Source organism: Thiothrix sp., from assembly GCF_028714775.1.
Taxonomy (GTDB): domain Bacteria; phylum Pseudomonadota; class Gammaproteobacteria; order Thiotrichales; family Thiotrichaceae; genus Thiothrix.
Genome location: NZ_JAQTLS010000021.1, coordinates 1 through 57,671, shown reverse-complemented (window position 1 = coordinate 57,671; position 57,671 = coordinate 1). Strand labels below are relative to the sequence as shown.

Genomic DNA, 57,671 nt, shown 5'->3' with positions numbered 1-57,671 from the left:
AACACAACGCCACCCAAGTCGAAGACCTGATCGCCGAAGCAACCGCCGACGACATCGCCCGCCTACTGACCGCTGGGCAACAGGGTATCGCCACTGTTGGTGATGAGGCACTGCAAAGCAAACACATCGCGGTATTGGTGCGCACTGGCAAGCAGGGTGAAAGGGTACGCCAAGCACTGTTAGTACGCGGCATTTCCAGCGTACAAAAGTCCCGTGACAGCATTTTCCGCACCCGCGAAGCTGCCGAACTTCGCGCGGTCTTGCGTGCCATCGCTGAACCGGGCAGCGAATCGGCGCTCAAGCAAGCCTTGGTTACGGAGCTGTTTGCCTACAACGCCAGCCAGTTGTACGCGCTCGACCAGCAGCCGGAGTTGCTCGAAACCGAGTTGGAAGCCTTCCACGCTTGGCATAAAGTTTGGCATACGCAAGGTTTCATGCCGATGTTCCGCCAGATGCTGCGCCAGCGCGGGTTGTATGCGCACTTGTTGTCCTTCGCGGATGGCGAACGCCGCCTCACCAATTTGCTGCACCTTGCCGAACTCATCCACACCGAAAGCCGTTTGCATGGGCATGGGATGCACGCGCTGATCCGTTGGTTGCAACAACGTGCCAGCAGTGCGGAAGAGCAGGATGCGCACCAGTTACGTCTCGAAAGCGATGCCAATTTGGTGCAGATTGTCACCATCCACAAAAGCAAGGGGCTGGAATACGGCGTGGTTTATTGCCCGTATTTGTGGCAGGAACGCGATGCCAAAGCCCGCACGTGGTTTAGCTGGTACGACGACAGCGGCGAAGAAGGCAAGTCCCGCCTGCAAGCCGATTCGCTCGCTGATAATGCGCAACGGGCAAGTTTTTGGGAGGCGGAACGTGCCGAAAACTTGCGCCTGTTGTATGTCGCACTGACCCGCGCCAAATACCACTGCACGGTGGCGTTGGTCAGCGGGCTAATCCCCAAGTTCGACTACTATTCCGCGCTCGGCTGGCTGCTGTTTGGTGGGATGCCGCAACACAAGGACATCCTCGGCAAAGCCCTCAAAGGCGGGATGCCGCCGGAAGAGCGCCAACGCTTGATGCAGCAACGTTTACAGGAAGTGGCAGATACCTCTGATGGCTGTATTGGCCTTGAACCGTTACCCGTTACTGCTGAGTCGATCCGTTACCAGCCGGAAATTTGCACAGATACGCAGGAAGTCCACCACTATAACTTTACCTTGCCGCCCGTACCCAAGGTCGGCAGTTTCAGCGGTTTGGCGGCGGGTAAAGATGACGAAAAGCCGGATTACGACGTGCTGGCCTTCGCTTCTTCGCAGTTTGCTGAGCGTAGCCGCAGTGAGGCGGGGAAAAACGAGCCGTTTCCGCGTGGCGCACAAGCGGGTAGCTGCTTGCACAAGATGCTGGAAGAGCTGGATTTCATACAGCCACTGGCGGGGCAGCGTGAAAAAGTGCTGGTTCCGGCACTGCAACGTCACGGCATGGCAGAACGTTGGTTGGGGGCGGCGGAACGCTTGCTGGACAAAGCCTTGAATACCCCACTGCAAACGCGGCTGGCGCTTTCCGCAATCCCTAAATCCCGGCGTTTGGATGAGTTGGAATTCTATTTCCCGGTTGAGCGCCTGCGCCTGAAACCCTTGCAGCGCATCTTGCACCAACATTTGCCTGCCGCGTGGACAGACATCCATGCCGCGATCGACAAGCTGAAATTCAATACCCTGACGGGTTACATGAAAGGCTTTGTGGACTTGGTGTTTGAGGCGGGGGGACGCTATTTCATCGTCGATTACAAGTCCAACGAATTGGGCAGCACGGCGGATGATTACACCCCGGATGCGATGCAGCAGGCGATGGCGGAACACCATTACTACCTGCAATACTTGATTTACTGTTTGGCGTTGCACCGTTACTTGCGCCAACGGATTCAGGATTATGCGTGGGAAACCCATGCGGGCGGGGCGTTATACCTGTTTTTGCGCGGAATGCAGCCCAATATTCCCGGTTCTGGGGTATTCTTCCATAAGCCGGATGCGGCGCTGATCGACGCGCTGGATGACCTGATGCAAGCATGAGGGGGGATGGATATGACAAACCGCATGTATTTCCTGCTGTTGCTGGGGCTGTTTTTGCTGCTGGCAATCGCGTTGGGGATCGCGCCGTGGTATCGCGCTGACTGGATGTTGGAAAACGTGCTGTCGGTGTTGGGGGTGGGGTTTTTATGGTTCACCCGCAATTCGCAGCCTTTGTCGCGCACCTCCTACACGTTGCTGTTTGCCTTCCTGTGCCTGCATGAACTTGGCTCGCATTACACCTATGCAGAAGTGCCGTATGACCAATGGTGGCAGTCGGCGTTTGGCTATTCCTTGAACGAATCGCTGGGTTTTGAGCGCAATCATTTCGACCGGCTGGTGCATTTCCTTTACGGCTTGATGTTGGTGTATCCGTTGCGGGAAATGTTTATGCGCGTGGCGGGGGTGAAAGGTTTTTGGAGCTATTTTTTGCCGCTGGATGTTGTGATGTCCACGTCCATGCTGTACGAGTTGGTGGAATGGGCGGCGGCGGAAGTTTTCGGCGGCGGTTTGGGCGCAGCTTATCTAGGGATACAGGGTGATATATGGGATGCGCACAAGGATATGGGATTGGCAAGTTTGGGGGCGTTGTTGGGCGTGGTGCTAATAGCAGGGGTGCGGTCGTGGTTGCAGCATGAGTAATTGGCAACGTGCCTTAGCGATTTCCGGGCTATTGTATTCGGCGATCTTGTGGGGGCTATTTTGGTATCCGTTCCGCTTGCTGGATGCGATGGGGGTAAACGGGCTGGCGGCGATTTGCATTGCCTACACCTTGCCGCTGCTGGTGGTCGGCTGGTGGTATGGCAAAGAGGTGTTGCTTGCCCGCCGCTATTGGGCGTGGTTGCTGGTGTTGGGGCTGACATCCGGTTGGAGCAATGTCGGCTACGTGCTGGGGGTGCTGGAAGGCGAAGTCATGCGGGTGTTGCTGCTGTTTTACCTGTCGCCGTTGTGGACGGTGTTGCTGGCGCGGGTGCTGCTGGGCGAACGCTTGAGCCTGCTGGGTTGGTTGGTGGTGGTGCTCTCGCTGGCGGGGGCAATGGTGATGTTGTGGCAACCTGCCATTGGGCTGCCGTGGCCTGCCAACCGTGCGGAATGGTTGGGCTTGTCGGCGGGTGTTACCTTTTCCTTGAGCGTGGTCGCGGGGCGGCATTTGGGGGATACGGTCAGTGATGGCGCGAAAACGGTGGCGGTGTGGTTCGGGGTGGCGTTGTTGACCGCAGGCGGTTTGCTATTTTATCCGCAAGCCGCATTTCAGGGCTATTCCGCGTCAGCGGTTTGGTTGCTGCTGGGGTTGGCGGTGGCGATTGGCACGGTGACTTATGCGGTGCAATACGGCGTTGCGCGGATTCCGGCTAGCCAGTCGAGCGTCATTTTCCTGTTTGAATTGGTGGTCGCAGCAGTAGCGGCGTATTGGTTGACCCACGAGCGTATGGCATTGCAGGAATGGTTGGGGGCGGGAATGATCCTGACCGCTAGTTTGTTTTCGGGACGGATGCAGGCGGCGTGATGGGGCTGTTTTTGCGTTGACAGCAATGCTGGCAATGACTACATTGAAGGTTGTTGTTGGACGGAGATAATATGTTATGGCTACCTTAAGTATCCGTAGTTTGCCTGATGATATTCATGCCGCTTTACGTGTCCGGGCTGCTTTACGGGGGCGCAGTATGGAGGCAGAAGCCCGCCAAATCCTGATCCAAGTTTGTAAGCCACCACCGAAACAAGCCGATTTTGCACAATTACAACAATGGGTTGATCAGATGTACGGCGATAAAAAGCCCACCCAAGTTGTCGATGCGCTGATAGCTGAGCGCCGTGCGGAGGCAGTGCACGAATGATTGTCCTCGATGCTTCGGCGCTATTGGCGTTTATGTTCAAGGAAACGGGGCATGAGGTTGTCACGGGTTATTTGGATGATTGCTGCATTTCCAGCGTTAATTTGTTGGAGGTCGCGTCCCGTTTCAGCCGTGATGGTTTGCCTGTCGCACCTGTGTTGCAACTAATCAGTGGCTTGGGCATAACGATTATCCCGTTTGAGGAAACTCATATTTTGTCAGTGGCAGCGTTGGCAAAAGTGGGTAAGGAATACGGCTTGTCGCAAGCTGATCGCATTTGCCTTGGGTTGGGCCTGTTCTTGGATTTGCCCGTGTTGACGGCGGATAAGGTTTGGCAGGATGTGGGGCTGGAGATGGAGATTGTTGTATTCCGTTGATAGTTAAGTGTGATCCTAACCGCTAGTTTGTTTTCGGGGCGGATGCAGGCGGCGTGATCCAGTCAGCGAACCACGTAGTCAATTCGCGGGTATCGCCCAAGCTGCCGAGACGATGTTCAATGGCGTCGTGGTTGCCCCACAGTACATCAGCCCAAGCACCATCGGCTACGCCCGCTTCCATCTCTTTGCAATAAAGCCCCAGACCGCGCTGGACATAGAATCCATAAGTACGGCAAGCCACCGGGCGATGGGCATAAACCGGGCAAGCTCCCGTTGCTTGATCCAGCATCGGGCAGACAATCGGGCGCGATGACTGCGTGGCGAGTGCTGTCATTTTCTGACCGACTTCTTGGAGCTGTTCCGGGGGAAGTGTGGTTAGCCCAGCGCATAGCAAATCCCATTCGGCTTGGGTGAGCCGGGGAATCTCGGCGAGCCGGTGGCAACAACTATCGCAACCCATGCGGCATAACCAATCAGGATGTCCATCCCGGATGGCTTGTACACGTTCTTCAATATCGGCGTGGAGTTGGGAGAGTATGTTCATCCGGGTATCAGTCTTTTGGGGTGAGCGTTAGTAGTTTGTCAGGACGGTGCTCAGTGATTGCCCGCAGCCCTGACGTAGGCATCGCGTTTGGCTTGTAACCCATCCCGGATGCTTTGCGGCACGCTGTCGCGGATACTGGCGTAGGCCGCTTCCGCTGGTTTTTCAAGCGCAGGCAGCACGAACGAAGGGGTTTTAACCTTGTGCCCATTTGCCGTCACTTCCAGCCAATCATAGCTGCCACCCACGGGTGGCATGGGGAGGGCTACCCACTTCCGCGTAAATATGCCCTGCGCAGACAGGGTTTGGTACAGCTCCCCGACTTGGGTGGCTGTAAGGGTAAATTTCTCATGCCATTCGGGTGTGCCAGTGCCGGGATAATCAGGCCACAGCACCATTTCACCCTGACCCGCTGCCGTTAGCTGGATCATGTATTCGTAATGGTAAGGCGGCGGCATACTGCCCGCTACCCACTGGTAGGTCAGTTCAAAATCAGCCGGAACGGTAACATCAGTAGTAGGTTGCATAGCCATACCCCGCGTGCTGGTAAACAACAGGAACAACGCCGCCACTAAAAGGCTGTATGGGTAACTTTTCATAACGCACCTCCGGTGTCGTGTGTGGAATCAAGGGTGTTATTATGCTACCACAGCGCGTTTGTTTTCGCCGGAGGATGAAAAATGAAGGTTAATCGGATTTTCCAAGGCTTATTACTGGTGTGCGGGCTATTCCTGCTCGCCGCCTGTTGCCGCAGCCCGGAACAGCAATTGGGCAAACTGGCTTTGCCTGCCGTGACCACGCAAGTGTTGTTGGTGACAAGTGCCGACTGGAATGCCTCTGAAGCGGTGTTGCAACGCATGGAAAAGCAAGCGGATGGCTGGCACGCAGTCGGCAAGGACATTCCGGTCAGGGTAGGGCGCAACGGCTTGGGTTGGGGGCTTGGCCTGCATACCGATGGCACTAGCGGGGTGCAGAAAAAGGAAGGTGACGGGAAAGCGCCCGCCGGTGTTTTCGCCTTGGGTAATGTGTTTGGTTATGCCGCGCAAGCCCCCGCTGGTTTGCAGATGCCCTACCGGATTGCCAGCGACCGTGATTACTTTGTGGATGCTACCGATTCGCCCGATTACAACCACTGGCGCACGATCCCGCCCGAGCAGGCGAATGAGCCAAAACAGCGTTGGAATTCTTTCGAGCGGATGCGCCGCGATGACCATCAGTACGAATACGGCCTGATCATCGGGCATAACATGCTGCCGACCACCGTGGGGCGTGGCAGTGCGATTTTCCTGCATGTGTGGTTAAACCCGGAAACCGCGACTTCCGGTTGCACCGCCATGAGCCGCGAAAACCTGTTGGAAGTGCTGACCTGGCTCAAGCCCAACGCCCAGCCGTTGCTGGTGCAAGTGCCAGCGGGTGAACTGGCGGACTTGCGCCTTTAATTTTTCCAGAATGCCAGTAAGCCGTTGGTTTGTTCCAGCAAGTAATTCTTGCGCCAGTGGTCGCCTTGGGTGGTTTTGAGCAATTGTTCCAGTTGGCGCAGGCAAGCGGCTTGGCGTGTTTTGTCGTTTTTCGCCCAATCTTTCAGGAGTGACAGCAACGAACTGTCGAGATCAAGGTCTAGGTAAATGGGTTTGGCGTATTCCTGCAAAATACGGTTAAACAATTCCTGCTTACGTGGGGCGGGCAAGGTGCTGTAGCACTCCCACAGGGTCGTGCAGGTGGTGCGCATCAGGGTGTAAATGTGGTTTTCCGGGTCATCCATTTTGTCAGCCAATTGTGGCAGGCAACTGATCACGGCGAAGCACAGGTCGGTGGTTTCGCGGGTCGGGGTGGTGGCTTTGCGGGCAGTATCCAGCATTTTGCGGATGGTTTCGGCAAGTTTTTCGGCACTGCTGCTGTAAATATACCCGCTGGAATTGGCGTGGCGTTGGATCATGTCCGCCAGCATTTGCTGGTATTTGGGTTCAGCAGGTTCATCACCACCCAGCAGGTCGGAAAAGCAGATCAGTAAGGTGTCGCGGAAATCACCGTCTTGCAGTGCCTTTTCCTGCACAAATTCTTTGAGCTGCTGGTGTGAAAGTTGCTGGAGGATGTGCTCAATTTGCCCTTGGCGAGTGGTTGGTTTTTGCATGGATTGCCTTGCCTGTTTTTCATTGTGGGCGCAGTGTATCGGCTTCAAGCTTGAGGGTAAATTAAAGCCATGCGTTATTTGAAACTGTTTTTGCTTGGGTGGGTTCTATTGGCGCTCGGCGGCTGTAACGGCTTGCCGAATGCCAGCGATGCGGGTCTGGTTTCGATCGCCCCCAATGTCTATGTGGAACCCGTCATGGATGGCATGAGCCGTCGCCAACTTGCCCAAGCAACCGCAGATGCGGAACAGGCCATCGGCGCGGCGTATGGTTCCGTGCGCACCCATCCCCCCATTTACGCTTGTGCCACCGATGGTTGTTACACCCACATGGGCGGCAGCATGGGTTCCACGGCGGAAGCCCTCGACGACCGCATCGTGCTGTCACCGGGTGGTTTGAATTGGCATTTCATTGCCCACGAATGGTCACATGCCGAACTCTTTAGCCGCCTAACTCCCGCGACTTGGCAGCGGATGCCGCAATGGTTCAACGAAGGTTTAGCGGTTGCTATCAGCCAAGAGCCAGAATATTCCGAAAATGCGTGGCAATACGTGCTTGCCAACAACTTGCCATGCCCCCGTTATGAAGAATTGCGGGGACTCAGGACGTTGCCGCAATGGTCGGATGCGGTCAGTTACTATAACCAGCAGAATGAATCGCACCGGGCGCGGGGTGAGATGGAAGTTGCCCCGGTGTATGCGGCGGCAGGTCATGTGGTGCGTCCGTGGCTAGCGCGGGTGGGTTCTGCCGGTTTGTCGAGGCTCATTCAGCGCATGAATGCCGGTGCACCTTTCGATGCGGTATTTTAGTAGCCGTTAATACACTTGGAATAACTGCCGGTGATGGTTGGTATGGGCGCAAATCCGGCAGTGGGTTTGCACGGCATTATCCGTTGCAGGGTAGTGGAAGGGGCTACCGCAGGCTTGGCAATGCGCGGGTATTAGCGGAACCTGTGCTTGCTGTTGCACCTGCATGGGTTTGACGCGAATGGCGTGTTGGTCGCAGCTATCTTCGCAAATGCTGCATCCGGTGCAATGGCTGGGCTGGAAGGTGTAAGCAGATATTTGCCCGTTGGTGGCTTTTTCCCGCGTGATGGCTTGGTGTGGGCAAAGCAACGCACAGGCGTCGCAGCCATTGCAGGTGCTTGTGTCCAACGTGGGAACAAAGGGATACAAGGCGGTGCGCGGGTTTTGTGCTGCGGGTAACAGGGTAGGCCACGGGGCAGCAGCCGTTGCGGTGGGGAATTCCTGTGTGTATTCGATGCCTGTTTCTACCGCAAGGGTCATGGCTTGGCGGAAAAACTGGCGACGGTTAGTGGGGGGCACTTCAACCAGCGGGGCAAGGCGTTGGTGGGCTTGTTCCCATTGTGCGGATGAAAGTGTTGCGTGTGTGATTAAGGAGGCTGTCCGGCTGGCAAGGAGGGTCTCGATGTTTGCCAGCCGCGACAGCAAAAGGTCTTGCCCCGGATAAGTAGGGCAAGTTTCACAATACCCGCGTGAAGACAATACCTGCTGGTAGCCAGCGTGGTAATGCGCTAGTAGCCATGAGGGACTGAGGGCATGGAGGCAAGGGATTACCCCGTCACCTGTGCGCCCATCCTTGGAGCGTCCACAGGCGAGGAGTAAAGTCTTGCACCCATCCAGCATACCTTTTGCCGGATGCAGGTCTTGCCCTAACGCGGATTCGGGGCAAGCGGCAACACACAAACCGCAACCGTCGCAACGGCTGGTATTGATGCGTAAGCCGCTATCGTCCAGCAGCCATGCGTCTTGGGGACAACTGTCCACACAACGGGTACAGCTTGCCACTTCGCAACGGCTATGGACGCAACGTTCAGCGGTAATTTCCGGGATTACCCATTCCTGTTTTAATTGCTTAAACCATCCCAGCGATAAGCCCATCTGTTACCAACTCGGGGCAGTGCCGGGGTAATACTGCATCGGCTGGGGTTGGATGGCTGCCCGTTGGCGGGCTTTCATGCGGGTTTCGACTTCCTCATGGCTGGGGCGCGGGGAACCGAGTATTTCTGCCAGCATATCGCGCAATTTGTCGGCATAGGTGCTGGTCAGCAAACCAAGGTAAGCATAAAACGCGGTTTCGCAATGCTCAGCGACCCGTTTGGTAAAAGGTAACAGCCAGCGCAGTAAGTGTTCATCCATGAACGTGGCGATTTCTTCCAAGAGCAGTGGGGTGTTATCCGCCGCCGCTTTATCCAACAGAAAAGCAATGAAGAGCAACTGGTTAACCAAATGGTCATCTGCCATCTTGCGCCAGTTGGGGGCTTCCAAACCGTGGCGGGCATACCATTCGCGCACGTCAAACATCGGTTGCTGGCAAACCAACTCCTCATCATCCAACCACACCGACTCGTTTGGGGAAGTATGGTAACTGCCATTGAGGTAAATGTCGGCGAAATCGGTGGCAAGTGCATCCAGCTCGCTATCCGTGATCGGTTGGGAAAGCCCTTCGGTGGCGGGAAAATTGATGGCCTGCAATTCCGCCAACCGTTCCCGCGTCAGTTCAGTCGCGTGTAAATCTGCCAGCAGGCGTAAGTAGTCGGTGATTTCCTGCATTACTTCGCCCCCTTGTCTTCAACGATACCTTTGCTGTGCGGCACGAACACAATCGAGGGGTTGGTGAGTTCGGGATTTGCCATGCTTTTCACTTGGCGTACCACTTTCTCATGCGGGGCAACCGCTTTGGTGGGGTAAGTCCCGGCACGCAATTGGTCGATAGGGCCGATGTCTAGCACGCGCATCATGCAGGCTTGCACGCAATACGGTTTGCGCCCCGCGTCGATTTCATCCACACACATATTGCACTTGGAAACAATATTTTGGTCGGGGATGAATTGCGGCGCACCGAATGGGCACGCAGCTTCGCAACGGCGGCAGCCAATGCACAGGCTGGAATCAATGTCGACGATGCCATCCTTAACGCGCTTGAAAATCGCTCCGGTAGGGCAGGTCGGTAAGCAAGCTGGTTCTGCGCAATGGTTGCACGACATATTCACTTTGTAAGCGTAAACGTCCGGGTATGTCCCGCCCTCAACATACATTACCCGCCGAAAACGTGGCCCCGGTGCGAGGCCGTTTTTGTCCTTGCAGGCGATTTCACAGGCGCGGCAACCGATGCAATCCACATTGTTGTGGACGAAACCAAACTGCTGGACGGGGATGACCGGCGTGTACGTTTCCTTTTTACGGCGTTGGACAGCTTCTTTTACCTTGGCCTTGTCGAGAGTTTCATTTGCCATGAGTGCTTCTCCTTAGCTTAAAGGTCACGCCGGAAAACGTGGCTGCGGGCGGTGGATAACTGATCCCACCCCGGTTTGTGGGCAAGGTCGGTTTTCTGCACATTCGCCAGCACCGTGTTATAAGCGAATGAACCCGCCGGGCTAGGTTCATCCAATGTGAGCATGTCTGGGTTGCCGGAACGGTCTATGCCATTCTCGTCCAAGTCCAACCATGCACCTTCGTGCAATACCAGCACGCCCGGCATACAACGCTCAGTAACATAAGCGGGAACCACCACTTTACCCCGGTCGTTGAACACTTCCACCGTATCGCCGGTCTTGATGCCGAGCTTTTTCGCGTCAGAGGCGTTGATGGTGACTTCCTGTGAATAGGTTTCACGCAACCAGCCGACGTTATTGAAGATGGAATGCGTGCGGTGACGCGGGTGTGGTGAAATTAAATGGAACGGGTGTTTGACGGTCTTTTCCTTGTCACCCAAGTATTCCCACGGCACGATCCATTTAGGGATGGCGGGGATTTCATGCCCGTAAGCGGTTTTTGTCCAGTCGTCGTATTGGGCCAACTGCCCGGAAAAGATTTCGATCTTGCCGGAAGCAGTAGGCCACGGGACGCCTTTTTCCACATTGTCTTGGAAGGCAACGTGCGGGCGATCCAGCTTGAATTTGTACACGCCACGTTTCTGGAATTCCTCCCATGACATTTCAACGTGTTGGTGTGCCATGACCTTATGTTCCCACCATTCTTGCAGGTAAGCATTATCTACCGCGTCATCATGCTGGAAATAATCGCGGTTGGCCTTGGGGTTATAGCGCTTGCCAAATTGCTCACCACCTAGCCGGTAAGCCAGTTCGGTGTAGATTTGGAAGTCAGTTTTACTTTCACCTAGCGGTTCGATCACTTTGGGGCGGTGGATATAGTAGTGTCCCTTGTACCACGGTAATGCCACATCGTGACGCTCAAAATGCGTTGCTACCGGCAGCAGTACGTCTGCGTACAAGCCGGAAGGGGTAATGGTCGAATCATTACACACCACCAAGTCGAGCTTGTTGATGGCTTTGATTTCCTTGTTGATATTGGTGAGCTGGTTAAACCAGTCCGAGCCTTGCCAGAAAATGCCGCGAATGTCGGGAATCACCCCATCGCCCGCCTTGCCACCCGGCCATAGGCCGATGTCCTCGCGTTTCACATTCGGGTAGTTGAGTACGCAATGCGCCCAACGGTCGGATTTGATCGACTCGTAAAACACATTGGCGAATTCGTCGTAAGGGTAGGCGACCCCCTCGGCGTGCCACGCCTTGCCGATACCTTCCGCACAACCACCGAGGATGCCGATATTGCCGGTCATGGCTTGCAACGCCGCTGCCATGCGGTTGTATTGTTCGCCGTAAGCATTACGCCCCGGAGCCCAAGACGCTTTCAGCGCGGCGGGTTTGGTGGTGGCGTACAGTTGCGCCAGTTTCTTGATGTCATCAGCCGATACGCCGCAGATTTCCGCTGCCCATTCCGGGGTTTTCGGGGTGTTGTCGTATTTGCCGAAGATGTAATCCCGGAAGTTTTCTTTGTCCTTGGCCCAATCTGGCATCGTGCCAGCATCCATGCCTTGGGTGAATTTATTGATGAAGTTCTGGTCTTGCCAGTTATTGGCGAAAATGTGGTGCACCATCCCTGCCATCATTGCCGCATCGGTATTGGGGCGGATCGGAATCCACCACGCATCATAAGCAGAAGCGGAATCGGTGTATTGCGGGTCAACCAGCACGAATTTGCAGCCTTGCTGTTTCGCCATGCGCATGTAATAGAAGGTGTTGCCGCCGTGGAAGGTGTAAGCCGGGTTCCAGCCCCACATAATGATCAGCTTGGCGTGGGCGAAAGTATCGTCTTCATTGCCGTCTTCAATCGTGCCGAAAGTAATGCGCGAACTGAATTTTGTGCCTTCATACGACGGCACTGACCATGAACTGGTGCGGCAACCGTACATCCCTAAGAAACGCCCCAGCAAACCTTCGATCTGGTCGGATTTGTGCAATACGCCATACGACGCGCCCGCGTAGGATTGGTCGAGCAGGGCAGTGGGGCCGTATTTGCTTTTTAGCTCCTCCATCTTGCCTGCGACATGATCCAGTGCCGCATCCCACGACGCGCGTTTGAACTTGCCTTCGCCGCGTGCACCAGTACGTACCATCGGGTACAGCAAACGTTCTTGCGAATACAAACGCGAACGGTAGGAACGCCCGCGCAAACAAGCACGCAGTTGCGGTTCCTCGAAAGTGTCTTTGCCGAATTCACCGCCCTTTTGGTAACGCCCGTCATCGGTGGAAAGGCGCACGATCACGTCACCTTTTTTGTGTGCCACCAGCATGTGGCGCGAACCGCAGTTGTGGGCGCAACTGGTGACGACTGTGGTCAGGTCGTTATCGCGGGGGTAAGGCTCATACGCAAACGCTTGGGCTTCCTTGGGCTTGAGCGTCAGCCCACCGGCTGCGATGGCAGCAGAACCCACTGCTGTGGTTTTCAGGAAGCTGCGCCGATCCATCTTCAGGGCGGATTTCAGCTTGTCTTGCCAGTCTTGTCCACTCATGGCTTGCTCCCTTCAATCAAGAAACGTAGGTCAGATTCGGTGGGGCGGTCTTTCGCCCAGTCAGGTACGGTTGCACCCGCTCCCGGCCAAGCGTGGCGAGGGTAGGGGAAACTGGTGCGATACCATGCGCGTCCGCCGTGGCAGCCGTAGCAAGAATCGCCACCGTTAGCGGTTGCTTCCTGTTCAATCGCGGCGGCATTGAGGTAGTTAACCTTGTGGCGGTTGGTGCGGATCGACACATGGCACAGTAAGCAATTGTTCTGGAAGGCCGCACCGCTTTCATGCCAAGGCCCCGGCAACCCCATGTTCTGGTAAGGAAATTGCCCATGGCAGCGTAAGCACAGATTGGGGTCAACCATTTTACGCATGGTCAAATCGGTGGGGCTGTCCGCTGATGTACCGGAAACTTCGTCGCGCGGGTTATTGCCTTGATGGCAGGTGGTGCAACTCATCGTGGCGACTTTCTTGATGAAAGGCGCGGTCAGGTGACGCTGGTGGAAAGTCATTTGTTCGCCCGCGTAAGTATCGAGGGTTTGATACCACGCCAACGTATCGGTTTTCTTTAAGCCTGCCGGGGAAGCATCACGGGTTTTGCTATCCAGTACTTCCTGATGGCATTTGAGGCAGTCTGCATCGGTGGCTTTGTCGATAGCAGGTTTGAAATGGATGGGGTCGTAGCGGGCGCGTCCGTAGTCATTGGTAACTAGTGTCGCGGCGGCTACTTGTGTCGCTGGTGCTGTGGGGGGTGTGGATGGGGCTGCTGCTTCCTGCGCTTTTGGGCTGGTATTGCTTGCCGCAGGGGCAGGTGCGCCATTGGAATCTGACATGAAATGTACGCTGAAGCCCCCCACCAATGCCAAGATAATGGCTACGACACCAACCCACCACTTGTCTGTGTTTGCATTCATGTAACGTGACTCCTTTAATTAAACCCCCCTCAATCCCCCCTTATCAGGGGGGACGTTGGGAGGAATCTTTTATTACTTAGCTGGTGGTGTCCAAGTTTGACCGGACATTCCGTTCATCCCTGACATGCCATTCATGCCGCCCATGCCAGACATCCCGTTCATTCCTGACATGCCATCCATGCCGGACATCCCGTTCATTCCCGACATACCATTCATGCCGCCCATGCCGGACATGCCATTCATGCCGCCCATGCCAGACATCCCGTTCATCCCTGACATGCCATTCATGCCACCCATGCCGGACATCCCGTTCATTCCTGACATGCCATTCATGCCGGACATCCCGTTCATCCCCGACATACCATTCATGCCGGACATCCCGTTCATCCCGCCCATGCCTGTCTGAACAGGAACCCATTTGGTACAGACTTTGTTACCAGACATTCCCGACATGCCATTCATGCCGCCCATGCCGGACATCCCGTTCATCCCTGACATGCCATTCATGCCGGACATCCCGTTCATCCCCGACATGCCATTCATGCCTGACATCCCGTTCATGCCGCCCATGCCATTCATGCCTGACATCCCGTTCATTCCCGACATGCCATTCATACCAGACATCCCGTTCATGCCGGACATGCCATTCATGCCTGACATTCCGTTCATGCCGCCCATGCCATTCATCCCAGACATTCCGTTCATGCCAGCCATACCACTTTGGGCGTCAGCCCATTCAGCACAGATCATAGCAGTGTTACCGCTCATGCCAGACATCCCGTTCATTCCCGACATGCCATTCATGCCACCCATGCCAGACATCCCGTTCATTCCCGACATGCCATTCATGCCGCCCATGCCCGACATCCCGTTCATACCTGACATGCCATTCATGCCCGACATTCCGTTCATTCCCGACATGCCATTCATGCCGCCCATGCCCGACATCCCGTTCATACCTGACATGCCATTCATGCCGCCCATGCCCGACATCCCGTTCATTCCCGACATGCCATTCATACCAGACATCCCGTTCATACCAGACATCCCGTTCATACCAGACATCCCGTTCATACCAGACATCCCGTTCATGCCGCCCATGCCAGCCATGCCTTGTTGGTCTTCAGCAAACGCGACGGGGGAGAGCAACATCGCACCAACCAACATAGCCAAGGTTTTCTTAACAAACTGTTTCATTTGAATCCTCCAGTGAATGAGTTAACTAACTGTTACGTTTCGGAACTTACTTGTTGGTATGCCACCCACGGAGATCGTAAGGGGGAAACATGCCAGCGCGAGTGAAGGGGGTAAACCAATTGCCTTGGTTCTCCAGAAAGTGCAATGAGTAGGGGTAAGGTTGTTCCACGCCCTGCAATGCGGTGGAATACCACGTTGCGTCTTTGGTGACTTCAGTGACGGTGGGTGCGGTTGCGGGACGTTCCGCCGGATGTGTGCCTGCTACATAGGCTACATCTCCTGCCTGCACGGTAGTGGCAAACAGCAGGAATACGGCAATCTGCATTGGGGGGCAGATGAAATTCCGCATGTGCATGTTGTGTTCCTCCTCAGGTTTACGCTTCTCTCATCCGTCTTGACAGCAGGATTTGTGCCAGATGTGCTTTTATGGGCATATCTAACTGATATTCATGGTTTATGTGGTTTGCTGGTCAGAGATGTGGCGGGTTGTTGGTATTTGAGTTTCATGACACTTTGTCATTAGTTTAAATGACATAATGTCACCAGCTAGATTGGCGGGACATTTTGTCATGATCTGGAGTACACTTTTGGGATCGTCATGGCAAGCAGTGAAAGGGATGCGTATGTCTGATCCAATGCGGATGTTTTATAAACAACACCTGAGCCGCCGTTTTATTGTGTTCCTGTTCGGGGTATTGGGCCTGGTGTCGGCCTGTTTCCTGCTGATGTTTTATTACTTTTACAGCGAACAGATTGCGGGTGAACGTACCCAAGCTTCCCATTCCGTCAGCCTCTTGCTGAAATCATCGTTGGAACGCGCCATGTTGCGCCGCGACTTACCCGGTTTGCGCGACATCATTAGCGATCTGGGCAAACAAGACGGGGTGAAAGAGGTGATGATCCTCAATCCCGCAGGCGAAGTACGTTTTGCTTCCAAACCCGAACGCTTGGGGCAAACAGAAGCTCCGATCATCCAGCAATTCTGCCCAGACTGCACCTCAGCAAGCCTGCCTTTGGAACCTGTTACCCGTTTCTTTACGCCTAAAGATGGTGGCGGTGAATTGCTGCGTACTTTCCATCCCGTGCGGAACAAACCGGAGTGTATGCAATGCCACGGTAGCCGCGACACCCATCCGGTCAATGGCATTTTGGTGGTCGATTACGATGCTGCTCCAATCCGCGAAAAAGGTTGGATGAACATATTGATGCTGACGGGAGCGGGGGCGGTGGCGGTGTTGTTCAGCGCCCTTGCCGCGTGGTGGTTTATGCAGCGCTATGTATTGCAACCTGTCAGCCGTTTGGATGAGGCCAGCCGCGCCCTTTCACAAGGGGATTTGACCACCCGCGTGCCGGTGCGGGGCAAGGATGAAATGGCAAACCTTGCCAGCGCTTTCAACCACATGGCGGAACGTTTGCAACACAGCCATCGGGTCTTGGAAAGCCGTGAACAGTTCCTGCAAGGCTTGATTGATGCCGTGCCAGACGGGGTGCGGGTGATTGACCCGTATTTCCAGATTGTGCTGGCAAACCGTGCGTATGCGGAGCAAAGTGGCTTTGCTTCCCCCCAAGAGCTGTGCCAGCAATACTGCTACAAGGTGACTTACCAGCGCGATACGCCTTGCCCACCCTCGTTGCGCACTTGCCCGCTGAATACCCTGAATGCGCAACAGCCCACCCTGAAATTCATGGAAACCCTGCAACGTGCTGACGGTTCGCTGCTATCCACCGAAGTCTATGCCGCCCGCTTGCCTGTTGCCGCCGATGAATCAGAATGTTTGGTGGTGGAATCAGTGCGGGATTTGGAAAAAGCCGTGCATTACTCGCACGAGCAAAAACTCGCGGCACTGGGCGAATTGGCTGCTGGCGTGGCACATGAAATCCACAACCCCTTGGCGTCGGTGCGTATTGCTTTGCAGGCTAGCGACCAAATTTTGAGTGCCTCACAAGAGGACATGACGGAACTGAAAGACTACCTGCATCTGGTCGATGAACAGGTGGAACAGTGTTTGGATGTCACCCACCGTTTGATGAAACTGGGCACGCTTGCCAGCAACCATCCCGAATTGGTGGAAGTGAACACCGTGATCCGCGAAACCTTGTCGCTGTTGCGTTTCGAGCGGGAGCAGCAAGGCATCTGTGAAACCTTGGAACTGGCGGCTGGCAACCCACGCATCCTCGCGGCAGACAATGATTTGCGCATGATCATCCTGAACTTGGTGCAAAATGCCTTTCATGCCATGCCGGATGGCGGTGAATTGAAGGTGGTGACTTGCCATCAAGCCGATGAGATTGAAATTCGGGTGGAAGACACGGGTACGGGCATACCGGATGAAATTTTACCGCACATTTTCGACCCGTTTTTCAGTCGCCGGATTGACCAGCGTGGTTCTGGGTTGGGCTTGACCATTACCCGTTCCTTGGTTAAGCAGCACGGTGGGCAGATTCAAGTGGCGGCGCACTTACCCGGCAGGACGGTATTCATCCTGCATTTCCCCGATGTCGATGTCGCCACCAAGGAGGCCACATGATTCCCCTGATATTGGTCATCGACGATGACGTTACCCTGAATCGCTTAATGGTCGGGCAGTTGAATAAGATGGGCTATGCCGCAACCGGGGTGCATTCGTGGGCAGCCGCGCAAGTTTACCTGCAACAACACGACCCGCATTTGGTGCTGTTGGATTGCCAATTGCCGGATGCACGCGGTAGCCAAATCTTGCCGCACCTGACCCCCGATTACCCGGTGGTCATCATCACCGCTTACGGCAGTGTGAAAGAAGCGGTGGGGGCGATGCGCACGGGTGCTGCCGAATACTTGCTCAAACCCATCAATATGGATGAACTGGAATTGGTTATCCGCCGGACGCTCGACACCCACAGCATGAGGAAAGAATTCCTCTACCTCAAGGAACAGGTGCAAAAGCGTAAATCTTTCATGGTCGGTAAAAGCCCAGCCTTGAAAGAAGTCGAAAAGATGATCGGCGCAGTTGCCCCCAGCATGATGACAGTGCTGATCCAAGGCGAAAGCGGTGTTGGAAAGGAACTGGTCGCCCGCGAAATCCACGAGCGCAGCCAAGTTGCCAAGCACGGTTACGTCGCGCTCGATTGCTGCACCATGCAAGAAAATCTGTTCGAGTCGGAACTGTTTGGGCATGAAAAAGGCGCTTTCACAGGCGCTGACCGTCAGAAAAAAGGGCTGATCGAAAGTGCCGAAGGTGGCACGCTGTTTCTGGATGAAATCGGTGAAATTACCCCGGCGATTCAAGCCAAGCTTTTGCGTGTGCTGGAAACTGGGCGCTTCCGGCGTTTGGGTGGAATCCGTGACATGACTGCGAATGTGCGGGTGGTCGCCGCGACTAACCGCGATTTATTGGGCATGTCGCAAGAAGGGACGTTCCGCGCTGACCTGTTTTACCGTTTGAATGCTTTCACGATTTACGTGCCGCCGTTACGCGAACGCAAAGATGACATCCCCGCGTTGGTCGACCATTTCATCAGCAACCACGATTTTTCCCGCCGCGTTAACAAACATTTGAGTGACGAGGCTATCAGCAAGTTGTTGGCGTACCCGTGGCCGGGCAATATCCGTGAGCTGAAAAACATGGTGGAACGCGCCATCATTTTGTCGGGCGAGGCTGCCCGCATTTTGCCTGAACACATTACCCTCAGCGACGAGCTTGTGCCTGCGGTTACATCGGCGGCTGTTACCCGCAAGGAAATCAACCTGAGCTTTGAACAGACCCCGACCTTGGAGGATTTGGAAAAGCATTATTTGCACCTGTTGCTGGACAAGTTCAGCGGACACCGGGGCAAAGTGGCGCGGGCTTTGGGCATCAGCGAGCGTAATGTTTACCGTTTGCTGAAAAAGCATGAGTTTATGGAAGCCTAATTACAATATTAATATTCACTAATATACTGTTGCTGCGTTAGAATGGGGGCATGGCAAGAGTATTCATTTCCGCGACCCACAAATCCTCCGGCAAGACCACGGTTTCGATTGGCCTGTGTGCGGCTTTGCACGCCCAAGGTTTGCGTGTCCAGCCGTTCAAAAAAGGCCCGGATTACATCGACCCGCTGTGGCTCGGTGCTGCTAGCGCCCGCGCTTGCCATAACCTCGATTTCAACACCATGACGGCGGATGAAATCATCCACACCGTGCAACGTTATTCGCTCGATGCTGACATCGCTCTGATAGAAGCCAACAAAGGCTTGTACGACGGCATGGCCTTGGATGGTTCCGACAGTAACGCCGCCATCGCCAAACTGACCCGTTCGCCGGTGATTTTGGTAGTCGATTCACGCGGCATGACCCGTGGCATTGCCCCCTTACTGCTGGGTTACCAAGCCTTTGACCGGGAAATCAATATCGCTGGGATCATCTTCAACCGCGTCGGCGGCGCACGTCATGCCAGCAAATTGCGCGAATCGGTGGAATATTACACCGACATCAAGGTGCTGGGCGCAGTGCAGGACAACCCGGAAATGGCTATCGAAGAACGCCATCTGGGGCTGATGCCGAGCAATGAAAGCGGTGAAGCTGAGGCGCAGATTGCGCGGATTCGGGATTTGGTGGCGGAACAGGTGGATTTGGGGGGAGTGCGGGAGATAGCGGCTAATGCCGTACCCCTCACCCCCCCCGCCCCCTCTCCCTCAAGGGGCGAGGGGGAGCAAGAAAAGAATCTCTTAGCCCCTCTCCCCTTGAGGGAGAGGGGTTGGGGTGAGGGGTTTCTTAAAATAGGCATCTGCCAAGACCCGTCCTTCGGCTTCTATTACCCCGGCGACCTCGAAGCCCTGCAACAGGCAGGCGCAGAACTCGTTCCCGTCAACACGCTGAAAGACGCAGCTTTGCCGGAAATTGATGGCTTGTTCATCGGCGGTGGTTTCCCCGAAACTCACATGCAGCAATTGGCGGCGAATGTGTCCATGCGCGAATCCATCCGCGCCGCTATCGACAATGGTTTGCCGACGTATGCTGAATGCGGCGGGCTGATGTACCTTTCCCGCAGCCTTGTTTGGAATGGGCAGCAAGCGGAAATGGTAGGGGTAATTCCCGGAGATGCGGTGATGCACAAAAAGCCGCAGGGCAGGGGTTATGTGAAATTGCAGGAAACTGCTGACATGCCGTGGCCCGGTGGCGATGGCAACGCGATTATCAATGCCCATGAGTTCCATTACTCGCGGCTGGAGAATTTGACCGCACAAGGTAAATTCGCCTACCGTATGCAGCGCGGGACAGGCATCGACGGGCAATACGATGGCTGGATTTACCGCAATTTGCTGGCATCTTACACACACATGCGCGACACTGCCCAATTTCGGTGGGCGCAGCGGTTCGTCGAATTCATCCGATTAAATAGCACAAGGAAACTGACTTCATGATTACAGTCACAGCACAGGCAGCCTCCCAAATCCGCACTGCGTCCGTACAGGGTGACGCTATTGGTATGCCTTTGCGCATTGCTGTCCGGCAGAAAGCGGATGGCACATTCCATTACCTGATGGGCTTTGATGACCAGCAACAGGACGGCGACCAAACCGTGGAAGCCGAGGGCGTAACACTGGTGGTGGCGGCAGATTCCCAACCCTTGGTGAATGGTATGACACTGGATTTTGTTGACCTCGACGGCAAGCTGGAATTTATTTTCCTTAATCCCAACGACCCTAGCTACAGCCCACCACAGGCATAATGCAGTGGAAGAGCACGTCATCAACTTTCAGCCAAAAGCACCCGAGCCGCGCAAGGTAACTGCGCCCCCCAAGACCGACGAGGGGGACGGGGCTGAATTCACGCCCCGGCAAATGTACTGGGCAAATCAGGAAGGCCGCCCGGTCATTGATTTGCCGTGGCAGGCGCAACTGAGTGTGGTGGTGCTGTTTTTCCTGTTTACCCTGATTGGTGCGGTGTATTTCTGGGCGGTCAGTTCCGGGGTTAAATACGGCTGGTTGGCTCCGGTGATGACGGGGTTGTGGCTGGTGTCGGGTGGTGGGGTGCTGACCTTGCTTTACTGGGTATGGCGGGAATTTTCCCACTTTGGCAGTGAGCTTTCCCGTTGGGCAATCCGTTTGCGTAAGGGCGACTTGACGGCGCGGATGCCGGTTTTCGGGAAGTCCTGCCCGTCACGCAAAATCCGCGAACAAATTAATGCCATCACCGAAGACTATCAGGCGCTGTCGCGGATGCAGCAACAGCGTTTGAGCCGCCAAGAAAAATACATCGAACAGAAACAGCGTTATCTGGGGGTCTTGTATGAAGTCGCAAGCTGCCTCAACCGCGCCGATAGCCTCGAAGACTTGCTCAACCGCTTCCTGTTTACCCTCAAAGACGTGGTGAATGCCGAAGCCGCCACCGTGCGCCTGCTGGATAAAGACGGCAATATGCGCTTGGTTGCCAGCATTGGCCTGACCGAAGAAGCAGAGGCACTGGAAGATTCCCTGCCAATCCCTAACTGTTTGTGCGGGCGGGCGGCGACGGAATGCGAAATCAAGGTGCGTTCTGATATTTCGCAATGCAGCCGCATCATTGGTAAGGAATTATGTGAAGGTCGGAACGATGTCGAGATGCTGGCGATCCCTTTGCAGTACCGCGAGCGTATTTTGGGGGTTTACAACCTATTCATCCCCATAGGTCGCTATGACCGGCAGGAAGATGATGAATTGCTGATCAGTATTGGGCGGCACTTAGGCATGGCGATTGAAAAAGCCAGCAGTGACGAAGATACCCGCACCTTGTCGATCATGGAAGAACGTACCCGCATGGCGCACGAGCTGCATGATTCCCTTGCCCAAACCCTAGCCAGTTTGCGTTTCAAGGTACGTTTGTTTGACGACTCCCTCAACCGGGGCGATGAGTCCGTCATCTGGCAAGAATTGGAAGGCTTGGAAAATACCATCGACGAAGCCTACGGTGAATTACGTAGCCTGATTACCCATTTCCGCGCCCCGATTGATGGCAAAGGGGTATTGCGGGCGGTGGAACGCCTGACTGAACGTTTCCGCCAAGAAACTGGTTTGGAAGTCTTCTTTTACCACAACTGGCATTTGAAAGATTTGCCGCGCGAAACCGAATTGGAAGCGATCCGCATCGTGCAAGAGTCGCTCACCAATGCGCGTAAGCACAGCCAAGCCGCCACCGTGCGTATCCTCATGTACAGTTCTGAGGAGGGGCGGTGCAGCATTCTCATTGAAGATGACGGTATTGGCTTGCCAGACCCCTTGCCAGAACCCGACCCAACGACCGGCGAACACATTGGTCTACGCATCATGCAGGAACGCGCTGAACGCATGGGTGGCGAGATTCAGTTTGAAAGTGAGCCGGGTGAGGGTACACTCATACAGTTAAATTTCGATGCACCCCCTGCCAAAAAGCTCTCTGATCTGGTAGGGAGGCATCCCGTAGCATGACCGAATACATCACAAGCGACGACACATGAACGAAAAAGTACTGCTGATTGACGACCACACCCTGTTCCGTGCAGGTCTGGAAGACTTGCTGACCCGGCGTGGCATCCGCGTTGTTGCCGCCGTGGGGAGTGGGGAGGAAGGTCTGGCAGCCGCGACCACGTTCATGCCGGACATCGTGCTGCTGGATATGCGGATGCCGCAAATGGACGGCCTCAACGTTTTGCGCCAATTACGCAAAAATCACCCCAACCTGCGTGTGGTTATGTTGACCACTAGCAGCAATGAAAATGATTTGGTGGAAGCCTTACGCAGCGGCGCACGCGGTTACTTGCTGAAAGACATTGAGCCGGATGAATTGGTGGTGGCACTGCGTGAAATACTGGCGGGAAAAACCGTGGTTGCCCCCGAACTCGCCCCGGTTCTCGCTCGGGTAGTGCAGGGCGGCGATAGCCGTGCGCAGGAAGACAAAATCGCCAATCCGTTTTCCGAGCTTACCCCGCGTGAATACGAAATCCTCACCCTGCTGGCGGAAGGCCAAAGCAACAAGGTTATTGCCCGCAACCTTGGCATTTCTGACGGTACGGTCAAATTGCATGTGAAGGCCATCCTGCGCAAGCTCAATGTCAGCTCGCGTATTACCGCTGCCGTTATGGCGGTGGAACATGGCATCCGCGTTGAGGCAGCTAACGCCCAATAATTAGCTTTCAGGTAGATTAAAGTTCCCATGACCCAGAAAACCTTTGCGGCGCTGGTCGCCGATGCTTTGCCCCAAATCCGTGAATTGATGCCGTGGGACGTGGATGACATGCGTCAGACCGACCCGGCGCTGATGATTGTGGACATCCGTGAAGTGGACGAATATGCCGCCGGTTTCATCCAAGGTTCCCTGCATGTGCCGCGCGGTGTCCTTGAAACAGCGTGCGATTGGGGCTATTCCGAAACCATTCCGGCATTGGTGCAGGCACGCGACAAGCCCGTGGTATTGGTGTGCCGTTCGGGCAACCGCACGGCGTTGGCGGCGATGACCCTGCAATGGATGGGCTACCAGCAGGTGTATTCGATGAAAACCGGCATCCGTGGTTGGAACGATTACGAGCTGCCGTTATTCAATGCCGACGGCATCCAAGTGGATGTGGATACCGCCGAACAGGAACTCGACCCGCCAGTTAGCCCTGAGCAGATGAAGCCCAAAGATTAAAGTTCTGACATGCTCCCCACTTTTGCGTGTTTTTCCCTACAAAAGTGTGACTTTTTTGCTACACTCCAATGAGTCGTGCACAAATTTTGTGCTTAGTGGCAGTGTCCTTACATACAAAAGTTAGATCGGGAGAACCCCTCATGAAGCAACAATACAAATCCCTGCGGTGGTCTGCCGCAGTTATGTTCGCAACGGCCTTGTTGTCGGGCTGTTCAACGGTGTCAAACGTGGCATCCAGTTCCGTTTCCGCTTTGTCGAGCCTGAACCCATTTAGTGGTGATAAGGAAGTTTCCACCGCGAGTGATGCAGCGCCAACCCCAGCGCCAGCAGCACCGAAAGCGGCGATCCGCGTGGAAGCCCCGCAGCAAGAACCCGTCATGTTGGCAGCAATGCCAGCCCCCGTAGCAGTTGCCGTTCCTGAGCCTGCACCAGCGCCAGTGAAGAAACATCGTGTAAAACGTAAGAAAGCCCCCGTTTCTGCGCCTGTTGTTGCCGCTGCACCTGCAACGCCTGCTGTGCAAGCGACCGTCGCGGGTAACACGCAGTGCACGACTTTCTGCGCGTTACCGATGCATAAGCCGCAAACCCAGTAAGGGGTGGCGAAATCGTATTCTGAAGAAACCCCAGCGGATATGGTTTATTATGCCCCTACCGGAGCCAACCCTCAGTAAGCCGTATGCACGACATTTTCCTCAGTTATTCGACCCAAGACCGTGAGCGTTTGCAACGCTTGTTCCACGCTTTGGAGCAGCAAGGCTGGTCAGTGTTTTGGGATCACCGCACGATTGAAATTGGCGATCATTGGAGCCAAAAGATTGACCGCGCCATCCGCTCCTGCAAGTGCGTCGTGGTGGTGTGGTCGAAAGCTTCAGTCAATTCCGAATGGGTGCTGGAAGAGGCTAACATCGGCAAGCAGCGCAAAATATTGCTGCCGATCCAGATTGATGCGGTGGACATCCCGGTTGGCTTCACCATGCGCCAGACGGGAAATTTCGCCCGTTGGGACGGCAAAACTGATCACCCCGAATTTGTCCGGCTCGCCGAAAAGATCAGCGAGCTGGTCGGCAAGCCGTTTGACCCGCCACCTCAGCCCCAGCCACAACGGCAACCTCAGTATGTTGCAGCTAAACTGCCAACCAAATCCCGCAAAGGCTTAGTGCTTACCAGTATTGCCGCTATCTCGCTTGCGGTAGGCGCAACTATTTATGTGAAACAACACCCAGTCCAGCCACTTGAACCAGAAATGGTCAACATTCCCGCTGGCACGTTCACGATGGGCTGCGATCCCAAACGCGATGATGTGGAAGGTGGTTGTTATGGCGATGAAAAGCCCGCCCACGAAGTCAGCATCCGTGCATTCCAATTAGCGGCAACGGATGTGACCTTCGAGCAATGGGATGCCTGCGAAAAAGCCAAAGCCTGTCCCCATGCGGAGGATAGCGGCTGGGGACGTGGCAACCGTCCGGTGATTAATGTCAGTTGGAACGATGCGCAAACCTATCTCCAATGGTTGGGGAAGGAATCAGGTAAAAATTACCGTCTGCCAACCGAAGCCGAATGGGAGTATGCCGCCCGTGCAGGCACATCTACTGCCTATGCGTGGGGCAACAGCATCGGTAAGAATAATGCCAATTGTGATGGTTGTGGAAGCCAATGGGATAACAAGCAAACATCCCCTGTCCGTAGTTTTGCCGCCAATCCGTTTGGTTTGTATGACATGAACGGCAACGTGTTGCAGTGGGTGGAAGACTGTTATGTGGACAGTTACAAGGATGCTCCCGCCGCTGGCACTCCAGTCAAGGGCTGCGACGCGAATGCGTCGCGTGTGTTGCGCGGGGGGTCTTGGGGCAACTTACCTCTGGGGTTGCGTTCTGCTGACCGCTACTACGGCCCGCCCGGCAACCGAAGCTACTACTTTGGTTTTCGCGCTGCCAGGACTCTTTAGCCCTTTCACCTTTGTGGGGCAGTGCCACCGCTTACATGGGTGTGGATGCGCTTGACCGGGAGGGCTGGCAGTTGGGGCGCATCTTTGGGGTGCAGGGGCGAAAGCCCCTGCCGACGCCATTTTACGGATTTTCTGGAGGAACGGGCGAACCGGAAATTCGTTTCCTGCACGATCACATAGATAGGTTTCCTGCCTTATGGTAACTTACCCGGTTTTTACGACCGACACGCAGGAGCGCAGGTTAAGTGAAATTCAGCGAATTCAACTGGAACGCCATGCCAGACAAAGCAGGGCACTTTGGCGCATACGGCGGGCGTTTCGTCGCGGAAACGCTGATGGAGCCAATCTACGAACTCGAACAAGCCTACGAGCAGCTCAAAAATGACCCTGCTTTTCAGGCTGAGTTTGACCGTGACCTGAAATATTACGTCGGTCGCCCCAGCCCCCTGTATCTGGCGGAACGCTGGACACGCGAACTCGGTGGGGCAAAAGTCTACCTCAAACGCGAAGACCTGAACCACACGGGCGCTCACAAGATCAACAACACCATCGGTCAAGCGCTGCTCGCCAAATTCATGGGCAAGAAGCGCATTATCGCTGAAACGGGTGCAGGCCAGCACGGTGTTGCCTCCGCCACCATCGCTGCCCGCCTTGGTTTGGAATGCGTGGTCTACATGGGCGCGGAAGACGTGCAACGCCAAGCGCCGAACGTGTTCCGCATGAAATTGCTGGGTGCAACCGTCGTGCCCGTCACGTCCGGCTCCAAAACCCTGAAAGACGCTTTGAACGAAGCGATGCGCGATTGGGTAACAAATGTCGATGACACTTTCTATATCATCGGCACGGTCGCAGGCCCCCACCCCTATCCCGCAATGGTACGCGACTTCCAATCCGTGATCGGTCGTGAAGCACGCCAACAGATTCTGGAACAGGAAGGGCGTTTGCCGGATGCGCTGGTTGCTTGTGTTGGTGGTGGTTCCAACGCTATCGGCTTGTTTCACCCCTTCCTCGCGGATGAATCCGTCGCCATTTACGGCGTGGAAGCAGGCGGTGACGGCATCGAAACTGGCAAACATGCTGCCCCGCTATGCGCAGGCAAACCGGGCGTCTTGCACGGCAACCGTACCTATCTGATGGAAGACCCCAACGGGCAAATCATCGAAACCCATTCGATTTCCGCCGGATTGGACTACCCCGGTGTCGGCCCCGAACACGCTTGGTTGAAAGACATCGGTCGTGCCAACTACGTGTCGGTGACGGATGCGGAAGCGATGCAAGGCTTCCACGCCTTAACCCGCATCGAAGGCATTATCCCCGCGCTGGAAAGCAGCCACGCGCTGGCTTACGCGATGAAACTTGCGCCGACCATGAGTAAAGACCAAAGCATTATCGTCAACCTGTCCGGTCGTGGTGACAAGGACATCAACACCATCGCCCGTCTGGAGGGGATTACCCTATGAGCCGCATTGCCGCTTGTTTTGCTGCCCTGAAAGCACAGGGTAAAACCGCGCTGATCCCTTACGTCACGGCTGGCGACCCGCACCCGTCGATTACCGTGCCCTTGATGCACCGCATGGTGGCAGCGGGCGCTGACATCATTGAGTTGGGCGTGCCGTTTTCCGACCCGATGGCGGATGGCCCGACGATCCAGCAAGCGCACGAACGCGCCTTACTGCATAACACCAGCCTGCACGACATCCTCGGCATGGTGGCTGAATTCCGCCAAACCAACCAGACCACCCCCGTGGTGCTGATGGGTTATTTGAACCCGATTGAAATCATGGGTTACGCCGAATTTGCCCAAGCCGCCGAAACTGCTGGCGTCGATGGTGCATTGACGGTCGATTTGCCGCCGGAAGAGGGCGTGGGCGTACTGCCGTTATTCCGTGCGCATGGCATTGACCCGATCTTCCTGTTGTCGCCGACGACCCCGAACGTGCGTATCAAAACCGTGGCGGAAGCGGGCGGCGGTTTCATTTACTACGTGTCGCTGAAAGGCGTGACCGGGGCGAACACGCTGGACGTTGGGCAAGTTGCCGAACGCATTGCGCAAATCCGTGAACATACCGATTTGCCGCTGGGCGTGGGTTTCGGGATTAAGGATGCGCAAACCGCTGCCGCTGTCGCTAAAGTTGCCGACGCAGTGGTGGTAGGCAGTGCGATCATCAAGCAGATCGAAGCGACACCCGCCGATCATGCTGTTATCATGAACAACATCAGTGACTTGCTGGCCTCCATGCGCACCGCGATGGATGCTTGATATTTAGGGGTAAACAGAAAACATGAGCTGGTTTGAAAAACTGCTGCCATCGCGCATCCGCACCGATGCGACCAATACCGAAAAGAAATCCATCCCGGAAGGCTTGTGGCATCAATGCCCCGCCTGCCAAGCCGTGCTGTACCGGGCGGAGTTGGAGCGCAATCTGGACGTTTGCCCCAAGTGCAACCACCACATGCGCTTATCTGGGCGGCGGCGTTTGGAAGTGTTTCTTGACCCGGCAGGGCGTGAGGAAATCGGCGCAAACGTTGCCCCGACTGACATGCTCAAGTTCCGCGACACCAAAAAATACAAAGACCGTTTGGTAGCAGCACAAAAAGATACCGGCGAAAAAGACGCGCTGATCGTGATGAAAGGCACGGTGTTGGGTGTGCCATTGGTGGCGGCGGCATTTGATTTCCGTTTCATGGGCGGCTCGATGGGTTCCGTGGTCGGCGAACGTTTTGTGCGCGGGGCGGAGGCGGCAATGGCGCAGAAAATCCCTTACATCTGCTTTGCTGCCAGTGGCGGGGCGCGGATGCAAGAAGCGCTGTTCTCGCTGATGCAGATGTCCAAAACCAGTGCGGTGCTGACCCGTTTGAGCGAAAAAGGTATCCCGTTCATTTCGGTGCTGACTGATCCGACCATGGGCGGTGTTTCTGCCAGTTTCGCGATGTTGGGGGATTTACACATTGCTGAACCCAAAGCATTGATTGGTTTCGCTGGGCCGCGCGTCATTGAACAGACCGTGCGTGAAAAACTCCCCGAAGGTTTCCAACGCAGCGAATTCCTACAAGAAAAGGGCGCGATTGACATGATCGTGCACCGCCGTGACATGCGCGAAACCATCGCTGATTTGGTTTCCATCATGCAACACAAATCCAGCCCCATCCATCAGGATGCTTTGGTCGCGGCGTGAAGACGCTGGATGATTGGTTGCGGTGGCAGGAAAACCAGTTCCTGACGACCATCAAGCTGGGCTTGGAACGCATCCGTACCGTAGCGGGGCGTATGGATTTACTCCAGTTGCCCGTTCCCGTCATTATGGTGGGGGGAACTAACGGCAAAGGCTCCACCTGTGCCATGCTGACGCGGATTTTGCAGCAGCAAGGCTACAAGGTCGGCACGTACACCTCCCCGCACTTGCGGCGTTATAACGAACGTGTTGCCATCAATGCCGAACCTGTCGACGATGAAACCTTGTGCGCGGCGTTTAAGGCGATTGATAAGGCGCGGGGCAAAGTTTCGCTGACGTATTTTGAGTTTGGCACGCTGGCAGCAGTCTGGTGTTTCCTGCAAGCCAATGTCGATGTCATGGTGCTGGAAGTTGGCTTGGGCGGACGTTTGGATGCCTGCAACCTGTGGGATGCCGATGTCATGGTTATCACCAGCATTGGTCTTGATCATGTGGATTGGTTGGGCAATACCCGCGATGCCGTTGGGCGCGAAAAAGCTGGGATTATGCGTGCAGGCAAACCGGTGGTGTGTGGCGACCCCAAACCCCCGGCGATGATTGCCACAGAAGCTGCCCGCATCGGGGCAAAATTATTGCAATACGGACGTGATTTTACCGCCGAGGGGATTCCACAACCCGCCTTGAAAGGCGACGTGCAGCGCCAAAATGCCGCGTGTGTGGTTACAGCCTTACGGCAACTGGAAGGCGTATTGCCGGTAAGCCAAGCCGCGATTGATGAAGGCTTGCGCACCGTGAGTTTGCAAGGGCGGATGCAAAAGGTCTGGGATGCGCCAGAAGTGATCTTAGATGTTGCCCATAATCCCCATGCCGCGACAGAATTGGCTTTATGGCTGAAAAAAAATCCGATAGATGGAAAAACATCCGCGATTTTTTCTATACTCGCAGATAAGGATATTGCCGGGGTTGTGGAAATAATGGCAAGGCACATGGATGAGTGGCATCTGGTTCCCCTCCAAGGATACAGGGCTGCCAGCGCTGAGGTTCTCAAGGATAAAATGCAGCAAGCAGGTGTGCAAACGCCCGTGCATTTTTACCCTGATTTTCAGTCAGCGTGGGATTCTGTCCGCTTAAGCGCGGAAAAACAGGATAGGGTGGTTGCCTTCGGTTCTTTTCTGGTAGTATCTGGTATGCTGGAAATCCTCGTTACCTAAAGGGCTTGATGACTGTCATTCCAGTCCCGCAAGGCACGATCACAAAAAGTTTTTGAGTGTCACATTTATGAAGGAGCAGTAAGACAGATGGACAACAAGGCTACAACCAAACGTATGATTGGCGCAGTGGTACTGGTGCTGGTCGCCGCCCTGTTATTGGCATTTTTGCTGAAAGGCAAAAACCGTGAAGGCCAAGAAATGGCTATGAACCAGGGCGCTGAAACTAAACCGATTTTAGGCTTCCCCGGTATGGGTAGTGCAGACCAAAAGCCAATGCTGGTTGGCGAAGACCCGAACGCAGCCCAAAACGCGGTGACGGCAGCCGGTCAAACGGTAGCAACTACGGCTGGTCAGGCGGTTGATGCGGCTGGGAACTTGATTCCTAACGTGGCGACTGTGCCGAATACCACCGGCTTTGATGTACGCCCTGCTGCGAATGGTGAGACACGTCAGGTGCTCGATACCGACGGCAAAATGAAGGATGGCTCTGGCAATTTGGGCACAGGTGATCCGAAAGCCGCTGCGACAGCAACAACGTCTAGTGCCGCTGCGGGTACTGGTTTGCTGGGTGGTGGTATGGATCAGGCAGATGCTGGCAACGGCAGTGCTTCTAAAGCGGATAGCGCATCCAATAAAGATCGCCCCGTAGATACCGTAGTTGAGAAAAAGCCAGCCACAAGACCTGTATTGGTCAATGAAAGGGCTGTCCCATCTGCTTCCGCTGAAAGTAAAGCCAAAGCTGAAGCGGCTAAGAAATTAGCGGCTGAGAAAGCGGCAAAAGCAAAATCTGAAGAACTGGCTAAAGCCACAGGCACTGGTGCTCATGTCACCAGCACAGCAAGCAGTGCAGCGGCAGGCGGCAGTTACGGAATCCAACTTTCTGCCAGTTCCGACAAAGCTAAGGCGGAAGCTGTTGCTGCTACGTTCAGGGCAGAAGGTTACAAGACTTCCGTAGTCGCAGCTAAAGTGGACGGGAAAACAGTTTATCGGGCAGTTATCGGCGGTTATGCGGATAAAGCTGCGGCAGCGGCTGCACAAGCTAAAATGAAAGCACGGTTCACACAGAACCCGAATGTTCAAAATAGCTTCGTAACCAAACAGTAAGTAAAGCAATGCCAGCAGAAATTTTAGATATTGGTATCCTCGTCCTGATCGTATTGTCAGCCGTTATTGGCCTAATACGTGGGTTTGTCAGGGAAGCCCTTTCCTTGGCGACGTGGATTGCAGCCGTCGGCCTTTCCTTCTTGTATGTAAAGCCGTTGGCTGCCGAGTTACCTTTCGCTGTACAAAGCGAAGTGGCGCGGATGGGGATTGCGTTCGCCATTATCTTTTTCGGTGTGTTGGTGGTGGGAGCCATCATCAACCACCTGTTAAGTACGGCGGTATCTTCCATCGGTCTTGGCAAGGTGGATCATGTGCTGGGTGGCGTGTTTGGCGTGCTGCGCGGTGGCTTGATCGTTACGTTGCTGGTGATGCTGCTAGGCTTGACGGTCAGTAAGCAGTCATGGTGGCAAAGTTCTTTGCTGGCTCCGTGGTTTGTCGGTATAGGGGAAACCATCAAAGCGGTAGTCCCAATCCCACAGAGTTTCTCCAATTACCTTGAGCATCCGACGGCGGTGATCCCTCCGTCTGAAGTGGTTCCGCAGTAGGTCGGAAAGGTAGTACCGTTTTCGCGAAAGTGGACAGCCATGCATGGAAGTGCATGGCTGTTTTGTTTTTGCGGGGTTAGAATATAACGTTTTCATGGCACGCGAAGGCAGGAATATGTGCGGAATTATCGGGATAATCGGGCATGAGCCTGTCAATCAGGCGATTTACGATGGCTTAACCGTTTTGCAGCACCGTGGGCAGGATGCTGCCGGTATCGTTACCAGTGATGGGCGCAAGCTTTATTTGCGACGTGAAAATGGGCTGGTCAAGGACGTGTTCCGCGAGCATCACATGCGTATGTTGCAAGGGAATATGGGGGTGGGGCATGTGCGTTACCCGACGGCTGGCTCTTCGTCATCCGCAGAGGCGCAGCCATTTTACGTCAATAGCCCCTACGGGATTTCTTTGGCGCACAATGGCAACCTGACCAATGCCCATGTGCTGAAAAAGGAACTGTACCGTCAGGATCGCCGCCAAATCAATACGGATTCGGATTCTGAAATCCTGTTGAATATTTTTGCACAAGAGTTGTCACGCCAGAATGCCTTGCACGTTACCCCGGAAGACATTTTTGCGGCGGTCAGCGGTGTGCATCGGCGTTGTAAGGGGGCGTATGCGGTAACGGCGATGCTGACCCGCGATGGTCTGGTGGGTTTCCGTGACCCCAATGGCATCCGTCCGCTGGTGTACGGTGTGCGCGAAAACCGCAGTGGCAAGGAATACATGCTGGCCTCGGAAAGCGTGGCGCTGGATGTGCAGGGCTATCGCTTGGTGCGCGACATTGAGCCGGGTGAAGCGATTTTCATTACCCCCGATGGCAATGTTTTTACCCGCCAGTGTGCTGACCACCCGAAGTATGCGACGTGCATTTTTGAATACGTCTATTTTGCCCGCCCGGATTCCATCATCGACAATGTGTTTGTGCACAAGGCGCGGATGCGGATGGGGCGCAAGATGGCGGAACGGGTCATGCGCGAATGGCCTGACCACGACATTGACGTGGTGATCCCAATCCCGGACACCAGCCGCACCTCGTCGCTGGAAATGGCCTATACCTTGGGTGTGCCCTACCGCGAAGGTTTCATCAAGAACCGTTACATCGGGCGTACTTTCATCATGCCGGGGCAAGCCAAGCGCAAGAAGTCAGTACGCCAGAAACTCAACCCGCTGGCCTTGGAGTTCAAGGACAAAAACGTGATGTTGGTGGATGATTCCATCGTGCGTGGTACGACTTCCGGTGAAATTGTGCAGATGGCACGGGATGCCGGGGCGCGGAAAGTGTATTTTGCCTCCGCATCACCCGCGATTAAATTTCCCAACATTTATGGCATCGACATGCCAGCGGCGAAGGAACTTATTGCCCACGGGCGAACCGAAGAAGAGGTTGCTGAGGCAATCGGGGTTGACCGGCTGTTCTATCTCTCGCTGGAGGATTTGATCGAAGCGGTCAGCAAGGGCAACTCGCGTTTGAAAAATTTTGATTGTTCCGTGTTCACCGGCAATTACGTGACGGGTGAAAACGCAGACTACTTTACTGAATTAGAGGCTTTACGCAATGATGCACAAAAAACCAAGCGTGAAAATGACATGGCTGCCATTGATATTTGTGACAGCACTTAATAGCGGGGTGGTCATGGCAGAACCACAGGATCAAGCACCGCAGGCACAAACGCCACAGCAAGCCCCCGTCGGTGCGGTGGTTGAAAACCGTTTCACCCCGATCCTCAATGAGTTGGCGAAAAACTTCCCGACTTATTCCACCAATAAGGTATTGGTGGTAGATGCAACGGCGCAAAAAATGATCCTTGTCGAACAGGGCAAGGCCGTGGGCGAATGGGTTATCTCCACCGCAACCAAAGGCTTGGGCAGCGAAAAAGGCAGTGATAAGACCCCGTTGGGCGTGCACCGCATCGCTGAAAAAATTGGTGCGGGTGCGCCGTTGGGGGCAATTTTCAAATCACGCCAGAATACCGGGCAGATTGTGGACATCCTCACCGCACCCGGCGCGGATAGTCCCGACGATTACGTGACCAGCCGTATTATGTGGCTGGATGGCTTGGAACCCGGCTTGAACAAGGGTGGGAACGTGGATTCCAAGGAGCGCTTCATTTACATCCACGGTACGGGTGAGGAAGGGCGTTTGGGCACTCCGGCTTCGCACGGCTGTATCCGTATGCGCAACAAGGATGTGATCGACCTGTTTGAGCGCGTGGATGAGAACACGCTGGTGGTGATTACCCAGCAACGTCAGGATAAATAATGCAAGATTTCCCGTGGGAGTTTGAAACACTGGCAGTCCGGGCGGGGCATGTGCGCACCCACGAAGGCGAGCATTCCGAGGCCATTTTCCCGACTTCCAGCTTTGTGTTTGGCAGTGCGGCAGAGGCTGCGGCACGCTTTGGTGGAACGGAACCGGGTAATATTTACGCCCGCTTCACCAATCCGACGGTGCGCTATTTTCAGGAGCGCTTAGCGGCATTGGAAGGTGCGGAAAGTTGCGTGGCAACCAGTTCCGGCATGTCCGCCATCCTGTCGGTGATGTTGGGTTTGCTGAAAGCCGGGGATCATGTGCTGTGTTCGCGCTCGGTGTTTGGCACGACCACGCTGTTATTGCAGAGCTACATCGCCAAATTTGGGGTGGAAATCAGTTTCGTCGAGCTGACCGATTTGGCAGCGTGGGAGGCAGGTTTGCAGCCTAACACGCGCTTGCTGTTTGCCGAAACGCCTGCGAATCCGCTGACCGAAATCGTCGACATCCGTGCTTTGGCGGATATTGCCCACCGCAATGGCAGTTTACTGGTGATCGACAATTGTTTCTGCACGCCTGCGCTGCAACGCCCCTTGGAACTGGGTGCGGACATCGTGGTGCATTCCGCGACCAAGTATTTGGATGGGCAAGGGCGTGCCTTGGGCGGCGCTGTCGTCGGCGATAAGGAACGGGTCGGCAAAGATGTGTACGGCGTGCTGCGTAACGGTGGCGTGACCATGAGTCCCTTCAATGCGTGGATTTTCCTCAAAGGGCTGGAAACGCTGAGTTTGCGCATGAAAGCCCATTGCGAGAATGCCATGCAGCTTGCCCAGTGGTTGGACGCGCATGAAGCCGTGGAACAGGTTTATTATCCGGGCTTGGTTTCGCACCCGCAGCATGAGTTGGCAAAACAGCAGCAAAGTGGCTTCGGCGGGATTGTGTCTTTCGTCGTCAAAGGCGGTAAAGATGCGGCGTGGCAAGTGGTTGATGCCACCCAAATGCTGTCGATTACCGCCAATCTGGGCGACACTAAGAGCACGATTACCCACCCGGCAACCACGACCCACGGGCGGTTGACACCGGAACAAAAAGTGCAGTCGGGGATTGCCGACGGGCTATTACGGGTTTCTGTGGGGCTGGAAAACATCCGCGATATTCAGCGCGATTTGGCACGGGGTTTGGGCGGGTGAAGCCGCGCCAGACTTTGCTGGAGCTTTACGCTACCGGGCTTGCGGCGGTCAATGGGGAGCAGGCGGTGTACCACGCTTTGCAAGCCAGCGGGAAACGTGACCCTCTCCACGTCATTGCCATCGGCAAGGCGGCAGAAGCGATGTTTTCTGGTGCGTGGCGTTACCTGCACGACAAGCTAGCCAGCGCTTTGCTTATTACCAAACACGGTCATGTAAGCACTGCGTTTGCTGCGTTGGATAATGTACAAGTCATTGAATCTGCCCACCCCGTACCTGACGAATCGTCCTTGCAAGCTGGCCTCGCCTTAATCACCTACCTGCAAAACTTGCCAGAAGATGAGGCTTACCTCTTCTTGATTTCCGGTGGTACATCCAGCTTGGTGGAAGTCTTGGAAGAGGGCTGGACGTTGGAGCGTTTGCAGGAAACCACGCAAGAATTACTCGCTAACGGCGCATCCATCCATGAAATCAACACGGTGCGCCGCAGCCTGTCACGGATCAAGGGCGGTAAGTTGTGGCAATACCTCGGTACGTGCCCGGTATCCTGCTTGCTGATTTCTGACGTGCCTGATGATGATCCGGCGGTGATTGGTTCCGGCCTATTGTTCCCCGCCCGCCCTGAAAATTTCGACTGGCAAATCGTCGCCAGCAACCAACAGATGTTGGCGGCAATGGGTGAGAACGCGGTCATCATGCCTGATTTCCTCGAAGGCAATGTCGAAAGTGCTGCCCAAACTTGCATTGAACACCTGCGCAACAGCGACCCCGGCATTTACCTGTGGGGCGCTGAAACCACCGTCCAACTTCCCGCCAATCCCGGACGTGGCGGACGCAACCAGCATTTCGCCCTTGCCGCCGCTTTGCAATTACGCCCTGACGACAACATCCTGCTATTGGCAGCGGGAACCGATGGCACGGACGGCGTGACTGAGGATGCCGGAGCTTTGGTCGATAACGGCACGACCCAACGTGGAAACTACCAAAACTTTGACCCTGTGGATTGTTTGCAACGTGCCGATGCGGGTACATTCCTTGACGCCAGCGGCGACCTGATCCATACAGGGCCGACGGGTACGAACGTCATGGATGTCATCATTGGTCTAAAACTGTAATGCAAAACCTCTACGAAGCAGCTTACGCCTGCCTGATGGAAACTGACCTCGAACGCAAATTGGCTTGCGCTACCCAGCTTTATGCCGATTGGCAGGCGGGCAAATTGTTACGTGAGGATACCTTGGCTTGCCCGGTGCAGCCTGTTGCCATTCCCGGACGCCCCGCCAAGCCGGAATTGGTTCACCCCAAACAGGTCAAACAGCGTAAGCTCTCCACCCCGGAAGGCCGTAGCGCCCTGTTACACGCCGTCACCCACATCGAGTTTAACGCCATCAATTTGGGGTTGGATGCAGTTTACCGTTTCCGCGACATGCCCTATGCCTACTACGGCGATTGGCTGCAAGTGGCAGCAGAAGAAGCCTACCATTTCAACTTGCTGCGTGGGCGGCTGGCGGATTTGGGCTGCACTTACGGCGACCTTCCCGCGCACAATGGTCTGTGGGAACAAGCCTGCAAGACCGATTACGATGTGATGGTGCGTATGGCCTTGGTTCCACGGGTGTTGGAAGCGCGGGGTTTGGATGTGACGCCGGGGATGATGGAACGCCTGCGGGAGGTGGGGGATGATCAAACCGTCAGCGTGCTGGAGATCATTCTGCGCGAGGAAATTGGGCATGTGCGCATCGGTTCGCGCTGGTTTCACTACTGTTGTGAGCAACGTGGGCTGGAAGCGGATGCTACCTTTCGTCAGTTGGTCTGCGAAGTGATGCACGCGCCGTTGCGTGGGCCGTTTTTTATGGAAGCCCGTTTACAAGCGGGATTCAGTGCCGAAGAGCTGGAAAAGTTGCTGGAAATCGGGCAAGACTGCGGTAACAGCCGCACTTGACGGGACAGGAATACTGAACTAAATAGTACTGGCTTATGCATGATAGAAAATAACGATTAGTAACTCATAGGTATCATGCGCTATATGAGCCAGTGGAAAGTTTTCAACTGAAACGAATTTGCCTATTAGACGAGGATTGTCTGTGTTAGTGAGTATGTCTGCTGCAAGGCGCTTTGCGGCTTCTCTCCTGTTGATTCTTATTAGTGTCGGTTCCTCCGCTTATGCGGCCTGTGACCAGTACGGCCCTGCTGTCCTGAACACTTTGGCGAACCAATACCAATATGAAATCATTTCTGCCTCCCGTTCCAACGGTGTTAATCCTAACCTCATCAAAGCGGTCATTACCGCCGAAAGTTGTTTTCGTCAGCAAGCGGTGTCGAATAAGGGAGCTGGTGGCTTGATGCAGCTTATGCCTGCCACGGCCCGCCGCTTCGGGGTTTCCAACCGTTTTGATAGTACTGAAAATATCCACGGTGGGGCGCGTTACCTGAAGTTCTTGCTCAACCGTTACGGTGGCAGCATCCCTCATGCGGTTGCCGCTTATAACGCGGGTGAAGGGCGTGTGGATGTGTATGGCACGGCAGTGCCTTTCGTCGAAACCCAGAATTACACCCGGCGCGTGTTGAACGCTTACGGCAAGTTGTCAGGTGGCGGGCGAGGGCGCGTACAGCAAGCCAGCTACCACAGGCAAGCAAGGCCGCAATGGGGTTTTGTGGGCGGTAAACGCATGTATTCTGCCAAAGGCCGTCCAGTGCTGGTCAGCTACCGCCACGCGCGACTTCCGCCACAGATTAGGTTCCATGAAGCTGCGGCACGTAAACCTGTGGTTGCTCGGAAAAAGAAAGCAGAAGAAATATGGGGAATGGGGTTCTAATTCCCCATTCCCTTGCCGTTTTAGGCTTTCAGCCGTTTGTACTTGATCCGCTGCGGGTGTAATTCATTCCCGTGGCGGCGCTTGTAATCTTCTTCGTAATCGCTGTAATTCCCTTCAAACCACGTTACCTGCGAATCCCCTTCAAATGCGAGGATGTGGGTGGCAATACGGTCTAAGAACCAACGGTCATGCGAGATCACCACCGCGCAGCCGGGGAAGTTGAGCAAGGCTTCTTCCAACGCTCGCAAGGTTTCCACGTCGAGGTCATTGGTTGGTTCGTCGAGCAGCAACAGGTTGCCACCGGATTTGAGCAGTTTCGCCAAATGCACACGGTTGCGTTCCCCACCCGATAAATCCCCAATGCGTTTTTGTTGGGAATCACCTTTGAAGTTGAAACGTCCGCAATACGCGCGTGATTGGATTTGGTAGCCACCCACAGTCATGATGTCGTGCCCGTCAGCAATTTCCTGCCACACGGTTTTATTCGGGTCGAGATCATCGCGGGATTGGTCAACGTAAGCAATCTTGACGGTTTCGCCAACTTTGAATGTGCCGCTATCGGGTTGTTCTTGCCCGGTAATCATGCGGAACAAGGTGGTTTTACCTGCACCGTTGGGGCCAATGATGCCGACAATGCCGCCTTTTGGCAGGCTGAAACTGACGTTTTCATACAGCAAACGGTCGCCAAAGGATTTACTGATACCATTCGCTTCGATCACTAAATCGCCAAGGCGTGGGCCGGGGGCAATGTAGATTTCGTTGGTTTCGGCACGTTTTTGGTAGTCGCTGGAAGAGAGTTCTTCAAAGCGTTGCATCCGCGCTTTGCTCTTGGCGTGGCGACCTTTGGGGCTGGAACGTACCCATTCCAATTCCTGTTTCATGGCTTTTTGGCGGCCTTGCTCGGACTTACTTTCTTGAGCGAGGCGGTTTTGCTTTTGTTCCAGCCATGAGGAATAGTTACCTTCCCACGGGATGCCTTGCCCACGGTCGAGTTCCAGAATCCAGCCCGCCACGTTGTCGAGGAAGTAGCGGTCATGGGTGACGGCGACGACGGTGCCGGGGAAATCTTGCAGGAAGCGTTCCAGCCAAGCTACCGATTCGGCGTCAAGGTGGTTGGTCGGTTCGTCGAGAATCAGCATGTCGGGGGAAGACAGCAGCAAGCGGCACAAGGCGACGCGGCGTTTTTCACCACCGGAGAGCGTGGAAACATCGGCATCCCACGGTGGCAGGCGCAGTGCATCGGCGGCAACTTCGAGTGTGTGTTCGAGGTTGTGCGCGTCGGCAGCTTGCAGGATATTTTCGAGGCGGGCTTGTTCGGCGGCGAGTGCGTCGAAATCAGCATCCGGCTCGCCGTAGGCAGTGTAGACTTCATCAAGGCGGGCTTGCGCGTCTTTGATGACTTTCAAGCCTTCTTCGACGTTGCCACGCACGTCTTTGGTCGGGTCAAGCTGCGGCTCTTGCGAGAGGTAGCCGATGTTGATGCCGGGTTGTGGGCGGGCTTCGCCGAGGATGTCGGTGTCAATGCCTGCCATGATGCGCAGCAAAGTGGACTTACCCGCGCCGTTGTAGCCGAGTACGCCGATCTTCGCGCCGGGGAAGAAGCTGAGGTAAATGTCTTTGAGAATGTAACGGTTCGGCGGTACGACCTTGCCGACACCGTTCATGGTGTAGATATATTGCGCCATCCAAAACTCCCTGTCGCTGATGCTAAAGGGAGGGATTATGCAATATTGGGCGGGGTGGGGGTAGGGGTATCGAGTGCGACTTGGAGCAGTAACTGTTTGGCAGCATCAGCCTGATGGTTTACCAACATCTGTTGTAATTCGGTAAGGATTTTTTCCAGTGCTGGTGAGCCGATAAATGGCTCATCGCCGCGCATGATTTTAGGGTGGCGGGTAGGTTGGGCATTGCTGCTGGAAATCAGCAGTTCTTCGTAGAGCTTTTCGCCGGGACGCAAGCCCGTAAAGGTGATTTCGATGTCGCCTGTCGGATTGCTTTCATTTCGTAGTGTGCGTCCGGCAAGGCGGATCATGTCGCGGGCGAGTTCGGTGATTTTGACAGGTTCGCCCATGTCTAGCAGGAAAATGTCGCCGCCTTGCGCCATGCTGCCGGTTTGGATAACCAATTCCACCGCTTCATGAATCGACATGAAATAGCGGATGATGTCAGGGTGGGTAACGGTAATCGGGCCGCCGTGGGCGATTTGTTCTTTGAACAGTGGGATTACCGAGCCGGACGACCCTAGTACATTGCCGAAACGTACCGCACAGAACCGTTGCCCGCTAGCCTGCAAACGTGCTTGTTCTGCGAAATGCTGCATGATCAGTTCCGCCCAGCGTTTGGTTGCGCCCATCACGTTGGTAGGGCGCACGGCTTTGTCGGTGGAAATCAGTACGAAGGTTTCCGCACCGTTGGTAAATGCAGCTTCTGCCACGTTCCATGTGCCGAAGACGTTGTTGGCAGCACCTTCGGTGATGTTGGCTTCTACCAGCGGGACGTGTTTGTGGGCAGCCGCGTGGTAAACGGTGTGGATGTGGTGTTCGCGGAATAGGCGGTTCAGTAAGGCTTTGTCCTTGACAGAACCCAATGCGGGGATCAACAGGCAGTTGGCTTGCGGAATCAGGGAACGCTCAATTTGGTAAAGGGCGTGTTCGTTTTGTTCCAGCAAGATCAGGCGTTCAGGGTGTAAGGCCACGATTTGTTGGCACAGTTCAGAACCGATGGAGCCGCCTGCACCTGTGACCATGACGTTTTTACCAGTGATGCATTGCCCTAATAGTTGCGGGTCGGAAACAACCGGGTCGCGCCCCAGCAGGTCGCCGATGTCGACTTCGCGCAGCATATTCACCAAGTGTTTACCGCTGGCAATGTCGCTTAAGGAGGGGAGGATGCGAACTTTTACCGGGAATTGTTCAAGAAAGTGGACGATCTCGCGGCGGCGTGACTGGGAGCTGGAGGGCAGGGTGACGATCACATCTTCCACCCCCAAGCGTTCGATGAGTTCAGCCAAAAAATTGGGGGTGTAAACTCGTAAGCCATCTACGTCGCGGCCTTGCAGTTGCGTGTTATCGTCCAAAAAGCCTGCGGGGAACAACTGCTGTGCTTGACGTAATGATACCGCTAACTGGCGACCAGCTTCGCCAGCCCCGTAAATCAGCACTTGTTTGCCGCTGGCGAATTGCTTACGCACGGGAATCCATAGCAACCAACGCGCGGCAAAGCGCGTGCCAAGCACCAGCGCGACCGCTAAGAGCCAGAACAACAGCGGCACAGAACGCGGCAACCCTGCTTCCTTTCCCCCCAGTGACAGCAAGAAGGCCAGCGTTGCCCACAACACGGTGGTAATGCTGACGGCTTTGAGTATGCTCCAGAACGCTTGTTCACCGAGATAACGGATAACCGAGCGGTACAGCCCCAAGCGGATAAATACCGGAATGGCAATGGCGGGTGCAATCACAGTGATAAACAACTGCACACGATTGGGTGTAAAATCATCACCTAAACGTAGGTAGTAAGCACCCCATGCCGCAGCCATCAACGCCAGCACATCCGCCACTGCCATGAGCCACTGTTTGGTGGGGCGCTGTAAACCTGTCATGTAGTCGGCGAAACTGCCTGAGTTTTCAGTTTCCCCCGCGCCTATTGCCCATACACCGATGCTAATGGGCAAGTACGCTAGCACCAGCCAGAAGTGGCTTTGTTCCGAGTAGCGCAGGGATAGCCATGCTAGCGGGAGCAACCAGAACACGTTGATGCCGATTGCCAGTAAGGTCACTTTGGCGTGGGACTGCCAATGCCGCGCCAAGCGTTGGTAAGCATGACTACGGTGGGCTTCGGAGAGTCGTTGCCCCGCCAATAGGCGTTTAAACAGGGTAACACTGGCATCGCTGATGAAGACTGCCGCTAAGATTGCCCAACTGGCATAGTTCATCCATTTCAGACTGATGGTTAGCAAGGCCAGAAACAGGATCATGAAAGCAAGGAACAGGCTACCCGTGTCACCCATGAAAATCTTTGCAGGCGACCAGTTATGCCATAAGAACCCCGCTGCGGCTGAAGCTAGGCACAACATCCACACCCACACGGTGGTTTGCATGACCTCCGGGTGAACGAAGGCAATCAAGCCCGCCGCACCTGCCAGCATGAAAATCGCTTCGGTGGCGGCGATGCCGTCGATGCCGTCCATGAAGTTGAACAGGTTCAGCCACCACACGCCCGCGAACAGCACCAAGCCGAAAGACAGCCATAACGGGATACCTTCTATTGCTTCCAAGCCGTTAACGGGCAGAACATAAAGTGCCGCCAACAAGCCCGCACAGGCCGCAATCTGGATCACCAAGCGCAAAGAAGCAGGCAAATTATGGATGTCATCCACCAGCCCTTTGATGGCAACGATCAGCGCAAGGCCGATGGCTACCCAATACGTCACATCATTGACATCCTCTTGCCACAACAGCCAGAGGGTAAACAGGATAGTGCTGACCACAATGCCGATACCGCCGCCGTGCGGGGTGATTTTGACGTGGGAAGAGCGTTGGTTTGGCTCATGCACCAAGCCTAAAAAGGGCGCGTACTGGATGGTGAGCTTGGTGGCAAACCATGCCATGATGGCGGGGAGGAGGAGGTTAGCGAGCAATTCAAGCATAAGATGCCTGCCGATAAGCCATAACCGTTTGCGCTAGACCCGCATCCACTGAAAACGGTAGTTGCCAGCCCAAGGTTTGGCAGATTTTATGGTTGTCCAGTAGTAATGAACCCAGCAGGCGTTCGGCTTCTTGTTTGCGCCCGATAGCTGTGAGTAGGGGCAATAAGATAGCGGGAGGGATGTTCAGCAAGCGTGGTTTTCGTTGGAAATGGGTTGCCATTTTGCGGATGAGTTCGGCAGTCGAGAGGGCTTCATTATCGCAGACCAAAAAAGTTTGGTTGGTGGCGGCAGGATGCTCAATGCACACGCGGATGGCATCCACCAAGTTGCCGATGTAAAGCAGGCTGCGTTGGTTAGCGACTGCACCGAATGGTAAGGGAATGCCTTTTTCCACCCATTGCATCAGACGCAGGAAGTTGGCTTTGACACCCGCGCCGTAGATGAGTGGAGGGCGTAGGATGACCACTTCCATGCCCGTTTTTGCGGCGATTTCCAGTAAACCTTGTTCCGCTTCCCATTTGGAAATGGCGTAAGGGTCGGTGGGGGCGGGTGGGTCTTGTTCGGTGTAGGGTGTGTCGCGGCCTTCGCCGTTGACTTTAATAGAGCTGAGGAAGATGAATCGGCGCACGCTAGCGGTGGCTGCTTGACGGGCTAAGTTAAGGGTGCTGGAGGTATTGGTCGCACGGTAGGCGGCGAGTGGGTCAGTGGCGCTGTCTTGCATCAGGTGGACGCGGGCGGCGAGGTGGATGACGCAATCAACACCGGAGATGACGCTTGACCAGTCGGTGTTGGGGGTGATGTTGCCGAAGGTGGTGCGGGAGATGGGGCGAAAGGTGTAACCCTTGTCTGCTAACTTGGGGCATAGGTGGGAGGCGACGAAGCCGGACGCGCCTGTGATTAATGCAGCAGCCATAATCAGGTTGGTTTAGACCAGACGGTACGGTTCACATAATCAACGTAACTTAGGACAACCCGCAATAATTTTTTGGATACCACTTCTACTTCGTAGTCTTGAACGGGTTGTATCTCGCGCTTAGTCTTATCATATTGGGTAATAATGATGCGCACTGCATCCAGCACCCGTTCTTTCTTCAAACCACTCATGATTAGTGTGCCGACATCCATGCCCTCTGGACGTTCGTGGGCATTGCGGATGGTAACAGCGGGTAGGTTGAGCAAAGAGCTTTCTTCAGTGATTGTACCGCTGTCCGACACAACGCATAGCGATTCCATCTGCAATTTAATGTAATCACAGAACCCGAAAGGTTTGAGAAATTGGATGAGTGGGTTGAGTTTTCCAATATTTAAAGCATCCAAACGTTTTTTGGTGCGTGGATGAGTTGAGACAATGACCGGATAATTATAAGTTTCTGCCAAGGCATTGAGTGTTTCGAGCATATCTAACAGGTTTGTGGCGCTATCAACATTTTCTTCTCTGTGTGCGCTGACAATAAAGAACTGATTCGCTGTCAGTTCCATGCGTTGCAGTATGTCCGATTCCTGTATTTTTGGCATATAATAATCTAGCACCTCACGCATATGCGAACCAGTTTTGATAATGGTTTCAGGTCGGATACCCTCGGCAATCAAATAACGCCGTGCGTGTTCGGTTAAGACTAAATTAATGTCACTCAAATGGTCGAGTACCTTGCGGTTCAATTCTTCCGGTACACGCTGATCGAAGCAGCGGTTTCCTGCTTCCATGTGGAATACAGGAATTTTGCGGCGCTTTGCAGCAATAACGGCTAAGCAAGAGTTTGTGTCCCCATACAGCATGACAGCATCAGGTTGTTCTTTCTCCATGATTCCGTCGGCCTTCTCGATTACACGCGCAATAGTCTGCGCTGCATTTTCACCAACAGCTTCAAGAAAGTGATCAGGTTTGCGGATACCTAAGTCTTCAAAAAAGAGTTGGTTTAGCTCGTAATCGTAGTTTTGTCCGGTATGAACCAAAATATGCTGGGTATGTTGGTCAAATTCAGCAATGACACGGCTCATTTTGATGAGTTCAGGGCGTGTTCCAACAATGGTCATGACCTTAAGCATGAAGTTCTTCCTTAATGAAATCCAGTTTTAGCAGTAATTTTTTGACTTGTTCGACGTTTAACTGGTCGGTATTGTGGGAGGTATAGTCTTCTTGTTGTGAGATTTTTTCTTCACCTTCACTGAAATATTGCGCGTAATTGAGATCGCGGTTATCCGCAGGAATACGGTAATACTCGCCTAGGTCTTGGGCTTTTACCATTTCCTCCCGTGAAATTAATGATTCATACAGTTTTTCACCATGTCGTGTGCCGATAATGCGAATTGGGTTATCGTTGGTAAAGATTTCTTTCAGTGCTTGTGCTAAGTCGGCAACGGTCGAAGCAGGGGCTTTTTGTACAAAGATGTCCCCCTGCTTGGCGTGTTCAAAAGCATACAATACTAGGTCTACAGAATCTTCCAGTGACATAAGGAAGCGCGTCATGTTCGGATCAGTTACAGTAAGTGGTTTGCCTTCTTTGATTTGTGATACAAACAATGGGATGACAGAGCCACGTGAGGCCATCACGTTACCGTAACGGGTAGCACATAACACAGTTTCTCCGTCATTCTGCATTCGAGCTTTGGCAATCATGCATTTTTCCATCATTGCTTTGGAGATGCCCATTGCGTTGATGGGATAGACAGCCTTATCCGTGCTCAGCATCACTACACGCGCCACTCCACGGGAAATGGCGGCTTCCATTACATTTTCAGATCCTAGTACATTTGTTCGTACCGATTCCAGAGGATAAAATTCGCATGATGGTACTTGTTTCAATGCCGCTGCGTGAAAGACATAATTTACGCCTTTCATTGCCTGATAGATGCTGTCGTAATTGCGGACATCGCCGATATAGAATTTTAATTTTGGATCATTCAATGCGATACGCATTTCTTCTTGCTTCTTTTCATCGCGGCTGAAAATACGTATCTCACGTACATCGGTCGAAAGAAAACGTTTGAGCACAGTATTTCCGAAAGAACCTGTGCCGCCAGTGATCATTAATACTTTATCTTTGAACATTGTTTGATCCCAATTTACTTGTATGTGTGCATTAGTTGAATTAGCTCCGGCCATTCTGGAGCTATATAGCCTGTTGCCAGATGAAAGCGTGTTGCATCAAGTGAACGATCTATCACCAATTTATCGTCTGGTATGATGTTAATGATTTTTCCATATACATTAGCGATTAATTTTAGTAGATCGAATTTATTGATTGGTTTAGCAGCGACATGGTACAAGCCAGAGAGTTCCGCGTGTGGGATTACCACATCACGGATGATTTGTGCTAAAACGACGGTAGGTAATCCAGAAAATATCGCTTTTGTATACCCATTGCAATGTTGTTGCTGAGATAGGAACCAATCGACCAAACTATGTCTACTCTGCAGTTCATGTCCTATGATAGATGTACGTAAGGTGATGGTATTTGGATAGGCTACTTCTCCAAGGAACTTTGACTTCCCGTAGAGATCCTTGGCATCAGATTGGTCAGATTCATGATAGTAGCCTTTATCTCCTGAAAAGATACAATCTGTACTTATGTGTACTAATCGTGCCCCTGACAAATTACATAGTTTAGTAAGCCTATGAGGTAATAGTGTATTGATTGGTATCGCATTTAGTGGGTTTTCTACGTCGGCTAATTGTTTAATCAAACCAATACAATTGATGACAACATGAGGACGGACTTGAATAAATGCGTCTACTAGTGAATCATGCTGCTCTACATCCACACCCGAAAATAATCGCTTGCTAATTTCAGGATGAAAAAACTGCTTTGCGCTTTCTGAGCGCACTGTCCCATAAACCTGCCAATCGACTTTCTCGCTCAGTACTCGGATCATTGTGTTTCCGAGCATTCCGCTGACACCTAATATTAATATTCTCATTTGACTTTATTCTCGTTGGTCACATACAGACCGTAAATGCTCAATCAACTGATCAATCAAACGACTATGATCGAAATGTTTTTGATAGTATAAGCGTCCGTTGTCGCCCATTTTTTCACGTTCATGAGGCGAGAGTTGATATAAACTCAATACGGCATTTGCTAGGGCATGAGCATCTTCTGCTGGGACGGCCACTCCTGCTTGAGCTTCGGTAATCAAACGTGCGCCTTCTCCATTTAAACAAGCAATGATTGGTTTTCCTGTTGCCATATAAGCCTGCACTTTATTGGGAACAGTTGCGGCAAAGATTGGTTGGTCTGCAAGTGTTACTAATAATGCTGATGCTTTTTGCATGAAATTGGGCATTGTTTCTATAGGGAAGCGTCCGGGCAAATGAAGGTTGTTCAGACCGCGTTGCTGTACTTCCTTCAACATCCATTCACGGGTACTACCATCGCCCAACACAACAAAATGAATATCTGAATATTCTTTCAGTAAAAATGCGGCTTCGACTATTACACCAACAGCCTGTGCTGCACCGATGTTGCCAGCAAACATGACACTAAACCCCACATCCAAGCCTTTGATTAGTGGTGGCGGTGCAGTGGTTGGTATTGAGAATATATCATCCACTGAATTAGGGTAATACAATACAGGAGTTCCTGATGCCAAGGCTCGGACGGGGGCTTCAAATGCTTGCGATTGCACCAACAGCAAATCTACATGGCGGTAAATGAAACGGACAACATGCCTCATCACTGAAAGGATATAAGGGTTAGAAATATGCCCTGTTGCTGATAAGCTTTCAGGCCATAAGTCTTGTACCCATAGAACGGCAGGACAGCCTTTCAGCCAACCAAGGAAAATTGCGGGGATGGCTTTAAGTATGGGTGAAGGGGCATAGACGAGAATTATATCGAATTTTTTTCCGCGCAGCATCCACGGTGCAAACACTAGCCCAGATAAGACGAAGGATAAGTAATTTAGTGCTAACCGTATTCCCCCATTTCCTCTAGCTAGAAAAGGGATGCGGTTAATAGTGATTCTTTGGTGTGTTTCGTGCTGACAGTTCCAAGATTTGTATCCATCAAACACTTTTCCCCTTGGGTAATTTGGTTTGGCTGTCAGGACTTCGGCTTCAATATTTTTATCTATTAGTGTTTGTGCTACTCCATTAATGGAGAAGTTTTCAGGCCAGAAATATTGGGTAACTATTAATATTCGCATTTATAATGAAGAATCTATCTTGGAAGTGCTTTTTGATTTAAGTAGATCTTCGTAAAGGATAATGTATTTTTTAATCACGATACTCCAAGAGAAAGTTTCAGAAATATAAGTTTTTATATTTTGTTTCATAACAAGAAGTTTAGCGGTATCCGATAGCGCTGATACTAAGCCTAATTTTAACCCGTCGACTGAGGCAGGAGTTATCCAGCCATATCCCTTCTCAGCAATTTCATCTAAACCACATTGATCTGTAAATAATGCAGGTGTCCCGCAAATACCCGCCTCAAGAACAACAATCGACATGGCTTCATGTCTTGAAGGAATCGCTAATAAGGTTCCAGCGTGATATGCACGAGATTTATCTTCCCCTTCAAGATAACCAATGAAATGGACGCGATGCTCCACTGCATAACTTTTAGTGATGTTCTTAAGTGTTTGAAGTAATCCACCATCAGGACCTACAAAAACTAAATCTATTTCAGGGAAATCATCTTTGATGAAGCAAAAAGCCTGCAACAATAGATCAGGGCCTTTAATTAGATTTAAGCGACCAACGAATAAAATAAAAGGACGATTTCCTAGTGCGTATTTCTTTCTGAAAGAAATATCATCATTGGCAGTGAAGTCGAATTTATCTACACCATTAGGGATGGTAATTACATTTTTTTCTTTTACGCCATGTTCAAAAAAATCTAATTTTTCATTGGTCGTTATTGCGATGCATTTCGCTGCATTGTCAATGATTTTTTGTCCGATAAGCCAGTTGTAGATTTTTTTTAAAATTCTTGATCGACCAAAAATCGGAAGTGCTCCTGCGGGACAAAAAACATAAGGTTTATCAAGAGATCTGGCGGCGAGATAAACCATTGCATTTAATATTGTCCAGTGACCCATTAGATGAATAATATCAAATTCCATAACAATTTTCTGGATTTTTCTATATGAAACTTTTGGGATAAAGAATCGTTTTAACAAAGAGGGAATAACAATAAGCTGTTCTTCTGATAATGCGTTTGCTCGTTTGTCTGAATGTTTATCATCAATGGTTAGTATAGAGCACTGAATACTATTCTTGGTAAGGTAATGGCTTATTTGGAACGTTCTCTCCGCCGTTCCTCCCCCTGTTATAGGGTTCATTGTGTGATTGACATTAAGGATTTTCATTGTTTAAGATGGTATTATATATATTTAAGGTCATATCTTTAATCATATCTCCATCTAGTCTTTTCTTGGCGATATTCCAATTTAATTCAGCAGCTTGATCGACAAGGTTGTCATCAGTTAGTGCGATGCGTATACTCATTTCAATAACGTCAGGATCTTCTGGAGGAACAATCATTCCGCTTACACTATGTTCTATCCATTCATTCACACAAGCTGTGCAGCTTTGAATTGGAAATGAACCCATAACCATGGCTTCAAGGAAAGATGTACTAATAGCATCACTAATGCTTAACCCTATAGAGATTCGAGCTTGCGCGTGTAATATGAGCATGTCTTTATGGGATGTTTCAAGTGGAATTATTCGGGTTGGTATTCCATTTTTCTCGCTAAATAACTCGGCAGCTAGCACTACATCAGGTGGGGCGGAATAAATACATATTTCATATCCACCTAACAAATCAATACATCGTTCTAAAGCCCGTAATCCTACTAATGCTCGACCAGCCCAATTTTGATACCCTTTTAGCATTATCAGGTGTCGCGTAGATGTTTTGTTTTGGCGTAATAATTCTAGCTCTTGTAAGTTGAATCCACCGGTATTTGGAAAGACTGGCAATGTGCGTCCCCTAAATCCGAAAGTATGTGCTAAATTAATATCCCGTTGGCATTCACAAGAATAATAGTCACACTTGGTAAGTACCTCACGTATTTTTTTTTTATGCGTCTGTAATCTGCCAAATAAAAAAATATCACTTCCCCAATTAGTGACAATCCATGTGGGGAAATGACTATCAAAGGCATTTTTTGCTTCTAATGTAAGATACCCCGCAGCTTGTATTTCCATTGAATGGATAATGTCAGGGTGTAGTTTTTTTATTGTCTTTATAAGATTTTTTAATTGATTTGTCGGATGTTTTTTTTCATGATGTCTTTCAAGCCAAGAAATTAATTTAACACCAGATTTAAAATTGAACTTTTCAAATAAGTACTGAGCTAGACCAAAGAGTTTTGACTGAATGATAATAGCATTCTCTAATTTCTGGTGAGCTTTGACTCCTCGTATTGATGGGAAAATATAAACTTTCCAACCTTGATGAGTGATTTGCTCAATCCAGCGTGCTGTATGGATACTATCAATCATCGCGACAACTAAAATGCTTCTATTCATGGTTCTAACACGGCTATGGTATAATTTCATCTAATAGCCATAAACCAAGGTGCTTATCCGAAAATTTACCATGATATTCGCTACATTTCTCATCAATCAAACGTAGTGGTTTAGGAAAGTTGAATGGTGCCAATCGTAAATTAAGCGGTCTCCAAATATCGCTCCCGACTAAGTCTGTATTGCTTGTTCTTTCAGTAAATGTGGTAGTCAATAAATATTTTGCTCCACTTCTTTTGAAATTGCTGATAATCTTATTAGCATCTTCAAATGTTAAATGAACTAAACAATCACGGCAAAAGATTAAATCTGTTTTTGGTAAGTCGCTTTCGGCTAAATTTAAACATAAAAAGTTAGTTGAAGAATTGCCAAATTGGCGTAAATTATCTTCTATCAATGTATCAACTATATCTATGCCAATGTAATGCTCCACCCCAAGCGGAGTTTCTTTCATCCAAAAAAAGTCTCCGCAAGGGGCATCCATAAAGGATGTAATACCTAACTCTTCTATCAATTTGGGTAGTTCATGCCGAATTTCTGCCGTTTGTTTCATATTTGAACCCTCTCCAGAACGAGAGTCTTTGCCACCGAATATGTTGTTTGCATATATTTGTGAAAATTTATCTCTAAGATTTTTATTCTCGTTAAGGTTTTCATTTTTTATGAAAAATAATTTTTTTAGCGATTTAAGCATTGTCTGACCTTATGTCTAAGTATTATAAAAAGTACACGTAATTTGGAGATTACTACATCAAGATACTTAACTCGTGTAAGCATAAAAGTCGATTTAAGATTGTCCCATAATGAGCCTTGTCCTAGATTTTCAATGGCTAATGTTGATGCATATTTTGCAGCATTGTAAAAGCCACGGTATTGCATACTTGCCGAAATTTTTGCATAGGATAAACTGATTGAACTATGTGTGGCCGCTTTTAGTTCTGCTTCTGATAGTCCACTGATGAAATCAGTTAACAAGCGATCACATTCAGCTTGTGCTATTTCACTCATTTTTACACTACCTTGCTCCGCGTGTTGGCGAGCTTTTACTAAAAGTTTAGGTTCGTGAACGAAGTTATACTCCTTAGCGAGTCTGAACCATAAATCATAGTCTTGTGTAGTACGCAGATTCTCATCAAATAATCCGCATTCTTCAAATGTAATTTTTGGTATTAGTAGAGTGCAACCATGTAAAATGTTTTTAACCGTGAGAAAGTATCGAAATTGCCCTGGTGATGTATTGGGTAGTTTTTTTTCGCTGATAATGCTTGGATCAGTTGAAAATACAGCATAATCTCCGTATAAAATAGTTTTTTTGTTTTGTAATTGGGTTAGGGTTTGCACTTGAGATTCTATTTTATTTGGATAATATAAATCATCATGGCTCAGCCATGAAAAATATTCCCCAGACATATTACTAATCGCAAAATTTAATGCTGATCCCACACCGCCATTCACCTTGGAAAAGTACCGGATTTTATCACCATAAGATAAAGCAATATTCTCTGTTGCGCCATTATCACTCGATCCATCATTAACTACAATAATTTCAATGTTTTTGTAGGTTTGGGCTAGTGCGCTATCAATGGCTTGGGATAAGTAGTCTGATCCATTATAAACTGGAATGACGATAGATATTTTAGGAGTAAAGATCATTTGCCTGCCAAATATTGTTGGTTTTTTCTAAAACTACGCAGTTTCTTTAAATGAGGTAATGCAAGATAGTATCCTATAAAAGCCAATCGATAAAAAGTTAGTGGCGAATAGCTAATAGATCTAAATAATAATTTGCATCCACTAGCTGATGCTTTTGGCATGGTTAGCAATGCTTTAGCATAAAAAAAACATAGGCGGGATGCCCCTTTGTTTAGAATTTTCTTATCAATTGAGTTATCCTCAGCAAAGACTTTATCAATATAATATGTAACCGCATCCTCAATTTTTTGTGGGTTTTGTCCAGCTAACGCATTCCCTTCATGAGTTCGCAAATTGCATGTTGGGATTGGAATCGCGTCAACAAGAAAAATCTTAGCAATCCGTCGCCACATATCAGTATCCTCAAAACGCTCCATTTTTTCATCAAATCCCCCAACTTTGTCAAATACTTCACGTCTTGCCATTACTGTTGGTAACGTAATTGTAATTGGTCTAAAGAATGCAATTTCCTGATAAATCCAACCTGAAACCAATGCATCATAATAATGACTTATTGGATTACCATCTTCATCCATACAATGGGCAGAGGTATAAATCATACCTACATCAGGATGGGCATCCATATAGCCTACTTGTAATTCAAGTTTGTTAGGCAAATATAAGTCATCAGAGTCAAGAAAAGTAATATAGCATCCAGTTGCTAGGCTGAGGGCATGGTTGCGGGCATTTGAGCGACCGTGATTCTGTTGGTAGATGTATTTTAACTTGTCAGTGATAAATGATTTGATGACATCTGCTGTTCCGTCAGTTGAGCCATCATCAACAATAATGATTTCAAAATCTTGAAAAGTCTGAGCTAATATGCTTCTAATCGCATCGCCAATAAATTTTTCGCGATTAAATGTCGGAATAATTATGCTAATCGTAGGGGGTGACGATTTCATTGACGGTGATGTGTTTTGCTTTATTGTTGTCATGCTAGGTATATTAGATATGATTTATATTGTTAATTTAAAAGGATAACTTTCCATGAGTCTCGGAAATTAGCTTACGGTACATGGAGGTCACAATATGGCGAATTCTATTCCTTCCAGCAAGAGTCGGTAGCCAAGCACGGTTGGTTTTGGCGATACTATCTGCTAAAACATCATCATTCATTGCTCTGACCAGTGCTTCTGCTATAGCTGCTGGGTCAAGATTAGGGGCATAGATAGTGTGTATGTTATTTAAAAAAAGAGAACTTATTGTATCAATTGGTGAAAGAATGGGGACTGTATGCGAGGCCATCGCTTCATACATGGAGTTGGGTATGCCATCACTTAATGAGGGAGCTAAAAGAACGCGGGCGGAGCGATAAATTTCCAGTAACTGTTCGCGAGGTAGCCTGGCATGGATTTCTACTTGTGTTCCGTAATGACCAAAAAACTCATTGAACCAATATTCCACATCAGGTGTCGCGGCAGTTGCAATCAAGCGAAACTTACCGATACGGGGCAATGCCAATCGAAGAGCTTCTAGTACGACCATGCCATCACTCTGTATGCAGTTGTAGGCCTTTGGCCAAAGTATCAGACGTTCCTTCTTGGATGGCAATGGCACGTCATCGAATAATGCAGTATCTATGCCGCCTGTTCCTGGTACTGCGCCAGTTGTTGACAGTTTTTCTGGATTAAGACCCATATCCAAAGCGTAAGTATAATTTTGTTGGTTGTCGGCAATAAAGTAGTCACAACGATCTAATATTGACTTTATTTCTTTTTCTAAGATTGGAGATTTTCTATTTAGAGCGATATCCGGTCCGCCACGAGCTTGAACAATCCATTTCGGCTTGTAACCAATATTTTTCTCTGATATCAATCTAATAAAAAATGCACTGGCTGGAAAAACTCCTAGAGTATGCACTATATGAGGTTTAAATGTTTGCAATGCCCTCTTTATGTTGGTCAACTGATAAGAGTTGTATTGTCCGTAACTATGAATTTTTTCTATTTTTTGTTTTTTGGTTTTCAATCCAATATGATTATAAAATTTATTAAACTTAACAAGAAAGTGTTGCTGAAAGAAACTCAGATGCATGACATCGGTAATTGGGAAGTCTACTATTGGGGGAGGCGTTGAACTAATATGTAATCCGTAAACTTCAAATTCTTTTTTGGATGAAGATAAAAGGTCTATCCAACTAAGTGCGTGGCTACTGTGTAATTCACCAATAAAAAGTATACGGATAGGTTCAAGCATCCAATACCTCTTGCGCCCACAATTCCGTCATCATTAACAACCAAGGTCTGGTCCAGTGTACCTTACCCGCAAGAAAAGCATACAGTACTTGTTGTACGGCAACAGGCTCAAAGAAACCTCTTTTCGCTGTCGTTTCGGTGGAAAGAATATCCTTCATTATGGGCAATAACATACCTCGTAACCAACTATCGATGGGTAATGTGAAACCTTTTTTTGCACGATATGCAAAACCATTAGGAAGAAGTGGTAAACCTATTTCGAGTAATAAACGTTTGGTACCAGATGCGGCATAGCTACCGTGCGGTGCTAAGGGGTTACCTGATGTCATTTTGGCAGTTTCTGGTAAGGCTAGTGCAAAATCTAATAAATTCTCATCAAGTAAAGGAACTCTGACCTCTAGGCCATGACTCATTGCAGCAGTATCAATATCTGCCAATAACTGATCGCGAGTATATCCTGACAAAAGCATGCCGGTAACGCGAGAAAAAGTGCCTGCCTGATTAAGTGGATCTGGCCTAGGAGCTGGAGACCGCGTTCTTGGGCAAAGAGCAGATGCTGCAAGTACATCAAAAATTCGGTATTGAGCATCAAAAGTACTATTGAAAGTTTCCTTTCTATAGTATCCAATCATTCGCTCTTTCCAAGGTCGCTGCACAAACTCCTGCATTGCGCCAAACCAAGGGTAGCCCGCAAAAAGCTCATCGCCTCCCGTCCCAGAAATGGCCACGGTCAACTCTTGGCTGGCAGCTTTGGCGACAAACCACGAATTAACGCCATCGACAGTGGGGTGATCAAGTCCTCTGGCTATAGCCCGCAGATTTTCGTAGATATCACGTTGCTGCACAATAATTCGGGTATAGTTAATTCCTAGATGTCGTGCAACCATTTCTGCATCATTGGTTTCATCTTCTGAATCAGTTTCTAAGCCTCCCTCAAAGCCTACCGAAAACGCCCTTAAATCATGGTGTTCACGTGCCATTAGGGCAACCAAGAGCGAAGAGTCGATTCCTCCAGATAAAAATGCACCAAGGGGGACATCTGCAACTGTTTGGTGTCGAAGAACACTACCTAAAAGACTTTCCCCGTGTTTGACAAGTGAAGGCCAATCTTCTCCGGTTAAGTCAATAGCACCAACAAGAAAAGGTCGAAAACAATTTAGGACTGGTGGCTTACCATGTTGTAATTTTAGTGTAAATCCTGGTAGAAGCCACTTAACTCCCTGTAAGATACTGTCTGGTTGGGGGATTGAACCATGTTCCAAAAGTGCTCTGAGTGATGCCCGGTCGATGTCTTTGTTTACTAGTCCAGAAGCTAAAAGAGCTTTTAACTCAGAGGAAAAAATAAAGCCTTCAGACGTTTCGGCATAAAGAAACGGTTTGATTCCAAGCGGATCCCGAGCACAAAAAAGCTTTTGCTCACAACTATCCCAAATTGCAAAAGCATACATTCCTTGGATATGTTGGACACAACCTTCGCCGTAGCGAAGATAAAGTGTTAATAAAACCTCTGCATCAGAGTGACCGAGAAAACTGAAGCCCTCTGCTTCAAGAAATTTCTTTTCTTCTTGAAAATTATAGAGTTCTCCATTGTAAACGAGAGTTACGCCATCTCTCATCATTGGCTGTGCGCCTGCCATCGAAGTGTCAATCACCGCAAGTCTTGTGTGCCCCAATCCACAATGGTTCTCAACATGAATTCCTGAACCATTCGGACCACGATGACTCATGGCATCAGTCATTTGTATAAGCGCAGTGCGGCAGCTATCTCCTACAATTGTTTTTGAAAGAATTCCTGCAATGCCACACATGAGAAAATCCTTAAGCTAAGTCGCGCTTTTGGGCGACAATAAGGTAAGTATGACCCCGGAAAGGGAGGTACTTGATTTTGAATTTAAAACAAAAGCGTATAATGGGGTTAGCCAAGAAATGTTGTATTCTTGCTTCCCATGATGGATTGCCCAAGCAGCCAAGCTTGTGCGACAAAATCTTAGGTAGGTAAGTTTCCATCAAGTAATCAGGTAACGGCTCCCATTTTTGGATTAGAATTTTTAGCCCAAGTTTGTCAAGCAAAGAATTCAAGCTAGATGGAGTCCAAATGGAAACATGGTGTGGTGGAATAGCTGTGTGAGAATCTGCAAAAAAACGAATCGGCCCACTATGATCTGGTACACTTACGACGAGCAATCCCCCAACCCGCAATTTGGCTATACTTGTTTTTAATAGGGAAACAGAATCAGATACATGTTCTATTACTTGGAAAAGTGTAACCGCATCTAAATTGCTTGGGGCATCTTGTAGATCAGTATGCAGTGCAACACCTTGTGGTAGCTTCTCTCGAATAGCAGAGTTAGCATCATTACCATGGCAAGAAATATTCGGTAACTGCTTTGTCACCATATCTAAAAAGGCTCCCTGACCGCAGCCAATGTCTAATACTGAATGAGATTTGGCAGAGCGCAATACCTTAATAGCTACATGAAAATCCCAGCGATCTGTCAAATAATATTCATGAAGGGTTATATCAGTATAGAAGGCATCACTACCTATGGTCATTGGTAGGAAAACTCCATAGTCGCAATTATTACATTTATAAAGTGTCAATGTAATGTTATTAGGATAATTTCCCCATGTACTTTTGGAAAGAACTATCCCATTGGTTTCCCACTTATGAAGTACGTCAAATAATTTGTGTGTAACGTTTGTTTTTTTTATCTGTGCTTCACAGCAAGGGCAAGTATACAAGTTCAACAAAATCCTCCTATACGATTAACTATGCGTTTTATCCAGCTACGGTAGCGAGATGTGAGTGCCAAAATATCAGTCGGAACTTCTTCAGGGGCTATCGGTCTCACATTACCCCACGTGCTTTTAATATAAGATGAGAATGCTAACGACGCAAAAAGAGGTTGATAATCAGTAAGGGTGTTCTTTTCAGTGAAAATACTATCGAATGGTAATTGAAATGGTGCGTCGGTTTTCTTTCTTAAAACTGAATAAATCATTAAGTCTCTGTCATCATAATTTCGATAATTTTCTAGATTAAATTGATAAAGGATAGGGTGATAATCAACAGTAAAAACAAAGTCAATAATTTCGTAGCCATTTGCTGCGGCAACGTCTGCGATCATTCGTGGCTGTATCGCGTAATAACCATGATTAGCATTGCAATTAGATGGCAATGCGTGAATCATCAAACCATCTGGTTTGCACGCTTCATGGGCGTTACGGAAAGCACTAGCAATATCAAAAACATGCTCAAAAGTACCTAAGTCCGTTACCAAATCAAATGTGTCTGTAAAACCGTAAGTACCATGAAGATTGGTATTGAGATCATAAGCCAATGCTCCATGTTCGGCTGTGGCATCAATACAAGTATAATCACTTAGTCCATATAATTCATAAAGTATTCGGGCAGAGTCGATGCTAGAACAGGAATGCGCTACTCCACAACGTCGTGCATGATTAGCAGCAGCACTAGGTTCTGCACTAATGTCTTGCGCGCCAAATTCGAGAACCTTTCCTTTATTTGACAAATGTCCTCGAGCCTTTAGTGAAGATAGCAGGGTAATGTATTCAAGGTTGATTCCCACAAATACCTCGTTTATATATGATTAGAAAATTAAGTCGGTGTGTGCAAGGTCTTCGTATGCTGTTTCTTCAGCAATTCCCGCTATCCACCCAGAATCCGAGTATCACAAGCTCGGAGCCACTTTGATTTTTGCAGGTAAAACGACCCATCTCAGCCCCTGAAAGCCTGCCCGAATACCGCCTGACCTCGCACAACCCAACACCCTGTTGGAAAACCCCAGCACACCAAAACGCCTAATGGGAACCTCTAAAAACCCAGTGAGGTTCAGGCAAATGTGGGAAAATCCACCTGAAGCAACAACCCCGCCACCCGCCATGAAACAGAAAAGTGCCGTCAAAACCAGCCTGTTTGCCGCCGAAGAGCGC

The 57,671-nt window shown here is 51.3% G+C and carries 54 protein-coding genes (1 of these 54 running past the window's edge); 28 read left to right on the top strand and 26 right to left on the bottom strand.

Annotated features, from left to right (window positions below; translation table 11 throughout):
- The 5 genes from recB to PHE17_RS17080 form a co-directional block, all read left to right on the top strand.
- On the top strand, nucleotides 1-2,063 hold the 3' portion of the coding sequence (gene recB / locus PHE17_RS17100) for an exodeoxyribonuclease V subunit beta (protein ID WP_301017117.1). The gene continues 1,477 nt to the left of window position 1, outside the view; the window shows 2,063 of its 3,540 coding nt (coding positions 1,478-3,540); its start codon lies off the left edge, out of view; the stop codon is at nucleotides 2,061-2,063.
- 12 nt (nucleotides 2,064-2,075) lie between these two features.
- Complete coding sequence (locus PHE17_RS17095) at nucleotides 2,076-2,702, top strand: DUF2238 domain-containing protein (RefSeq protein WP_301017116.1); 627 nt, start codon at nucleotides 2,076-2,078, stop codon at nucleotides 2,700-2,702.
- Nucleotides 2,695-3,567 carry a DMT family transporter gene (locus tag PHE17_RS17090; RefSeq protein ID WP_301017115.1) on the top strand — a complete coding sequence of 291 codons (873 nt, stop codon included), beginning with the start codon at nucleotides 2,695-2,697 and terminating at the stop codon, nucleotides 3,565-3,567. The genes PHE17_RS17095 and PHE17_RS17090 overlap by 8 nt, the downstream gene beginning before the upstream one ends.
- A 76-nt stretch (nucleotides 3,568-3,643) precedes the next feature.
- Entirely contained in the window at nucleotides 3,644-3,895 is a 252-nt protein-coding gene (locus PHE17_RS17085) for a hypothetical protein (protein ID WP_301017114.1), read from the top strand.
- Nucleotides 3,892-4,269: a type II toxin-antitoxin system VapC family toxin gene (locus PHE17_RS17080; RefSeq protein WP_301017113.1), complete on the top strand. Its 378-nt coding sequence runs from the start codon at nucleotides 3,892-3,894 to the stop codon at nucleotides 4,267-4,269. Before PHE17_RS17085 ends, PHE17_RS17080 begins: the two co-directional genes overlap by 4 nt.
- 22 nt (nucleotides 4,270-4,291) lie before the next feature.
- On the opposite strand, the gene PHE17_RS17075 is transcribed toward PHE17_RS17080, so the two are convergent.
- Entirely contained in the window at nucleotides 4,292-4,813 is a 522-nt protein-coding gene (locus tag PHE17_RS17075) for a YkgJ family cysteine cluster protein (protein WP_301017112.1), read from the bottom strand.
- A 50-nt stretch (nucleotides 4,814-4,863) separates the two neighbouring features.
- On the bottom strand, nucleotides 4,864-5,409 hold the full coding sequence (locus tag PHE17_RS17070) for a hypothetical protein (protein ID WP_301017111.1): 546 nt from the start codon (nucleotides 5,407-5,409) through the stop codon (nucleotides 4,864-4,866).
- A gap of 81 nt (nucleotides 5,410-5,490) precedes the next feature.
- Between PHE17_RS17070 and PHE17_RS17065 the strand changes: the two genes are divergently transcribed.
- Complete coding sequence (locus PHE17_RS17065; RefSeq protein WP_301017110.1) at nucleotides 5,491-6,249, top strand: L,D-transpeptidase family protein; 759 nt, start codon at nucleotides 5,491-5,493, stop codon at nucleotides 6,247-6,249.
- On the opposite strand, the gene PHE17_RS17060 is transcribed toward PHE17_RS17065, so the two are convergent.
- Complete coding sequence (locus PHE17_RS17060; RefSeq protein ID WP_301017109.1) at nucleotides 6,246-6,941, bottom strand: hypothetical protein; 696 nt, start codon at nucleotides 6,939-6,941, stop codon at nucleotides 6,246-6,248. The genes PHE17_RS17065 and PHE17_RS17060 overlap by 4 nt on opposite strands.
- A gap of 69 nt (nucleotides 6,942-7,010) precedes the next feature.
- Here PHE17_RS17060 and PHE17_RS17055 point away from each other — a divergent pair, with 69 nt between their 5' ends.
- Nucleotides 7,011-7,748, top strand: coding sequence for a hypothetical protein (locus PHE17_RS17055; protein ID WP_301017108.1), 738 nt, complete (start codon nucleotides 7,011-7,013; stop codon nucleotides 7,746-7,748).
- 6 nt (nucleotides 7,749-7,754) lie between these two features.
- Here the strand turns inward: PHE17_RS17055 and PHE17_RS17050 are convergent, their stop codons facing one another.
- The 7 genes from PHE17_RS17050 to PHE17_RS17020 all read right to left on the bottom strand — a co-directional run bounded on the left by PHE17_RS17050 (nucleotide 7,755) and on the right by PHE17_RS17020 (nucleotide 15,234).
- Nucleotides 7,755-8,840, bottom strand: a complete 1,086-nt coding sequence (locus PHE17_RS17050) for a 4Fe-4S binding protein (protein ID WP_301017107.1) — start codon at nucleotides 8,838-8,840, stop codon at nucleotides 7,755-7,757.
- Nucleotides 8,841-8,843: 3 nt separating this feature from the next.
- On the bottom strand, nucleotides 8,844-9,512 hold the full coding sequence (locus PHE17_RS17045; RefSeq protein WP_301017106.1) for a molecular chaperone TorD family protein: 669 nt from the start codon (nucleotides 9,510-9,512) through the stop codon (nucleotides 8,844-8,846).
- Complete coding sequence (locus PHE17_RS17040; protein WP_301017105.1) at nucleotides 9,512-10,195, bottom strand: 4Fe-4S dicluster domain-containing protein; 684 nt, start codon at nucleotides 10,193-10,195, stop codon at nucleotides 9,512-9,514. The genes PHE17_RS17045 and PHE17_RS17040 overlap by 1 nt, the downstream gene beginning before the upstream one ends.
- Before the next feature lie 17 nt (nucleotides 10,196-10,212).
- Entirely contained in the window at nucleotides 10,213-12,774 is a 2,562-nt protein-coding gene (locus PHE17_RS17035; protein ID WP_301017104.1) for a molybdopterin-dependent oxidoreductase, read from the bottom strand.
- On the bottom strand, nucleotides 12,771-13,682 hold the full coding sequence (locus tag PHE17_RS17030) for a hypothetical protein (RefSeq protein WP_301017103.1): 912 nt from the start codon (nucleotides 13,680-13,682) through the stop codon (nucleotides 12,771-12,773). The genes PHE17_RS17035 and PHE17_RS17030 overlap by 4 nt, the downstream gene beginning before the upstream one ends.
- A gap of 72 nt (nucleotides 13,683-13,754) precedes the next feature.
- Nucleotides 13,755-14,879: a hypothetical protein gene (locus tag PHE17_RS17025; protein ID WP_301017102.1), complete on the bottom strand. Its 1,125-nt coding sequence runs from the start codon at nucleotides 14,877-14,879 to the stop codon at nucleotides 13,755-13,757.
- A gap of 46 nt (nucleotides 14,880-14,925) precedes the next feature.
- A complete protein-coding gene (locus PHE17_RS17020) occupies nucleotides 14,926-15,234 on the bottom strand; it encodes a hypothetical protein (protein WP_301017101.1) in 309 nt (102 codons plus the stop codon).
- 268 nt (nucleotides 15,235-15,502) lie between these two features.
- On the opposite strand from PHE17_RS17020, the gene PHE17_RS17015 reads away from it, so the two are divergent.
- The 21 genes from PHE17_RS17015 (at nucleotide 15,503) to PHE17_RS16915 (ending at nucleotide 37,708) form a co-directional block, all read left to right on the top strand.
- A complete protein-coding gene (locus tag PHE17_RS17015; protein ID WP_301017100.1) occupies nucleotides 15,503-17,407 on the top strand; it encodes an ATP-binding protein in 1,905 nt (634 codons plus the stop codon).
- Nucleotides 17,404-18,768 carry a sigma-54 dependent transcriptional regulator gene (locus tag PHE17_RS17010; protein WP_301017099.1) on the top strand — a complete coding sequence of 455 codons (1,365 nt, stop codon included), beginning with the start codon at nucleotides 17,404-17,406 and terminating at the stop codon, nucleotides 18,766-18,768. Before PHE17_RS17015 ends, PHE17_RS17010 begins: the two co-directional genes overlap by 4 nt.
- A gap of 50 nt (nucleotides 18,769-18,818) precedes the next feature.
- The gene (locus PHE17_RS17005) at nucleotides 18,819-20,258 is read left to right on the top strand and encodes a cobyrinate a,c-diamide synthase (RefSeq protein WP_301017098.1); all 1,440 of its coding nucleotides are present in this window, start codon (nucleotides 18,819-18,821) and stop codon (nucleotides 20,256-20,258) included.
- Complete coding sequence (locus PHE17_RS17000; RefSeq protein WP_301017097.1) at nucleotides 20,255-20,566, top strand: iron-sulfur cluster assembly accessory protein; 312 nt, start codon at nucleotides 20,255-20,257, stop codon at nucleotides 20,564-20,566. Before PHE17_RS17005 ends, PHE17_RS17000 begins: the two co-directional genes overlap by 4 nt.
- Nucleotides 20,567-20,570: 4 nt before the next feature.
- The gene (locus PHE17_RS16995; protein ID WP_301017096.1) at nucleotides 20,571-22,280 is read left to right on the top strand and encodes an ATP-binding protein; all 1,710 of its coding nucleotides are present in this window, start codon (nucleotides 20,571-20,573) and stop codon (nucleotides 22,278-22,280) included.
- A 25-nt stretch (nucleotides 22,281-22,305) separates the two neighbouring features.
- Nucleotides 22,306-22,977 (top strand): response regulator, encoded by a 672-nt coding sequence (locus PHE17_RS16990; RefSeq protein ID WP_301017095.1) that lies wholly within the window; start codon nucleotides 22,306-22,308, stop codon nucleotides 22,975-22,977.
- Nucleotides 22,978-23,004: 27 nt separating this feature from the next.
- The gene (locus PHE17_RS16985) at nucleotides 23,005-23,478 is read left to right on the top strand and encodes a rhodanese-like domain-containing protein (protein ID WP_301017094.1); all 474 of its coding nucleotides are present in this window, start codon (nucleotides 23,005-23,007) and stop codon (nucleotides 23,476-23,478) included.
- A gap of 140 nt (nucleotides 23,479-23,618) precedes the next feature.
- Entirely contained in the window at nucleotides 23,619-24,071 is a 453-nt protein-coding gene (locus PHE17_RS16980; RefSeq protein WP_301017093.1) for a hypothetical protein, read from the top strand.
- Nucleotides 24,072-24,154: 83 nt separating this feature from the next.
- Nucleotides 24,155-25,423 carry an SUMF1/EgtB/PvdO family nonheme iron enzyme gene (locus PHE17_RS16975; protein ID WP_301017092.1) on the top strand — a complete coding sequence of 423 codons (1,269 nt, stop codon included), beginning with the start codon at nucleotides 24,155-24,157 and terminating at the stop codon, nucleotides 25,421-25,423.
- A 275-nt stretch (nucleotides 25,424-25,698) separates the two neighbouring features.
- Entirely contained in the window at nucleotides 25,699-26,883 is a 1,185-nt protein-coding gene (gene trpB, locus PHE17_RS16970; protein ID WP_301017137.1) for a tryptophan synthase subunit beta, read from the top strand.
- Nucleotides 26,880-27,683 (top strand): tryptophan synthase subunit alpha, encoded by an 804-nt coding sequence (trpA, locus tag PHE17_RS16965; RefSeq protein ID WP_301017091.1) that lies wholly within the window; start codon nucleotides 26,880-26,882, stop codon nucleotides 27,681-27,683. Before trpB ends, trpA begins: the two co-directional genes overlap by 4 nt.
- A gap of 22 nt (nucleotides 27,684-27,705) precedes the next feature.
- Nucleotides 27,706-28,599 carry an acetyl-CoA carboxylase, carboxyltransferase subunit beta gene (gene accD / locus PHE17_RS16960; RefSeq protein ID WP_301017090.1) on the top strand — a complete coding sequence of 298 codons (894 nt, stop codon included), beginning with the start codon at nucleotides 27,706-27,708 and terminating at the stop codon, nucleotides 28,597-28,599.
- Nucleotides 28,596-29,807, top strand: a complete 1,212-nt coding sequence (gene folC / locus PHE17_RS16955; RefSeq protein WP_301017089.1) for a bifunctional tetrahydrofolate synthase/dihydrofolate synthase — start codon at nucleotides 28,596-28,598, stop codon at nucleotides 29,805-29,807. The genes accD and folC overlap by 4 nt, the downstream gene beginning before the upstream one ends.
- 87 nt (nucleotides 29,808-29,894) lie before the next feature.
- Nucleotides 29,895-30,911, top strand: coding sequence for an SPOR domain-containing protein (locus PHE17_RS16950; protein ID WP_301017088.1), 1,017 nt, complete (start codon nucleotides 29,895-29,897; stop codon nucleotides 30,909-30,911).
- 8 nt (nucleotides 30,912-30,919) lie between these two features.
- Nucleotides 30,920-31,456, top strand: a complete 537-nt coding sequence (locus tag PHE17_RS16945) for a CvpA family protein (RefSeq protein WP_301017087.1) — start codon at nucleotides 30,920-30,922, stop codon at nucleotides 31,454-31,456.
- Nucleotides 31,457-31,571: 115 nt separating this feature from the next.
- Complete coding sequence (gene purF / locus PHE17_RS16940) at nucleotides 31,572-33,077, top strand: amidophosphoribosyltransferase (protein ID WP_301017086.1); 1,506 nt, start codon at nucleotides 31,572-31,574, stop codon at nucleotides 33,075-33,077.
- A gap of 13 nt (nucleotides 33,078-33,090) precedes the next feature.
- Entirely contained in the window at nucleotides 33,091-33,717 is a 627-nt protein-coding gene (locus PHE17_RS16935; protein WP_301017085.1) for a L,D-transpeptidase, read from the top strand.
- On the top strand, nucleotides 33,717-34,895 hold the full coding sequence (locus PHE17_RS16930; RefSeq protein ID WP_301017084.1) for an O-succinylhomoserine sulfhydrylase: 1,179 nt from the start codon (nucleotides 33,717-33,719) through the stop codon (nucleotides 34,893-34,895). Before PHE17_RS16935 ends, PHE17_RS16930 begins: the two co-directional genes overlap by 1 nt.
- Nucleotides 34,892-36,007, top strand: a complete 1,116-nt coding sequence (locus tag PHE17_RS16925) for a DUF4147 domain-containing protein (RefSeq protein ID WP_301017083.1) — start codon at nucleotides 34,892-34,894, stop codon at nucleotides 36,005-36,007. Before PHE17_RS16930 ends, PHE17_RS16925 begins: the two co-directional genes overlap by 4 nt.
- Entirely contained in the window at nucleotides 36,007-36,834 is an 828-nt protein-coding gene (locus tag PHE17_RS16920; RefSeq protein WP_301017082.1) for a ferritin-like domain-containing protein, read from the top strand. Before PHE17_RS16925 ends, PHE17_RS16920 begins: the two co-directional genes overlap by 1 nt.
- 154 nt (nucleotides 36,835-36,988) lie before the next feature.
- The gene (locus tag PHE17_RS16915; RefSeq protein ID WP_301017136.1) at nucleotides 36,989-37,708 is read left to right on the top strand and encodes a lytic transglycosylase domain-containing protein; all 720 of its coding nucleotides are present in this window, start codon (nucleotides 36,989-36,991) and stop codon (nucleotides 37,706-37,708) included.
- A 20-nt stretch (nucleotides 37,709-37,728) separates the two neighbouring features.
- On the opposite strand, the gene ettA is transcribed toward PHE17_RS16915, so the two are convergent.
- Genes ettA through PHE17_RS16835 form a run of 16 tightly spaced genes read right to left on the bottom strand, consistent with a single transcriptional unit; the run spans nucleotide 37,729 to nucleotide 57,307 of the window.
- Nucleotides 37,729-39,393 (bottom strand): energy-dependent translational throttle protein EttA, encoded by a 1,665-nt coding sequence (ettA, locus tag PHE17_RS16910; RefSeq protein WP_301017081.1) that lies wholly within the window; start codon nucleotides 39,391-39,393, stop codon nucleotides 37,729-37,731.
- A gap of 35 nt (nucleotides 39,394-39,428) precedes the next feature.
- Complete coding sequence (locus PHE17_RS16905) at nucleotides 39,429-42,353, bottom strand: polysaccharide biosynthesis protein (protein ID WP_301017080.1); 2,925 nt, start codon at nucleotides 42,351-42,353, stop codon at nucleotides 39,429-39,431.
- Complete coding sequence (locus PHE17_RS16900) at nucleotides 42,346-43,266, bottom strand: SDR family oxidoreductase (protein ID WP_301017079.1); 921 nt, start codon at nucleotides 43,264-43,266, stop codon at nucleotides 42,346-42,348. The genes PHE17_RS16905 and PHE17_RS16900 overlap by 8 nt, the downstream gene beginning before the upstream one ends.
- Nucleotides 43,267-43,268: 2 nt before the next feature.
- Nucleotides 43,269-44,399, bottom strand: coding sequence for a UDP-N-acetylglucosamine 2-epimerase (non-hydrolyzing) (gene wecB / locus PHE17_RS16895; protein WP_301017078.1), 1,131 nt, complete (start codon nucleotides 44,397-44,399; stop codon nucleotides 43,269-43,271).
- On the bottom strand, nucleotides 44,392-45,402 hold the full coding sequence (locus tag PHE17_RS16890; protein ID WP_301017077.1) for a nucleoside-diphosphate sugar epimerase/dehydratase: 1,011 nt from the start codon (nucleotides 45,400-45,402) through the stop codon (nucleotides 44,392-44,394). The genes wecB and PHE17_RS16890 overlap by 8 nt, the downstream gene beginning before the upstream one ends.
- Nucleotides 45,403-45,416: 14 nt before the next feature.
- A complete protein-coding gene (locus tag PHE17_RS16885; protein ID WP_301017076.1) occupies nucleotides 45,417-46,271 on the bottom strand; it encodes an SDR family oxidoreductase in 855 nt (284 codons plus the stop codon).
- A 6-nt stretch (nucleotides 46,272-46,277) separates the two neighbouring features.
- Nucleotides 46,278-47,498: a glycosyltransferase family 4 protein gene (locus PHE17_RS16880; RefSeq protein ID WP_301017075.1), complete on the bottom strand. Its 1,221-nt coding sequence runs from the start codon at nucleotides 47,496-47,498 to the stop codon at nucleotides 46,278-46,280.
- The gene (locus PHE17_RS16875; RefSeq protein WP_301017074.1) at nucleotides 47,499-48,662 is read right to left on the bottom strand and encodes a glycosyltransferase; all 1,164 of its coding nucleotides are present in this window, start codon (nucleotides 48,660-48,662) and stop codon (nucleotides 47,499-47,501) included.
- Nucleotides 48,649-49,830: a glycosyltransferase gene (locus tag PHE17_RS16870; protein ID WP_301017073.1), complete on the bottom strand. Its 1,182-nt coding sequence runs from the start codon at nucleotides 49,828-49,830 to the stop codon at nucleotides 48,649-48,651. The genes PHE17_RS16875 and PHE17_RS16870 overlap by 14 nt, the downstream gene beginning before the upstream one ends.
- Before the next feature lie 13 nt (nucleotides 49,831-49,843).
- Nucleotides 49,844-50,521, bottom strand: a complete 678-nt coding sequence (locus PHE17_RS16865; protein WP_301017072.1) for a hypothetical protein — start codon at nucleotides 50,519-50,521, stop codon at nucleotides 49,844-49,846.
- Nucleotides 50,506-51,480, bottom strand: a complete 975-nt coding sequence (locus PHE17_RS16860) for a glycosyltransferase (RefSeq protein ID WP_301017071.1) — start codon at nucleotides 51,478-51,480, stop codon at nucleotides 50,506-50,508. The genes PHE17_RS16865 and PHE17_RS16860 overlap by 16 nt, the downstream gene beginning before the upstream one ends.
- Nucleotides 51,477-52,457: a glycosyltransferase family A protein gene (locus tag PHE17_RS16855; RefSeq protein WP_301017070.1), complete on the bottom strand. Its 981-nt coding sequence runs from the start codon at nucleotides 52,455-52,457 to the stop codon at nucleotides 51,477-51,479. The genes PHE17_RS16860 and PHE17_RS16855 overlap by 4 nt, the downstream gene beginning before the upstream one ends.
- 34 nt (nucleotides 52,458-52,491) lie before the next feature.
- Complete coding sequence (locus tag PHE17_RS16850) at nucleotides 52,492-53,718, bottom strand: glycosyltransferase family 4 protein (RefSeq protein ID WP_301017069.1); 1,227 nt, start codon at nucleotides 53,716-53,718, stop codon at nucleotides 52,492-52,494.
- Complete coding sequence (gene asnB / locus PHE17_RS16845) at nucleotides 53,711-55,525, bottom strand: asparagine synthase (glutamine-hydrolyzing) (RefSeq protein WP_301017068.1); 1,815 nt, start codon at nucleotides 55,523-55,525, stop codon at nucleotides 53,711-53,713. Before asnB ends, PHE17_RS16850 begins: the two co-directional genes overlap by 8 nt.
- 10 nt (nucleotides 55,526-55,535) lie before the next feature.
- A complete protein-coding gene (locus tag PHE17_RS16840; RefSeq protein WP_301017067.1) occupies nucleotides 55,536-56,465 on the bottom strand; it encodes a class I SAM-dependent methyltransferase in 930 nt (309 codons plus the stop codon).
- Complete coding sequence (locus tag PHE17_RS16835; protein ID WP_301017066.1) at nucleotides 56,462-57,307, bottom strand: methyltransferase domain-containing protein; 846 nt, start codon at nucleotides 57,305-57,307, stop codon at nucleotides 56,462-56,464. The genes PHE17_RS16840 and PHE17_RS16835 overlap by 4 nt, the downstream gene beginning before the upstream one ends.
- Nucleotides 57,308-57,671 lie beyond the last annotated feature (364 nt).

Coding starts and splice junctions, on each gene's coding strand:
- PHE17_RS17095 (WP_301017116.1), top strand. CDS start 2,076: ATGACAAACCGCATGTATTTCCTGCTGTTGCTGGGGCTGTTTTTGCTG.
- PHE17_RS17090 (WP_301017115.1), top strand. CDS start 2,695: ATGAGTAATTGGCAACGTGCCTTAGCGATTTCCGGGCTATTGTATTCG.
- PHE17_RS17085 (WP_301017114.1), top strand. CDS start 3,644: ATGGCTACCTTAAGTATCCGTAGTTTGCCTGATGATATTCATGCCGCT.
- PHE17_RS17080 (WP_301017113.1), top strand. CDS start 3,892: ATGATTGTCCTCGATGCTTCGGCGCTATTGGCGTTTATGTTCAAGGAA.
- PHE17_RS17075 (WP_301017112.1), bottom strand. CDS start 4,813: ATGAACATACTCTCCCAACTCCACGCCGATATTGAAGAACGTGTACAA.
- PHE17_RS17070 (WP_301017111.1), bottom strand. CDS start 5,409: ATGAAAAGTTACCCATACAGCCTTTTAGTGGCGGCGTTGTTCCTGTTG.
- PHE17_RS17065 (WP_301017110.1), top strand. CDS start 5,491: ATGAAGGTTAATCGGATTTTCCAAGGCTTATTACTGGTGTGCGGGCTA.
- PHE17_RS17060 (WP_301017109.1), bottom strand. CDS start 6,941: ATGCAAAAACCAACCACTCGCCAAGGGCAAATTGAGCACATCCTCCAG.
- PHE17_RS17055 (WP_301017108.1), top strand. CDS start 7,011: ATGCGTTATTTGAAACTGTTTTTGCTTGGGTGGGTTCTATTGGCGCTC.
- PHE17_RS17050 (WP_301017107.1), bottom strand. CDS start 8,840: ATGGGCTTATCGCTGGGATGGTTTAAGCAATTAAAACAGGAATGGGTA.
- PHE17_RS17045 (WP_301017106.1), bottom strand. CDS start 9,512: ATGCAGGAAATCACCGACTACTTACGCCTGCTGGCAGATTTACACGCG.
- PHE17_RS17040 (WP_301017105.1), bottom strand. CDS start 10,195: ATGGCAAATGAAACTCTCGACAAGGCCAAGGTAAAAGAAGCTGTCCAA.
- PHE17_RS17035 (WP_301017104.1), bottom strand. CDS start 12,774: ATGAGTGGACAAGACTGGCAAGACAAGCTGAAATCCGCCCTGAAGATG.
- PHE17_RS17030 (WP_301017103.1), bottom strand. CDS start 13,682: ATGAATGCAAACACAGACAAGTGGTGGGTTGGTGTCGTAGCCATTATC.
- PHE17_RS17025 (WP_301017102.1), bottom strand. CDS start 14,879: ATGAAACAGTTTGTTAAGAAAACCTTGGCTATGTTGGTTGGTGCGATG.
- PHE17_RS17020 (WP_301017101.1), bottom strand. CDS start 15,234: ATGCACATGCGGAATTTCATCTGCCCCCCAATGCAGATTGCCGTATTC.
- PHE17_RS17015 (WP_301017100.1), top strand. CDS start 15,503: ATGTCTGATCCAATGCGGATGTTTTATAAACAACACCTGAGCCGCCGT.
- PHE17_RS17010 (WP_301017099.1), top strand. CDS start 17,404: ATGATTCCCCTGATATTGGTCATCGACGATGACGTTACCCTGAATCGC.
- PHE17_RS17005 (WP_301017098.1), top strand. CDS start 18,819: ATGGCAAGAGTATTCATTTCCGCGACCCACAAATCCTCCGGCAAGACC.
- PHE17_RS17000 (WP_301017097.1), top strand. CDS start 20,255: ATGATTACAGTCACAGCACAGGCAGCCTCCCAAATCCGCACTGCGTCC.
- PHE17_RS16990 (WP_301017095.1), top strand. CDS start 22,306: ATGAACGAAAAAGTACTGCTGATTGACGACCACACCCTGTTCCGTGCA.
- PHE17_RS16985 (WP_301017094.1), top strand. CDS start 23,005: ATGACCCAGAAAACCTTTGCGGCGCTGGTCGCCGATGCTTTGCCCCAA.
- PHE17_RS16980 (WP_301017093.1), top strand. CDS start 23,619: ATGAAGCAACAATACAAATCCCTGCGGTGGTCTGCCGCAGTTATGTTC.
- PHE17_RS16975 (WP_301017092.1), top strand. CDS start 24,155: ATGCACGACATTTTCCTCAGTTATTCGACCCAAGACCGTGAGCGTTTG.
- trpB (WP_301017137.1), top strand. CDS start 25,699: ATGCCAGACAAAGCAGGGCACTTTGGCGCATACGGCGGGCGTTTCGTC.
- trpA (WP_301017091.1), top strand. CDS start 26,880: ATGAGCCGCATTGCCGCTTGTTTTGCTGCCCTGAAAGCACAGGGTAAA.
- accD (WP_301017090.1), top strand. CDS start 27,706: ATGAGCTGGTTTGAAAAACTGCTGCCATCGCGCATCCGCACCGATGCG.
- PHE17_RS16950 (WP_301017088.1), top strand. CDS start 29,895: ATGGACAACAAGGCTACAACCAAACGTATGATTGGCGCAGTGGTACTG.
- PHE17_RS16945 (WP_301017087.1), top strand. CDS start 30,920: ATGCCAGCAGAAATTTTAGATATTGGTATCCTCGTCCTGATCGTATTG.
- purF (WP_301017086.1), top strand. CDS start 31,572: ATGTGCGGAATTATCGGGATAATCGGGCATGAGCCTGTCAATCAGGCG.
- PHE17_RS16935 (WP_301017085.1), top strand. CDS start 33,091: ATGGCAGAACCACAGGATCAAGCACCGCAGGCACAAACGCCACAGCAA.
- PHE17_RS16930 (WP_301017084.1), top strand. CDS start 33,717: ATGCAAGATTTCCCGTGGGAGTTTGAAACACTGGCAGTCCGGGCGGGG.
- PHE17_RS16920 (WP_301017082.1), top strand. CDS start 36,007: ATGCAAAACCTCTACGAAGCAGCTTACGCCTGCCTGATGGAAACTGAC.
- PHE17_RS16915 (WP_301017136.1), top strand. CDS start 36,989: ATGTCTGCTGCAAGGCGCTTTGCGGCTTCTCTCCTGTTGATTCTTATT.
- ettA (WP_301017081.1), bottom strand. CDS start 39,393: ATGGCGCAATATATCTACACCATGAACGGTGTCGGCAAGGTCGTACCG.
- PHE17_RS16905 (WP_301017080.1), bottom strand. CDS start 42,353: ATGCTTGAATTGCTCGCTAACCTCCTCCTCCCCGCCATCATGGCATGG.
- PHE17_RS16900 (WP_301017079.1), bottom strand. CDS start 43,266: ATGGCTGCTGCATTAATCACAGGCGCGTCCGGCTTCGTCGCCTCCCAC.
- wecB (WP_301017078.1), bottom strand. CDS start 44,399: ATGCTTAAGGTCATGACCATTGTTGGAACACGCCCTGAACTCATCAAA.
- PHE17_RS16890 (WP_301017077.1), bottom strand. CDS start 45,402: ATGTTCAAAGATAAAGTATTAATGATCACTGGCGGCACAGGTTCTTTC.
- PHE17_RS16885 (WP_301017076.1), bottom strand. CDS start 46,271: ATGAGAATATTAATATTAGGTGTCAGCGGAATGCTCGGAAACACAATG.
- PHE17_RS16880 (WP_301017075.1), bottom strand. CDS start 47,498: ATGCGAATATTAATAGTTACCCAATATTTCTGGCCTGAAAACTTCTCC.
- PHE17_RS16875 (WP_301017074.1), bottom strand. CDS start 48,662: ATGAAAATCCTTAATGTCAATCACACAATGAACCCTATAACAGGGGGA.
- PHE17_RS16870 (WP_301017073.1), bottom strand. CDS start 49,830: ATGAATAGAAGCATTTTAGTTGTCGCGATGATTGATAGTATCCATACA.
- PHE17_RS16865 (WP_301017072.1), bottom strand. CDS start 50,521: ATGCTTAAATCGCTAAAAAAATTATTTTTCATAAAAAATGAAAACCTT.
- PHE17_RS16860 (WP_301017071.1), bottom strand. CDS start 51,480: ATGATCTTTACTCCTAAAATATCTATCGTCATTCCAGTTTATAATGGA.
- PHE17_RS16855 (WP_301017070.1), bottom strand. CDS start 52,457: ATGACAACAATAAAGCAAAACACATCACCGTCAATGAAATCGTCACCC.
- PHE17_RS16850 (WP_301017069.1), bottom strand. CDS start 53,718: ATGCTTGAACCTATCCGTATACTTTTTATTGGTGAATTACACAGTAGC.
- asnB (WP_301017068.1), bottom strand. CDS start 55,525: ATGTGTGGCATTGCAGGAATTCTTTCAAAAACAATTGTAGGAGATAGC.